50 protein-coding genes, 3 tRNA genes and 1 pseudogene (1 of these 54 cut by a window edge) are annotated in these 56,101 nt (G+C 72.0%); 35 read left to right on the top strand and 19 right to left on the bottom strand.

All coding sequences use genetic code 11. The features are described from left to right. The 10 genes from dnaA to JNW98_RS12010 all read left to right on the top strand — a co-directional run. Window positions 1–1,247 carry the 3' portion of a chromosomal replication initiator protein DnaA gene (gene dnaA / locus JNW98_RS12055; RefSeq protein WP_308015563.1) on the top strand. The gene continues 571 nt to the left of window position 1, outside the view, so the window shows 1,247 of its 1,818 coding nt (coding positions 572–1,818); the start codon falls outside the window, past its left edge; it ends in the stop codon at window positions 1,245–1,247. Between the two features lie 879 nt (window positions 1,248–2,126). Continuing rightward, window positions 2,127–3,257, top strand: coding sequence for a DNA polymerase III subunit beta (gene dnaN, locus JNW98_RS12050; RefSeq protein WP_223768153.1), 1,131 nt, complete (start codon window positions 2,127–2,129; stop codon window positions 3,255–3,257). A gap of 264 nt (window positions 3,258–3,521) precedes the next feature. After that, a complete protein-coding gene (gene gnd / locus JNW98_RS12045) occupies window positions 3,522–4,397 on the top strand; it encodes a phosphogluconate dehydrogenase (NAD(+)-dependent, decarboxylating) (RefSeq protein ID WP_223768152.1) in 876 nt (291 codons plus the stop codon). Between the two features lie 35 nt (window positions 4,398–4,432). Further along, window positions 4,433–5,566, top strand: a complete 1,134-nt coding sequence (gene recF, locus JNW98_RS12040; RefSeq protein ID WP_223768151.1) for a DNA replication/repair protein RecF — start codon at window positions 4,433–4,435, stop codon at window positions 5,564–5,566. Then, window positions 5,563–6,108: a DciA family protein gene (locus JNW98_RS12035; protein WP_223768150.1), complete on the top strand. Its 546-nt coding sequence runs from the start codon at window positions 5,563–5,565 to the stop codon at window positions 6,106–6,108. The genes recF and JNW98_RS12035 overlap by 4 nt, the downstream gene beginning before the upstream one ends. Before the next feature lie 354 nt (window positions 6,109–6,462). Further along, window positions 6,463–8,529 (top strand): DNA topoisomerase (ATP-hydrolyzing) subunit B, encoded by a 2,067-nt coding sequence (gene gyrB, locus JNW98_RS12030; protein ID WP_308015562.1) that lies wholly within the window; start codon window positions 6,463–6,465, stop codon window positions 8,527–8,529. Between the two features lie 46 nt (window positions 8,530–8,575). After that, entirely contained in the window at window positions 8,576–11,215 is a 2,640-nt protein-coding gene (gyrA, locus tag JNW98_RS12025; protein ID WP_223768149.1) for a DNA gyrase subunit A, read from the top strand. Between the two features lie 171 nt (window positions 11,216–11,386). Beyond that, window positions 11,387–11,995, top strand: a complete 609-nt coding sequence (locus JNW98_RS12020; RefSeq protein ID WP_263420671.1) for a DUF3566 domain-containing protein — start codon at window positions 11,387–11,389, stop codon at window positions 11,993–11,995. Window positions 11,996–12,078: 83 nt separating this feature from the next. After that, a tRNA-Ile gene (locus JNW98_RS12015) sits at window positions 12,079–12,152 on the top strand. A gap of 216 nt (window positions 12,153–12,368) precedes the next feature. Further along, a complete protein-coding gene (locus JNW98_RS12010) occupies window positions 12,369–12,503 on the top strand; it encodes a DLW-39 family protein (RefSeq protein WP_003958712.1) in 135 nt (44 codons plus the stop codon). A 120-nt stretch (window positions 12,504–12,623) separates the two neighbouring features. On the opposite strand, the gene JNW98_RS12005 is transcribed toward JNW98_RS12010, so the two are convergent. Beyond that, window positions 12,624–13,748, bottom strand: coding sequence for a serine/threonine-protein kinase (locus tag JNW98_RS12005; RefSeq protein ID WP_223768147.1), 1,125 nt, complete (start codon window positions 13,746–13,748; stop codon window positions 12,624–12,626). A 9-nt stretch (window positions 13,749–13,757) separates the two neighbouring features. After that, a complete protein-coding gene (locus JNW98_RS12000; protein WP_171164647.1) occupies window positions 13,758–14,303 on the bottom strand; it encodes a helix-turn-helix domain-containing protein in 546 nt (181 codons plus the stop codon). A gap of 117 nt (window positions 14,304–14,420) precedes the next feature. Between JNW98_RS12000 and JNW98_RS11995 the strand changes: the two genes are divergently transcribed. Then, window positions 14,421–14,493: transfer RNA gene (locus JNW98_RS11995), tRNA-Ala, on the top strand. A gap of 82 nt (window positions 14,494–14,575) precedes the next feature. Here JNW98_RS11995 and JNW98_RS11990 read toward each other — a convergent pair. Continuing rightward, a complete protein-coding gene (locus JNW98_RS11990; RefSeq protein WP_223768146.1) occupies window positions 14,576–15,253 on the bottom strand; it encodes a DUF5324 family protein in 678 nt (225 codons plus the stop codon). A gap of 227 nt (window positions 15,254–15,480) precedes the next feature. Between JNW98_RS11990 and JNW98_RS11985 the strand changes: the two genes are divergently transcribed. Then, entirely contained in the window at window positions 15,481–16,014 is a 534-nt protein-coding gene (locus JNW98_RS11985; RefSeq protein WP_223768145.1) for a peptidylprolyl isomerase, read from the top strand. A 122-nt stretch (window positions 16,015–16,136) separates the two neighbouring features. Then, the gene (locus JNW98_RS11980; protein ID WP_223768144.1) at window positions 16,137–16,997 is read left to right on the top strand and encodes a rhomboid family intramembrane serine protease; all 861 of its coding nucleotides are present in this window, start codon (window positions 16,137–16,139) and stop codon (window positions 16,995–16,997) included. A 332-nt stretch (window positions 16,998–17,329) separates the two neighbouring features. On the opposite strand, the gene crgA is transcribed toward JNW98_RS11980, so the two are convergent. After that, the gene (gene crgA, locus JNW98_RS11975; RefSeq protein ID WP_223768143.1) at window positions 17,330–17,584 is read right to left on the bottom strand and encodes a cell division protein CrgA; all 255 of its coding nucleotides are present in this window, start codon (window positions 17,582–17,584) and stop codon (window positions 17,330–17,332) included. A 136-nt stretch (window positions 17,585–17,720) separates the two neighbouring features. Between crgA and JNW98_RS11970 the strand changes: the two genes are divergently transcribed. From JNW98_RS11970 to JNW98_RS11950, 5 genes are all read left to right on the top strand, one after another. Then, window positions 17,721–18,503, top strand: a complete 783-nt coding sequence (locus tag JNW98_RS11970; protein ID WP_223768142.1) for a DUF881 domain-containing protein — start codon at window positions 17,721–17,723, stop codon at window positions 18,501–18,503. 121 nt (window positions 18,504–18,624) lie between these two features. Beyond that, window positions 18,625–18,813, top strand: coding sequence for a hypothetical protein (locus JNW98_RS11965; protein WP_223768141.1), 189 nt, complete (start codon window positions 18,625–18,627; stop codon window positions 18,811–18,813). A 4-nt stretch (window positions 18,814–18,817) separates the two neighbouring features. Continuing rightward, a complete protein-coding gene (locus tag JNW98_RS11960) occupies window positions 18,818–19,456 on the top strand; it encodes an aminodeoxychorismate/anthranilate synthase component II (protein ID WP_223768140.1) in 639 nt (212 codons plus the stop codon). Then, window positions 19,453–20,580: a class E sortase gene (locus JNW98_RS36580; protein WP_223768139.1), complete on the top strand. Its 1,128-nt coding sequence runs from the start codon at window positions 19,453–19,455 to the stop codon at window positions 20,578–20,580. The genes JNW98_RS11960 and JNW98_RS36580 overlap by 4 nt, the downstream gene beginning before the upstream one ends. A gap of 32 nt (window positions 20,581–20,612) precedes the next feature. Continuing rightward, a complete protein-coding gene (locus JNW98_RS11950) occupies window positions 20,613–21,335 on the top strand; it encodes a class E sortase (protein ID WP_372459220.1) in 723 nt (240 codons plus the stop codon). A 78-nt stretch (window positions 21,336–21,413) separates the two neighbouring features. On the opposite strand, the gene pknB is transcribed toward JNW98_RS11950, so the two are convergent. From pknB to JNW98_RS11920, 6 genes are all read right to left on the bottom strand, one after another. Next, a complete protein-coding gene (gene pknB, locus JNW98_RS11945) occupies window positions 21,414–23,480 on the bottom strand; it encodes a Stk1 family PASTA domain-containing Ser/Thr kinase (RefSeq protein ID WP_223768138.1) in 2,067 nt (688 codons plus the stop codon). A gap of 155 nt (window positions 23,481–23,635) precedes the next feature. Next, entirely contained in the window at window positions 23,636–25,096 is a 1,461-nt protein-coding gene (locus JNW98_RS11940; protein WP_223768137.1) for a peptidoglycan D,D-transpeptidase FtsI family protein, read from the bottom strand. Further along, a complete protein-coding gene (locus JNW98_RS11935) occupies window positions 25,093–26,505 on the bottom strand; it encodes an FtsW/RodA/SpoVE family cell cycle protein (RefSeq protein ID WP_223768136.1) in 1,413 nt (470 codons plus the stop codon). Before JNW98_RS11935 ends, JNW98_RS11940 begins: the two co-directional genes overlap by 4 nt. Before the next feature lie 38 nt (window positions 26,506–26,543). Continuing rightward, window positions 26,544–28,103 carry a Stp1/IreP family PP2C-type Ser/Thr phosphatase gene (locus tag JNW98_RS11930; protein ID WP_223768135.1) on the bottom strand — a complete coding sequence of 520 codons (1,560 nt, stop codon included), beginning with the start codon at window positions 28,101–28,103 and terminating at the stop codon, window positions 26,544–26,546. A 75-nt stretch (window positions 28,104–28,178) separates the two neighbouring features. Then, window positions 28,179–28,724 (bottom strand): FHA domain-containing protein FhaB/FipA, encoded by a 546-nt coding sequence (locus tag JNW98_RS11925; protein WP_223768134.1) that lies wholly within the window; start codon window positions 28,722–28,724, stop codon window positions 28,179–28,181. Window positions 28,725–28,734: 10 nt separating this feature from the next. Beyond that, complete coding sequence (locus JNW98_RS11920; RefSeq protein WP_223768133.1) at window positions 28,735–29,610, bottom strand: FHA domain-containing protein; 876 nt, start codon at window positions 29,608–29,610, stop codon at window positions 28,735–28,737. Window positions 29,611–30,021: 411 nt separating this feature from the next. Between JNW98_RS11920 and JNW98_RS11915 the strand changes: the two genes are divergently transcribed. Beyond that, a tRNA-Leu gene (locus JNW98_RS11915) sits at window positions 30,022–30,105 on the top strand. 189 nt (window positions 30,106–30,294) lie between these two features. Here JNW98_RS11915 and JNW98_RS11910 read toward each other — a convergent pair. Further along, the gene (locus tag JNW98_RS11910; RefSeq protein WP_223768132.1) at window positions 30,295–30,729 is read right to left on the bottom strand and encodes a MarR family winged helix-turn-helix transcriptional regulator; all 435 of its coding nucleotides are present in this window, start codon (window positions 30,727–30,729) and stop codon (window positions 30,295–30,297) included. Between the two features lie 83 nt (window positions 30,730–30,812). On the opposite strand from JNW98_RS11910, the gene JNW98_RS11905 reads away from it, so the two are divergent. The 3 genes from JNW98_RS11905 (at window position 30,813) to JNW98_RS11895 (ending at window position 33,194) form a co-directional block, all read left to right on the top strand. Continuing rightward, on the top strand, window positions 30,813–31,853 hold the full coding sequence (locus JNW98_RS11905) for an ABC-2 transporter permease (RefSeq protein WP_223768131.1): 1,041 nt from the start codon (window positions 30,813–30,815) through the stop codon (window positions 31,851–31,853). Between the two features lie 38 nt (window positions 31,854–31,891). Then, complete coding sequence (locus JNW98_RS11900) at window positions 31,892–32,692, top strand: hypothetical protein (RefSeq protein ID WP_223768130.1); 801 nt, start codon at window positions 31,892–31,894, stop codon at window positions 32,690–32,692. 154 nt (window positions 32,693–32,846) lie between these two features. Next, window positions 32,847–33,194, top strand: a complete 348-nt coding sequence (locus tag JNW98_RS11895; protein ID WP_223768129.1) for a rhodanese-like domain-containing protein — start codon at window positions 32,847–32,849, stop codon at window positions 33,192–33,194. Window positions 33,195–33,562: 368 nt separating this feature from the next. On the opposite strand, the gene JNW98_RS11890 is transcribed toward JNW98_RS11895, so the two are convergent. From JNW98_RS11890 to paaA, 5 genes are read right to left on the bottom strand one after another with little or no spacing between them, the layout of a single operon-like run. After that, entirely contained in the window at window positions 33,563–34,657 is a 1,095-nt protein-coding gene (locus tag JNW98_RS11890; RefSeq protein WP_223768128.1) for a 2Fe-2S iron-sulfur cluster-binding protein, read from the bottom strand. Beyond that, window positions 34,657–35,187: a 1,2-phenylacetyl-CoA epoxidase subunit PaaD gene (gene paaD, locus JNW98_RS11885; protein ID WP_223768127.1), complete on the bottom strand. Its 531-nt coding sequence runs from the start codon at window positions 35,185–35,187 to the stop codon at window positions 34,657–34,659. Before paaD ends, JNW98_RS11890 begins: the two co-directional genes overlap by 1 nt. Continuing rightward, a complete protein-coding gene (paaC, locus tag JNW98_RS11880) occupies window positions 35,181–35,936 on the bottom strand; it encodes a 1,2-phenylacetyl-CoA epoxidase subunit PaaC (protein WP_223768126.1) in 756 nt (251 codons plus the stop codon). Before paaC ends, paaD begins: the two co-directional genes overlap by 7 nt. Beyond that, on the bottom strand, window positions 35,933–36,220 hold the full coding sequence (gene paaB / locus JNW98_RS11875) for a 1,2-phenylacetyl-CoA epoxidase subunit PaaB (protein WP_004939950.1): 288 nt from the start codon (window positions 36,218–36,220) through the stop codon (window positions 35,933–35,935). The genes paaC and paaB overlap by 4 nt, the downstream gene beginning before the upstream one ends. Further along, a complete protein-coding gene (gene paaA, locus JNW98_RS11870) occupies window positions 36,217–37,257 on the bottom strand; it encodes a 1,2-phenylacetyl-CoA epoxidase subunit PaaA (RefSeq protein WP_223768125.1) in 1,041 nt (346 codons plus the stop codon). Before paaA ends, paaB begins: the two co-directional genes overlap by 4 nt. Before the next feature lie 345 nt (window positions 37,258–37,602). Here paaA and JNW98_RS11865 point away from each other — a divergent pair, with 345 nt between their 5' ends. Genes JNW98_RS11865 through JNW98_RS11855 form a run of 3 tightly spaced genes read left to right on the top strand, consistent with a single transcriptional unit; the run spans window position 37,603 to window position 40,460 of the window. Then, entirely contained in the window at window positions 37,603–38,292 is a 690-nt protein-coding gene (locus tag JNW98_RS11865) for a DUF5819 family protein (protein ID WP_223768124.1), read from the top strand. Next, complete coding sequence (locus JNW98_RS11860) at window positions 38,289–39,641, top strand: HTTM domain-containing protein (protein WP_223768123.1); 1,353 nt, start codon at window positions 38,289–38,291, stop codon at window positions 39,639–39,641. Before JNW98_RS11865 ends, JNW98_RS11860 begins: the two co-directional genes overlap by 4 nt. A gap of 57 nt (window positions 39,642–39,698) precedes the next feature. Further along, window positions 39,699–40,460, top strand: coding sequence for a TrmH family RNA methyltransferase (locus JNW98_RS11855; RefSeq protein ID WP_223768122.1), 762 nt, complete (start codon window positions 39,699–39,701; stop codon window positions 40,458–40,460). Window positions 40,461–40,485: 25 nt separating this feature from the next. Here JNW98_RS11855 and paaN read toward each other — a convergent pair whose 3' ends face one another. Next, window positions 40,486–42,183: a phenylacetic acid degradation protein PaaN gene (gene paaN, locus JNW98_RS11850; RefSeq protein WP_223768121.1), complete on the bottom strand. Its 1,698-nt coding sequence runs from the start codon at window positions 42,181–42,183 to the stop codon at window positions 40,486–40,488. A 210-nt stretch (window positions 42,184–42,393) separates the two neighbouring features. Between paaN and JNW98_RS11845 the strand changes: the two genes are divergently transcribed. After that, window positions 42,394–43,920 carry a 3-hydroxyacyl-CoA dehydrogenase gene (locus JNW98_RS11845; RefSeq protein ID WP_223768120.1) on the top strand — a complete coding sequence of 509 codons (1,527 nt, stop codon included), beginning with the start codon at window positions 42,394–42,396 and terminating at the stop codon, window positions 43,918–43,920. Continuing rightward, complete coding sequence (locus JNW98_RS11840) at window positions 43,917–44,507, top strand: TetR/AcrR family transcriptional regulator (protein ID WP_223768119.1); 591 nt, start codon at window positions 43,917–43,919, stop codon at window positions 44,505–44,507. Before JNW98_RS11845 ends, JNW98_RS11840 begins: the two co-directional genes overlap by 4 nt. Before the next feature lie 52 nt (window positions 44,508–44,559). Here the strand turns inward: JNW98_RS11840 and JNW98_RS11835 are convergent, their stop codons facing one another. Next, the gene (locus JNW98_RS11835) at window positions 44,560–45,063 is read right to left on the bottom strand and encodes an Lrp/AsnC family transcriptional regulator (protein WP_223768118.1); all 504 of its coding nucleotides are present in this window, start codon (window positions 45,061–45,063) and stop codon (window positions 44,560–44,562) included. 215 nt (window positions 45,064–45,278) lie between these two features. Here JNW98_RS11835 and JNW98_RS11830 point away from each other — a divergent pair, with 215 nt between their 5' ends. The 7 genes and pseudogenes from JNW98_RS11830 (at window position 45,279) to JNW98_RS11800 (ending at window position 53,540) form a co-directional block, all read left to right on the top strand. Next, complete coding sequence (locus JNW98_RS11830) at window positions 45,279–46,445, top strand: thiamine pyrophosphate-dependent dehydrogenase E1 component subunit alpha (RefSeq protein WP_223768117.1); 1,167 nt, start codon at window positions 45,279–45,281, stop codon at window positions 46,443–46,445. Beyond that, complete coding sequence (locus JNW98_RS11825; protein ID WP_223768116.1) at window positions 46,442–47,524, top strand: alpha-ketoacid dehydrogenase subunit beta; 1,083 nt, start codon at window positions 46,442–46,444, stop codon at window positions 47,522–47,524. The genes JNW98_RS11830 and JNW98_RS11825 overlap by 4 nt, the downstream gene beginning before the upstream one ends. Continuing rightward, a complete protein-coding gene (locus JNW98_RS11820) occupies window positions 47,524–48,882 on the top strand; it encodes a dihydrolipoamide acetyltransferase family protein (RefSeq protein ID WP_223768115.1) in 1,359 nt (452 codons plus the stop codon). Before JNW98_RS11825 ends, JNW98_RS11820 begins: the two co-directional genes overlap by 1 nt. Window positions 48,883–48,994: 112 nt before the next feature. Continuing rightward, entirely contained in the window at window positions 48,995–49,864 is an 870-nt protein-coding gene (locus tag JNW98_RS11815) for an NTP transferase domain-containing protein (RefSeq protein WP_223768114.1), read from the top strand. A 689-nt stretch (window positions 49,865–50,553) separates the two neighbouring features. Further along, on the top strand, window positions 50,554–52,164 hold the full coding sequence (locus JNW98_RS11810; protein WP_443732498.1) for a molybdopterin molybdotransferase MoeA: 1,611 nt from the start codon (window positions 50,554–50,556) through the stop codon (window positions 52,162–52,164). 37 nt (window positions 52,165–52,201) lie between these two features. Further along, window positions 52,202–52,776 (top strand): annotated as a pseudogene (locus tag JNW98_RS11805) (HAD domain-containing protein). Between the two features lie 185 nt (window positions 52,777–52,961). Next, window positions 52,962–53,540 carry a Uma2 family endonuclease gene (locus JNW98_RS11800; RefSeq protein WP_223768113.1) on the top strand — a complete coding sequence of 193 codons (579 nt, stop codon included), beginning with the start codon at window positions 52,962–52,964 and terminating at the stop codon, window positions 53,538–53,540. Window positions 53,541–53,549: 9 nt separating this feature from the next. On the opposite strand, the gene JNW98_RS11795 is transcribed toward JNW98_RS11800, so the two are convergent. Further along, complete coding sequence (locus tag JNW98_RS11795; protein ID WP_223768112.1) at window positions 53,550–54,719, bottom strand: potassium channel family protein; 1,170 nt, start codon at window positions 54,717–54,719, stop codon at window positions 53,550–53,552. 112 nt (window positions 54,720–54,831) lie between these two features. On the opposite strand from JNW98_RS11795, the gene JNW98_RS11790 reads away from it, so the two are divergent. Then, window positions 54,832–55,812: an NAD(P)H-quinone oxidoreductase gene (locus JNW98_RS11790; RefSeq protein ID WP_223768111.1), complete on the top strand. Its 981-nt coding sequence runs from the start codon at window positions 54,832–54,834 to the stop codon at window positions 55,810–55,812. The last annotated feature ends 289 nt before the right edge of the window (window positions 55,813–56,101 follow it).

Below are 56,101 nucleotides of genomic sequence, written 5' to 3'. Positions count from 1 at the left end.
CCTACGCCTCGCCGCAGCACCCCTCGTCCGGCTACGAGCAGCAGCGCGAGCCCGGCGGCTACCGGTCGGCCGGGTCCGAGCGCCCCTACGAGCAGCAGCGCGAGCTCCCGGACACCCATGGCCGCGGCGGCGGCCAGGGCGACCGGCCGGTGCCCGGCGGCTCGGGCGCGCCGGGCGGGGGGAAGTCCTCCGGGTCGTCAGGCCCCGGCGAGCCGACCGCCCGGCTGAACCCCAAGTACCTCTTCGACACCTTCGTCATCGGCGCGTCCAACCGGTTCGCGCACGCGGCGGCCGTGGCGGTCGCCGAGGCGCCGGCGAAGGCGTACAACCCCCTCTTCATCTACGGCGAGTCGGGGCTCGGCAAGACGCACCTGCTGCACGCGATCGGGCACTACGCGCGCAGCCTCTACCCGGGCACGCGGGTGCGGTACGTGAGCTCAGAGGAGTTCACCAACGAGTTCATCAACTCCATCCGCGACGGCAAGGCGGACGCGTTCCGCAAGCGCTACCGCGACATGGACATCCTGCTGGTCGACGACATCCAGTTCCTCGCGAGCAAGGAGTCGACACAGGAGGAGTTCTTCCACACCTTCAACACCCTGCACAACGCCAACAAGCAGATCGTGCTCTCCTCGGACCGGCCGCCCAAGCAGCTGGTGACCCTGGAGGACCGGCTGCGCAACCGCTTCGAGTGGGGTCTGATCACCGACGTCCAGCCGCCCGAGCTGGAGACCCGGATCGCGATCCTGCGGAAGAAGGCGGTCCAGGAGCAGCTGAACGCGCCGCCGGAGGTGCTGGAGTTCATCGCCTCCCGGATCTCGCGGAACATCCGCGAGCTCGAGGGCGCGCTCATCCGCGTCACGGCGTTCGCCAGCCTCAACCGGCAGCCCGTCGACCTGGGCCTCACCGAGATCGTCCTCAAGGACCTGATCCCGGGCGGCGAGGACGCCTCGCCGGAGATCACCGCGCCCGCCATCATGGCCGCCACCGCCGACTACTTCGGGCACACCGTGGAGGACCTGTGCGGCGCCTCGCGCAGCCGGGTGCTGGTGACGGCGCGCCAGATCGCCATGTACCTCTGCCGTGAGCTCACGGACCTGTCCCTGCCGAAGATCGGCGCGCAGTTCGGCGGCCGCGACCACACGACCGTGATGCACGCGGACCGCAAGATCCGCGCGTTGATGGCCGAACGGCGGTCCATCTACAACCAGGTGACCGAGCTGACCAACCGCATCAAGAACGGCTGACAGGACCGCGCCGAGCGCGCGGGGACGCCTCCGAGGGCGCTCCGGGACGGTTCCCGGGGCGCCTTTCGCCGTTCCGGACGGCGTCGCCTCGCGGCCACCTCGTTCGAATAGGGACCCAGGTCACCGCGTTCTCCACAGAAACCGCCCCCGACGCCCGTCCACATCCTGGGGACTGGGAAGTTATCCAGATGATGTCCACAGCCGGGCCTGTTGACAGCTCATCAGAGGAGGTCAGCAGGGTGTGGAAGTGTGGGGAACCGAAGTCCACAGCCTGTGGATGACGAGTCCGCCCACAGCGGCCGCGGCGGTTGTCCACCGGCCGCCCACAGGAAGAACGGCGTTGTGCACAGCCTTTCCCCAGGGTTGTCCACTGTTCGGCAACGAAACGCCCGAGCTCACCGCGCCGAGTGAAAGGCGTCACACCAAGCTGCCGGGTTGGGCTGTGGGGAACCTGGGTAAAGCTGGGGACGAGCCTGGGGAGAAGTACCCCCTGCCTGTGCACCGCCTGTGCAGAACTTTTGTTTCTCCACAGTGACGCCCGGTTTTCCACCGTGGCCACCCACAGGGTCAGTGGACAAAAAATCCGGCCTGACCAGGGCAAAGGAAGTTTTCCACGGTTTCCACAGGCCCTACTACTACGACCACTGAGATCAACCGGGGAACTCGTTTCGAAGTGGGTCCTGTGCACAACTCGGCCCGAGGCCGCGCCACGCCGCCGGGTGCGACTTGACCCCGAGCAGCACCGGCTGTCAGCGGCGTACGTCAGACTGGTCTCCGGCTTCGTAGCCGTCGCAGCCGTCGGACCCGGCGGAGCACGACGAAGCCAGCGACGAAGACAGCCCAGCAGGGCCAGCCAGCAACAAGCAGGAGGCGGTTCCGGTGAAGATCCGGGTGGAGCGCGATGTACTCGCGGAGGCAGTGGCCTGGGCGGCCCGCAGCCTCCCGGCCCGTCCGCCGGTGCCGGTCCTCGCGGGACTGCTGCTGAAGGCGGAGGACGGCTCGCTCAGCCTCTCCGGCTTCGACTACGAGGTCTCGGCCCGCGTCTCGGTCGAGGCCGATGTGGAAGAGGACGGCACCGTCCTCGTCTCCGGCCGGCTCCTCGCCGACATCTGCCGCGCACTTCCCAACAGGCCTGTGGAGATCTCCACCGACGGCGTCCGCGCCACCGTGGTCTGCGGCTCGTCGCGATTCACACTCCACACCCTGCCTGTGGAGGAGTACCCGGCGCTGCCCCAGATGCCCACCGCCACCGGCACCGTCCCCGCCGAGGTCTTCGCGTCCGCCGCCGCCCAGGTCGCCATCGCCGCCGGCCGTGACGACACCCTGCCGGTGCTCACCGGTGTGCGCATCGAGATCGAGGGCGACACCGTCACCCTGGCCTCCACCGACCGCTACCGCTTCGCCGTCCGCGAGTTCATGTGGAAGCCGGAGACCCCCGACGTCTCCGCCGTCGCCCTGGTCCCCGCCAAGACGCTGCTGGACACCGCCAAGTCGCTGAGCGGCGGCGACACCGTCTCGCTGGCGCTCTCGGGCTCCGGCGCGGGCGAGGGCCTCATCGGCTTCGAGGGCGCCGGCCGCCGCACCACGACGCGGCTGCTGGAAGGCGACCTGCCGAAGTACCGCACCCTGTTCCCGACCGAGTTCAACTCGGTCGCCGTGATCGAGACGGCCCCCTTCGTCGAGGCCGTCAAGCGCGTGGCCCTGGTCGCCGAGCGCAACACCCCGGTCCGGCTGAGCTTCGAGCAGGGCGTGCTGATCCTGGAGGCAGGCTCCAGCGACGACGCACAGGCTGTGGAAAGGGTCGACGCCCGGCTGGAGGGCGACGACATCTCCATCGCCTTCAACCCCGGCTTCCTGCTGGAGGGCCTCTCCGCGATCGACTCCCCGGTCGCCCAGCTCTCCTTCACCACGTCCACCAAGCCGGCGCTGCTCAGCGGCAAGCCCGCGGTCGACGCGGAGGCGGACGAGGCGTACAAGTACCTGATCATGCCGGTGCGGCTTTCGGGCTGACGCGCCACGGACGCGCCGGCGGCCGGGAGCGCGAGGGTCGGCCCTCGCGACAGCGCAGCAGGCCGGTGCGGCTTTCGGGCCGAGCTTCGGTGACGTCCCCCGTACGGACCAGTGCGGGGGACGCCTTGACCGGGCGCATGGACGGACCACGGGCGGGTACCCGCCCCACCGTTTGAGCGCTCGGTCCCGACAGGTGTGCACGGACCCCCGGGCGTAGGCTCGGATCCGGGTAAACCGCTACGACTACGGCATAGAGGATCACTGATGGAGCTCGGTCTCGTCGGTCTCGGCAAGATGGGCGGCAACATGCGCGAGCGCATCCGCCGCGCAGGCCACACCGTCATCGGATACGACCGCAACCCGGACCTCGGAGATGTCCACAGCCTCCAGGAGCTTGTGGATTCCCTCAAGGGTCCGCGCGTCGTGTGGATCATGGTCCCCGCGGGCGCGGCGACCCAGTCCACCGTCGACGAGCTCGGCGAGCTGCTGTCGCCCGGCGACGTCGTCGTCGACGGCGGCAACTCCCGCTGGACGGACGACGAGAAGCACGCCAAGGAGCTCGCCGCCAAGGGCATCGGCTTCGTGGACTGCGGCGTCTCCGGCGGTGTCTGGGGCCTGGAGAACGGCTACGCGCTGATGTACGGCGGCGACGCCGCCAACGTCGCCCGCGTCCAGCCGATCTTCGACGCGCTGAAGCCCGAGGGCGAGTTCGGCTCCGTGCACGCCGGCAAGGTCGGCGCGGGCCACTTCGCCAAGATGGTCCACAACGGCATCGAGTACGCCATGATGCAGGCGTTCGCCGAGGGCTGGGAGCTGCTGGAGAAGGTCGACTCCGTCACCGACGTGCGCGAGATCTTCCGCTCCTGGCAGGAGGGCACGGTCATCCGCTCCTGGCTGCTCGACCTCGCCGTCAACGCCCTGGACCAGGACGAGCACCTCGACAAGCTGCGCGGCTACGCCGCCGACTCCGGCGAGGGCCGCTGGACGGTCGAGGCCGCCATCGACAACGCGGTGCCGCTCCCGGCGATCACCGCCTCCCTCTTCGCCCGCTTCGCGTCCCGCCAGGACGACTCGCCGCAGATGAAGATGATCGCCGCGCTGCGCAACCAGTTCGGCGGCCACGCGGTCGAGAGCAAGTAACACCCCACGCGAATCAGGAGGCTCGGCGCGCACCCATGCACGTTTCGCATCTCTCGCTCGCCGACTTCCGCTCGTACGCCCGGGTCGAGGTCCCGCTCGATCCGGGCGTCACGGCTTTCGTGGGCCCCAACGGCCAGGGCAAGACCAACCTCGTCGAGGCGGTCGGCTACCTGGCGACCCTCGGCAGCCACCGTGTCTCCTCCGACGCCCCGCTGGTCCGGCTGGGCGCGGACCGGGCGTTCGTCCGCGCCGCCGTCGTCCAGGGGGAGCGGCAGCAGCTGATCGAGCTGGAGCTCAACCCGGGCAAGGCCAACCGGGCCAGGCTCAACCGCTCGTCCCAGGTCAGGCCCCGGGACGTGCTCGGCATCGTGCGGACCGTGCTGTTCGCCCCCGAGGACCTGGCCCTGGTCAAGGGCGACCCCGGGGAGCGCCGGCGGTTCCTGGACGAGCTGGTCACCGCCCGTTCCCCGCGGATGGCGGGCGTGCGCTCGGACTACGAGCGCGTCCTCAAGCAGCGCAATACCCTGCTGAAGTCCGCCGTGATGGCGCGCCGGCACGCCGGCCGCTCGATGGACGTCTCCACGCTCGACATCTGGGACCAGCACCTGGCCCGCGCCGGCGCCGAGCTGCTGGCGCACCGCCTGGATCTGATCGCCGCCCTGCTGCCGCTGGCCGACCTCGCGTACGAGCGGCTGGCGCCCGGCGGCGGGCCGGTCGCCTTCGACTACCGCGGCCCGGTCGGCGTCGGCGGCCCGGAGGGCGCGCGCACCCGCGAGGAGCTGTACGAGGTGCTGCTCACCGCGCTGGGCGAGGCACGCAAGCAGGAGATGGAGCGCGGCGTGACCCTCGTCGGTCCGCACCGCGACGACCTCGTGCTGCGGCTGGGGCAGCTGCCCGCCAAGGGGTACGCGAGCCACGGGGAGTCCTGGTCGTACGCGCTGGCGCTGCGGCTGGCCTCGTACGAGCTGCTCAAGGCGGAGGGCAACGAGCCCGTCCTCGTCCTCGACGACGTCTTCGCCGAGCTGGACGCCCGCCGCCGCGAGCGGCTGGCGGAGCTGGTGGCCGACGGTGAGCAGGTGCTGGTGACGGCCGCGGTGGACGACGACGTTCCGGACGTGCTGACGGGCGCGCGGTACGCGGTCTCCGAGGGGACGGTCGAGCGCGTATGACCGAGCACTCCCCGGCGCAGCAGTCCTCGACGCGCAGGGTGCCGGAACCGTCCGGCGTGGACCTGGCGCGGGTCGCGCTGCGCGCGGCCAAGGAGCAGGCGCGGGCGCGGGGCGCGGCCGTGCAGCAGAAGAAGCAGGCGCGCCGCGGCGGCCTGCGCTCCGGCGCGCGCGCCGACGGCCGCGACCCGCTGCCGCTGGGCGCGGCCATCAACCGCCTGATCACCGAGCGCGGCTGGGAGACGCCCGCGGCGGTCGGCGGGGTGACCGGGCGCTGGCCGCAGATCGTCGGCGAGAACGTGGCGCTGCACTGCGAGCCGGAGGGGTACGACGAGGACGCGCGGGTGCTGACCGTGCGGTGCGACTCGACGACGTGGGCGACCCAGCTCCGGCTGCTCGCCCCGACGCTGGTGGCCCGGCTCAACGACGACCTGGGCCAGGGCACCGTCCGGCTGATCAAGGTGCTGGGTCCGGGCGGGCCGACGCGCCGGTACGGAGCACTGCGCGCACCGGGGAGCACGGGGCCGGGCGACACCTACGGGTGAGCTCTGCGCGCCCCCGTGCGCGAGGGGCCCGAGGGCGGATCGGGGCGAACGGGGGAGATGGGGAGGAGGCGTCCTCCGAGCGCGGTAGCGGGCGGTTGACAACCCGAAGCGCTGAGTGCCGCTGTGAGCCTCTTGGAGCCCCGTCCCACATATAGGGAGTCGGCTGATGCCGGTTCAGGGCGGCACATGCGGACTCAGACACCGCCAAACCCCCATTCATGTCGGCGCTACCGGTAGACTGGTGGTAATCCCGCGCGTTTCGCGGAAACAAGTCGAACGACGCAGTCGCTCCCGCCTGCCCTCCCGGTCTCCCGACCGACGACGGCGCCCCGCCGCACAGGCAGGAGAAGGTCTGTGCTGTGCCAGAAAGGGCGCTTCGTGGCCGATTCCGGCAACCCCAACGAGAACACCACCCCTTCCCCCGAGGAGGGCGCCACTCCTGTGCCGGAGGACGCCTCGTCCGGCGCTCCGGGCGGAGGTGCGTCGTACGACGCCAGCGCGATCACCGTGCTGGAGGGTCTGGACGCGGTCCGCAAGCGGCCGGGCATGTACATCGGCTCCACCGGCGAGCGGGGCCTGCACCACCTGGTGCAGGAGGTCGTCGACAACTCGGTCGACGAGGCCCTGGCCGGCCACGCCGACACCATCGACGTGACGATCCTGTCCGACGGCGGCGTCCGCGTGGTCGACAACGGCCGCGGCATCCCCGTCGGCATCGTCCCCTCCGAGGGCAAGCCGGCCGTGGAGGTCGTGCTGACCGTCCTGCACGCGGGCGGCAAGTTCGGCGGCGGCGGCTACGCGGTCTCCGGTGGTCTGCACGGCGTCGGCGTCTCCGTCGTCAACGCGCTGTCGACGCGCGTCGCCGTCGAGGTCAAGACGGACGGCTTCCGCTGGACCCAGGACTACAAGCTCGGTGTCCCCACCGCCCCGCTGCAGAAGAACGAGGCGACGGAGGAGACCGGCACCTCGGTCACCTTCTGGGCCGACGGCGACATCTTCGAGACCACCGACTACTCCTTCGAGACGCTCTCGCGGCGCTTCCAGGAGATGGCGTTCCTCAACAAGGGCCTGACCATCTCCCTGACCGACGAGCGCCCGGACCACGTGGACGAGGAGGGCAAGCCGCTCGCCGTCCGCTACCACTACGAGGGCGGCATCTCGGACTTCGTCCGCTACCTCAACTCGCGCAAGGGCGAGCTGATCCACCCCACGGTGATCGCGCTCGAGGCCGAGGACAAGGAGCGGATGCTCTCGGTCGACATCGCGATGCAGTGGAACAGCCAGTACACCGAGGGCGTCTACAGCTTCGCGAACATCATCCACACCCACGAGGGCGGCACGCACGAGGAGGGCTTCCGCGCGGCGCTGACCTCGCTGATCAACAAGTACGCGCGCGACAAGAAGCTGCTCCGCGAGAAGGACGACAACCTCACGGGCGACGACATCCGCGAGGGTCTGACCGCGATCATCTCGGTCAAGCTGAGCGAGCCGCAGTTCGAGGGCCAGACCAAGACCAAGCTGGGCAACACGGAGGCGAAGACCTTCGTCCAGAAGGCGGTCTACGAGCACCTCACCGACTGGCTGGACCGCAACCCGATCGAGGCCGCGGACATCATCCGTAAGTCGATCCAGGCCGCCACGGCCCGCGTCGCCGCCCGCAAGGCGCGCGACCTGACCCGCCGCAAGGGCCTGCTTGAGACCGCCTCGCTGCCCGGCAAGCTGTCGGACTGCCAGTCGAACGACCCGGCCAAGTGCGAGATCTTCATCGTCGAGGGCGACTCCGCCGGCGGTTCGGCCAAGTCCGGCCGGAACCCCGAGTACCAGGCGATCCTCCCGATCCGCGGCAAGATCCTCAACGTCGAGAAGGCCCGGATCGACAAGATCCTCCAGAACCAGGAGATCCAGGCGCTGATCTCCGCGTTCGGCACCGGTGTGCACGAGGACTTCGACATCGAGAAGCTCCGCTATCACAAGATCATCCTGATGGCGGACGCCGACGTCGACGGCCAGCACATCAACACCCTGCTGCTGACCTTCCTCTTCCGCTTCATGCGACCGCTGGTCGAGGCCGGTCACGTCTACCTGTCGCGTCCCCCGCTCTACAAGATCAAGTGGGGCCGGGACGACTTCGAGTACGCGTACTCGGACCGCGAGCGCGACGCGCTGATCCAGCTCGGCCGCGAGAACGGCAAGCGCATCAGGGACGACTCGGTCCAGCGCTTCAAGGGTCTCGGCGAGATGAACGCCGAGGAGCTGCGCGTCACCACGATGGACATCGACCACCGGGTGCTCGGCCAGGTCACCCTGGACGACGCGGCGCAGGCGGACGACCTGTTCTCGGTGCTCATGGGCGAGGACGTCGAGGCACGGCGTTCGTTCATCCAGCGCAACGCCAAGGACGTCCGCTTCCTCGACATCTGAGTCGGCCTGCACGAACAGCCGCGGCTCGAAAGGACTTTGAACACCAATGGCCGACGAGATGACCCCTGACACGCCCACGCCCGTGACCCCGGACGGCACCACGCCCGAGGGGCAGCCCGCCACCATCGAGGGCGTCGGGATGCGCGTCGAGCCCGTCGGGCTCGAGACGGAGATGCAGCGCTCCTACCTCGACTACGCGATGAGCGTCATCGTGTCGCGTGCGCTGCCCGACGTGCGGGACGGCCTCAAGCCGGTGCACCGGCGCGTGCTCTACGCGATGTACGACGGCGGGTACCGCCCCGAGAAGGGCTTCTACAAGTGCGCCCGCGTCGTCGGCGACGTCATGGGTACGTACCACCCGCACGGTGACGCCTCCATCTACGACGCCCTCGTCCGGCTGGCCCAGCCGTGGTCGATGCGGATGCCGCTGGTGGACTCCAACGGCAACTTCGGCTCCCCGGGCAACGACCCGGCGGCCGCCATGCGGTACACCGAGTGCAAGATGGCGCCGCTGTCCATGGAGATGGTCCGGGACATCGACGAGGAGACCGTCGACTTCCAGGACAACTACGACGGCCGCAACCAGGAGCCGACGGTCCTGCCGGCGCGCTTCCCCAACCTGCTGGTGAACGGCTCGGCCGGCATCGCGGTCGGCATGGCGACCAACATCCCGCCGCACAACCTGCGCGAGGTGGCCGAGGGTGCCCAGTGGTACCTGGCCAACCCGAACGCCACCCCCGAGGAGCTGCTCGACGCGCTCGTCGACCGGATCAAGGGCCCCGACTTCCCGACCGGCGCCCTCGTGGTCGGCCGCAAGGGCATCGAGGAGGCGTACCGCACCGGCCGCGGCTCGATCACCATGCGCGCGGTGGTCGAGGTCGAGGAGATCCACAACCGCCAGTGCCTGGTGGTCACCGAGCTGCCCTACCAGGTCAACCCGGACAACCTCGCGCAGAAGATCGCCGACCTGGTGAAGGACGGCAAGATCGGCGGCATCGCGGACGTCCGCGACGAGACCTCGTCCCGGACCGGCCAGCGCCTGGTGATCGTCCTCAAGCGGGACGCGGTCGCCAAGGTCGTCCTCAACAACCTCTACAAGCACACCGACCTCCAGACCAACTTCGGCGCGAACATGCTCGCGCTGGTCGACGGCGTGCCGCGGACCCTGTCGCTGGACGCGTTCATCCGCAACTGGGTCACCCACCAGATCGAGGTCATCGTCCGGCGCACCCGCTTCCGGCTGCGCAAGGCCGAGGAGCGCGCCCACATCCTGCGCGGTCTGCTGAAGGCGCTGGACGCCATCGACGAGGTCATCGCGCTGATCCGGCGCAGCGACACCGTCGACGTCGCCCGCGAGGGCCTGATGGGCCTGCTGACGATCGACGAGATCCAGGCCAACGCGATCCTGGAGATGCAGCTCCGCCGGCTGGCGGCCCTGGAGCGGCAGAAGATCGTCGCGGAGCACGACGAACTCCAGGCGAAGATCAACGAGTACAACGCGATCCTGGCCTCCCCGGAGCGCCAGCGCGGCATCATCAGCGAGGAACTGACCGCGATCGTCGAGAAGTTCGGCGACGACCGGCGCTCCAAGCTGGTGCCCTTCGAAGGCGACATGTCCATCGAGGACCTGATCGCCGAAGAGGACATCGTCGTCACCATCACCAACGGCGGCTACGTCAAGCGCACCAAGACCGAGGACTACCGGTCGCAGAAGCGCGGCGGCAAGGGCGTGCGGGGCACCAAGCTGAAGCAGGACGACATCGTCGACCACTTCTTCGTCTCCACCACCCACCACTGGCTGCTCTTCTTCACCAACAAGGGCCGGGTCTACCGGGCCAAGGCGTACGAGCTGCCGGACGCCGGCCGGGACGCGCGCGGCCAGCACGTGGCCAACCTGCTCGCCTTCCAGCCGGACGAGAAGATCGCCCAGATCCTCGCCATCCGTGACTACGAGGCGGCCCCCTACCTGGTGCTCGCCACCAAGTCGGGCCTGGTGAAGAAGACCTCGCTGAAGGACTACGACTCCCCGCGCTCCGGCGGCGTCATCGCCATCAACCTGCGGGCGATGGACGACGGCCGCGAGGACGAGCTGATCGGCGCCGAGCTGGTGTCGGCCGACGACGACCTGCTGCTGATCAGCAAGAAGGCGCAGTCCATCCGGTTCACCGCGACGGACGACTCGCTCCGCCCGATGGGCCGGGCCACCTCCGGCGTCAAGGGCATGAGCTTCCGCGAGGGTGACGAACTGCTGTCGATGAACGTCGTCCGTCCGGGCACGTTCGTCTTCACCGCGACCGACGGCGGTTACGCCAAGCGCACCCCCGTGGACGAGTACCGCGTCCAGGGCCGCGGCGGCCTCGGGATCAAGGCCGCGAAGATCGTCGAGGACCGGGGATCGCTGGTCGGCGCCCTGGTCGTCGAGGCGTCGGACGAGATCCTCGCGATCACCCTCGGCGGCGGTGTCATCCGGACCCGGGTCGACGAAGTGCGGGAAACCGGGCGTGACACCATGGGCGTCCAACTGATCAATTTGGGCAAGCGCGACGCCGTCGTGGGCATCGCGAGGAACGCCGAGGCCGGCCGTGAGGCCGAGGAGGTCGACGAGGACACGTCGGCCGAGGCCGGGGGCGGGGGGCCCGAGGTGGCCGGAGGCACGGAGCCTGCGGTCGAGGACACCGAGGAGTAGGTCGTGAGTCGAGCCACGGGCACCGCGGCAAGCGGTGCGGACGCCGGGCGACGCGGTGCCGGTGCTTCTTCGAGCACCGCGGTCGGCAAGGGCGGTGCCCGTGGCGCCGACGCGGACGGGGCAGACTCCCCGGGTGGGAGCGACACCACCGCCGCCAACAGGGGGGACTCCATGACGGAGACCAAGGGCCCGAAGCCGTACCACCCGCCGAAGGCCTACGAGCCGCCGGCCGAGCGCACCGCGTCCAGCACCGCGTCCAAGGCAGGCAAGGGCGCCGCCGGCGCCGCCAAGGGGGGCACCAAGAGCATGAGCAAGCCCGCGGGGGCCGCCAAGGCCCCGGCCGCGGCCCGGCAGGTCCCGGCCCAGGGGGCCGCCCCGGCGGCGTCCGCCGCGCCCGCCGCCGCGGCGCCCCGCACCCGCTCCGCGCGGCTGCGGGTGGCCAAGGCCGACCCGTGGTCGGTGATGAAGGTCAGCTTCCTGCTGTCGCTCGCCCTGGCCGTCTGCACGATCGTGGCGGTCACGGTGCTGTGGCTGGTCCTGGACGCCATGGGCGTCTTCTCCGCCGTCGGCGGGACCATCAGCGACGCCACCTCGGGGGAGGGCGGCGGCTTCGACCTCCAGTCGTTCCTGTCGCTGCCGCGCGTCCTGATGTTCACCGTCGTGATCGCGGTCATCGAGGTGGTCCTGGCGACCGCCCTGGCGACCCTGATCGCCTTCGTCTACAACCTCTCGGCGTCCTTCGTGGGCGGCGTGGAGCTCACCCTCGCCGAGGACGAATAGCCCTCGCGGGCGGCCCGCCGGCGAGGGGTGGCCGGGCGATTTTGGGACTGGGCCCCAAGTGCGCTAATCTTTCGGTGCAGCGCGGGGCTATAGCTCAGACGGTTAGAGCGCTTCCCTGATAAGGAAGAGGCCACAGGTTCAAGTCCTGTTAGCCCCACCGGCCCGATCGGCCCGGACGGAGAGAAATCTCCGGCCGGGCCGATCGGCTTTTCCGGACAAGTCGTGTGAGAGCTCCCGAGGCGGTACGGCGGAGGCAGGGAAGCGGTACGGCAGAGTCCGATACAGGTCCGATACAGGTCACCGATCGGTATCGGCCGGTGTGTATCATCGGCCACCAGAGTCCCCTTACGTCAAGGAAAGACGAGGTCGCGCGGTGAAGAAGCTGCTCCTGGTCGCACTGGCCGCCATCGGCGGGCTCCTCGTGTACCGCCAGATCCAGGCGGATCGCGCCGAGCAGGATCTGTGGACGGAGGCGACCGACTCCGTGCCCGCAGGTTCGGGTGTGTGAGACGACGAGTTCTACGCGGAGCCCCGGCCGGTACGACGGCCGGGGCTCCGTTGTTTTCGCCGGCACCCCGGGGCTGTTCGCTACTGCGAATAAAATGATTGCATTAGTGAAGGGGTGAGGTCAGGCCGCCGAGAGCGCCCAGAACCCCACCGCCAGGCACAGCAGCGCCACCACCAGTACCGCGGCCGCCGTCGAGCGCTTCGGGGGAGGCGGGCGCCGGGAGCGTGGCGCGTGGCGCGCCTGACCGGCCGGGGGCGCCGCCAGGGGCGGTCCGACGGGCCGCGGGGGCGTGGGCGGCATCGGAGGCGGTACGGGACGCGGCGGGGCGCCCAGGGGGCCGTGAGGGGCCCTGACGTCCCGGCCCTGGGGGCCTTCGGGCCCGAAGCCCGGCGGCAGCGGGCCGATCTGGTCGAACACCTCGATCCGCTCGTCCCCCGCGGCGGGCGGCGGCAGCAGCGGCACGGCGGCGGCCAGGGCCGCGCGGGCCTCGGCGGCGCCCCGGAAGCGCAGCACCGGATCGGGGGCCAGCAGGCGCGCCAGGACGTCCCACAGCGCCGCGGGGACCTCGTCCGGGGGCGGCGGCACCCCGTCCGCGAGGAACCGCGCGACGAGGGCCTCGGCGTCCGGTTTCCGGCCGGCCAGCAGATAGAGCGCGACCAGTCCGACGGCGAAGAGGTCCGCGGGGAAGTCCGGTTCCTCGCCCGCCATTTGCTCGGGCGCGAAGTAACCCGGCGTTCCCATCACATAGTTGGTCTCGGTGAGCCGCGGTTCCCCCTTCCGCATCGCGCAGCCGAAATCGGAGAGGCGTAAATGCGGGGGCCCGGTGCCGGTCGCCTCCAAAAGCAGATTCGCCGGCTTGATGTCCCGGTGCACCACGCCTTCCGCGTGCACCGCGGTGAGCGCGTCCAGCAACTGGTCCAGCAGGACGCAGACGAATCGCGGGGGCAACGGGCCGTAGTCCCCGATGAGATGGGCGACCGAGCCGCCGTACACCACGTCCATGGTGAACAGCACCCGGTCGTCGTCGGCGGCCCAGCTGACCGGGGCCAGGACGTGCGGATGATCGATGCGCAGCGCCTGCTCGCGGACGAAGCGCAGCAGCAGGGTGTGGGCGTGGCTCTGCTTGAGCACCTTCGCCGCCGCGTACCGCCGCCGTGCCCGGTCCCAGACCCGCCAGACCTCCCCCACCCCACCGCGTCCGATGGGGTCCACCAGCTCGTAGCGCCCGGCGAAGACCTCCCCCATCGCGGCGGGTCAGCTCTGGTGGGCCTCGTAGTGGGCGACCGCCTCGGCGGTCCGGCCGGCGCCGTAGACGCGCAGGAACTCGGCCAGTTCGGGATGGGTGGGGGCGAGTGTGCCGGCCGCGTCGATGATGTCGCCGGCGGCGGCGACCGACCGCAGCAGGGACTGGATCTCGCGGACGACCCGCTTGACCGTCGGGGCGCCGCTGCTGGCCGTGGTCTGCGTGGAGTTGAGGACCGAGCCGCCGGAGCTCCGCTTGACCTCCTCCATCCGCTCCGCCGCCTCCGCCGCGCTCACGCTGCCGTCGGCCACCTGGTGGGAGAGCTCCTGGAGGGCCTGGACGCGCTGCACCACCGCCGGGTTGCCGATCTTCGCCCGCTGACCGCTCATCAACTGCGAGAGCATGGGCGCCGAAAGGCCCAGGACGGAGGCGAGACGGGCCTGGTTGAGACCGAGATCGTCGATCAGCCGGCGGAAGAGCGCCCCCAGCGGCTCCCCGTACCAGCTCCGCTGCAGCTCTCGTGCGCGGGCGGTGGCTTCCTGCTGTGCTGCGTCCATCTCGCTCTCCCCTTCGCTTCGCTGCCGCGAATCTTGCGGTGCATCCTACGGAGAGTGGCGGGACGCGGCGATACCTGGTCGGCCCTGCTCCCGGCACCGGGTACCCTGGTGCTCCGAGGGGCCTTAGCTCAGTTGGTAGAGCGCTGTCTTTGCATGGCAGATGTCAGGGGTTCGACTCCCCTAGGCTCCACGCAAATCCCCTCCGACCTGCGTCGACGCGGTCGGAGGGGATTTTTTGACGTCTCAGGATCCGACGTCCAGGGTTCGACGTCTCAGGAGTGGTCGTCGCCCTTCTTCTCGTCGGCGGACGAGGCGTCGGCCTCCGCCTCGGCCTGCTTGGCCTGGACCTCGGGGTCGAGGGGGGAGCGCTCGGCACTGCCGTCCACGGAGGAGCTGCCGTCCACGGAGGAGAGGTGCGGGCGGTCGGCGACCTCGGTGGCGGCCGGGGGCTCCACCAGCCAGTCCGGGTTGGCCTGCTTGTCCCACCACTTCCAGACCGCGACGGCGCCGCCCACCAGCAGGCCCGCGAAGGCCAGCCGCTTCGCGACCCGGCCGGCCCGGCCGCGGCGGCAGCGCTTGCGGCCCAGGCGCTCCACGTCCTGTGCCGGCACCTGGCCGCGCAGCACGGCGAGCGCGGCGTTGCCGCGGGAGAGGGCCTCGTCGCGGACCGGTTCCGCGGCGGCGCGGGCCCGGGCGGCGGCCTGGTTGACCTTGGGCGGCAGGACCTCCAACGCATGGTCGATCCGGGGTTGCAGATGCGCGTCGTACTGCGAACGTGCCTGGTGGGCGGCCTCGGCCACCTTGGGAGCAAGCCGGACGCGGGCTTCGTGCGCATAGTGCACGGCGGCGTCCTTGGCCGTGCCGGCGTAGGGCGCCACCACTTCGGCCGCGTGGCGCACGCTGTCCTTGGCGGTGCTGGTCGCGGCGCGCACGCTGTCCTTGCGGGTCACGAGAACCTCCTCCTCGGTGGCGTACTGGACTGTCGCCTTTCCACCCAGTGGGAAATCATGCCTGCCCAGGGGCGGTCCGGCAGGTTCGGAAAGGCATCCGGGTCAACGGACCCCGGGTTCGACAATGCCATGGTTCGCCGCCGCGCGCGGGGCTTTGGGCGTTACTCGCCGGGCACCGGTCCGTGCGAGGATCGGTGGCTGTCAGTGCAGACTATGGAAGGTAGATCGTGGCCGAGCAGCTCTACGCGACCCTGAAGACCAACCAGGGGGACATCGAGATCCGGCTCCTGCCGAATCACGCCCCGACGACGGTCAAGAACTTCGTCGAGCTCGCGAAGGGCGAGCGCGAGTGGGTCCACCCGGCGACGGGCAAGAAGTCCACGGACAAGCTGTACGACGGCACGGTGTTCCACCGCGTCATCAGCGGCTTCATGATCCAGGGCGGTGACCCGCTGGGCAACGGCACCGGCGGCCCCGGGTACGAGTTCAAGGACGAGTTCCACCCCGACCTGGCCTTCAACAAGCCCTACCTGCTGGCCATGGCCAACGCCGGCCCGGGCACCAACGGCTCGCAGTTCTTCATCACGGTCTCCCCGACCACGTGGCTGACCGGCAAGCACACCATCTTCGGCGAGGTCAGCAACGACGCGGGCAAGAAGGTCGTGGACGCGATCGCGAGCACCCAGACCAACCCGCGCACCGACCGTCCCGTGAACGACGTCGTCATCGAGAGCGTCGTGATCGAGACCCGCGAGGGCTGATCGAGACCCGCGAGGGCTGACAGCGCGTTCCGGGAACCCGGCGCCCCGCCCGTCCGTAAGACGGGCGGGGCCCTGCTCGACAGCGGCGGCGCCCGGGTCCGCCACAGGGGCGAGGGGAGAGCATGAACGACCAGGCCGTCTGCTGCTACCGGCATCCGGACCGTGAGACGGGCATCCGCTGTACGCGCTGCGAACGGCCGATCTGCCCGGACTGCATGGTCAACGCCTCGGTCGGCTTCCACTGCCCCGAGTGCTCGGGCGGAAGTCCCGGCTCCGGCGGGAGAAGCGCCCGGCAGGACGCCGCCCCGCGTACGGTCGGGGGCTCCGTCGACCGTCCCGGTGACCCCTTTCTGGTGACGAAGGTGCTGCTGGGGATCAACATCGCGATCTGGATCGCGGTGATGGTCAAGGGGCAGGACGTCGTCGGCACCCTGGAGCTGATGGGCCGCGACCCCTTCCAGGACGGCGAGGGTGTCGCCGAAGGCCAGTGGTACCGGCTGCTGACCTCGCTCTTCCTGCACGAGTCGGTGATGCACATCGGCTTCAACATGTTGTCGCTCTGGTGGCTGGGGCCCCCGCTTGAGGCCGCCTTCGGCCGGGCCCGGTACCTGGCGCTCTACCTGCTGTCGGGGCTCGGCGGCAGCGCGCTCACCTATCTGATGGTCGACGCGGGCGGCCGGTCCTACGGCGCCTCGGGCGCGATCTTCGGCCTGCTGGGGGCCACCGCGGTGCTGATGCGCCGGCTGAAGTACGACATGCGCCCGGTGATGGCGCTCCTCGTGCTCAACCTGATCTTCACCTTCACCTGGAACAACATCGCCAAGGAAGCGCACATCGGCGGCCTGGTGGTGGGTGCCCTGGTGGCGTACGGCATGGTGCACGCCCCTCGCGCGCGCCGTGCGCTGGTGCAGTGGCTGACCTGCGGGGCGGTGCTGCTGGCCATCCTGGCGACGGTGATCGTCCGGACCGCCGAGCTGACGTAGCCGACGGCGCGACGTCCGCCGGGGCTCCGGCCCCGGCCCGTCACCCACATCGGTGGGCCGGGGGTTGTCCACAGAGTGCCCCGGCCGGTGTGCAGAACGGTGGGAAAGCCCGCCCCGGCTCGTTCCCGGCCCCTACGGCACCCGCTGCGACCTGCGGATATGACGAAGAACGCCGGTGTGGACGACGATCCGCGGGGATCGTCGGCAGTCACACCGGCGTCAACGCCGAGGAAGTTATCCACAGATCTTCTGAGTTTTTCCCCACTGTGGATGAAGGTGTGGATAACCCGGGCCGGCCCGCCGGGCCCCCCGGATCGGCCGGATCGTCCCCGCTACTTCCACTGCGTGGAGACCACGAACCCCGCCGCGATGAAGCCGAAGCCGACCACGATGTTCCAGTTGTGCAGGGACTCGATCGGCATGTCGCTGCCCGTCACGTAGAACATGACGATCCACGCGAGCCCGATCAGGAACAGTGCCAGCATGAGCGGAGCCACCCAGCGCCGTCCGCTGTTCAGCTTGATCGTCTGCTGCTTCGCCGGCGGTGGAGTGAAGTCTTCCTTCTTGCGGATCCGTGACTTCGGCACGAGGAACTCTCCTGTCGATGCGCTGCGTAACCGCGCTGGGTGTACAAGGGCTGGTCGGCCGCGCCGGGGAGCGCTTCCTCCCCCCGGGCGTCCGTTAGCGTAGTGCTTCAGCGGCGTCGGAGAGGACAAGGGTACGTTGAGCAATTCTGCCGTCTCCACCAGCGACGCAACGCCCGGCCGGCGCCCTCCCCGGCGATTCCGCCCCGTACGGCTCCTGACGGCCGCGGTCTTCGCCCTCGCCGGCCTCATCTTCTGGATGAGCTTCAACACCGCCAAGGGCACCGACATCCGCACCGACGCCTCCATGCTGCGGCTCTCCGACCTCATCCAGGAGCGCAGCAAGGGCAACGGCGAACGGGAGCGGAGCACCGCGGCCCTGCGCGCCGAGGTCGACTCCCTCGCCGGCCGGGACGCCGGCGCCGACACCGCCGAGGCCCGCCGGCTGGCCGCCCTGGGCGACGCCGCGGGCACCCGGGAGCTCGGCGGCACCGGCCTGACGGTCACCCTGACCGACGCCCCGCCCAACGCCACCGCCAAGATCCCCGGAGTCCCGCAGCCCCAGCCCAACGACCTGGTGATCCATCAGCAGGACCTCCAGGCCGTCGTGAACGCCCTCTGGAGGGGCGGCGCCCAGGGCATCAAGGTGATGGACCAGCGGCTGATCTCCACCAGCGCCGTCCGCTGCGTCGGCAACACCCTCATCCTCCAGGGCCGCGTCTACTCCCCGCCCTACAAGATCACCGCCGTCGGTGACCGCGGCCGGCTCCGCAAGGCCCTGGACACCTCTCCCACCATCCAGAACTACCTCCAGTACGTCACGGCCTACGGCCTCGGCTGGAAGGTCGACCAGCAGGACGCGGTGACCCTCCCCGGCTACACCGGCGCGGTGGACCTGCACTACGCCAAGCCGGCCGGCTGACGGACCCGGCGCGCCCGGCGGGAACTCCGCGCCGGGGGTTTGCCCGGCTGCGCCCCGCGCACGGGTGCGGCCCCTTACCCTGGTGCGGCAAAGACCATCCCCGTCGGCAAGTAGGGACAGCATGTACGTCTGGATCTGGCGTCATCTGCCGGGCAACGCGTGGGTGAAGGCCCTGGTCTCCGTGGTCCTCGTGCTGGCCGTCGTCTACGTGCTCTTCCAGTACGTCTTCCCCTGGGCCGAGCCGCTGCTGCCGTTCAACGACGTGACGGTCGACGACAGCCTGCCGACACCGGCAACGGAATGGCGGTGACGCGATGAGCGCGCGCATCCTCGTCGTGGACAACTACGACAGCTTCGTCTTCAACCTCGTCCAGTACCTCTACCAGCTCGGCGCCGAGTGCGAGGTGCGCCGCAACGACGAGGTCGAACCCGCGCACGCGCAGGACGGCTTCGACGGGGTGCTGCTCTCCCCCGGCCCCGGCGCGCCCGAACAGGCCGGTGTCTGCATCGACATGGTGCGGCACTGCGCGGCCACCGGGTTGCCGGTCTTCGGCGTCTGCCTGGGCATGCAGTCGATGGCCGTCGCGTACGGCGGGGTGGTCGGCCGGGCGCCCGAGCTGCTGCACGGCAAGACCTCGTCCGTGAGCCACCAGGGCGCCGGCGTCTTCCAGGGGCTGCCCTCGCCGTTCACGGCCACCCGCTACCACTCCCTCGCCGTCGCCCGGGAGAACTGGCCGGACGAGCTGGAGATCACCGCCTGGACGGAGAGCGGCGTCGCCATGGGCCTGCGCCACCGTGACCTCCCGGTCGAGGGCGTGCAGTTCCACCCCGAGTCCGTGCTCACCGAGTGGGGGCACCGGATGCTGGCCAACTGGCTCGTCTCCTGCGGTGACACGGGGGCGGTGGAACGGTCGGCCGGGCTCGCCCCGGTGGTGGGCAAGGCCGGAGAGTGAACGGGCTCCGCCCCGAGCGGGACCCCTGGGGGGCGCCGGCGCCGGAGCGGTACGCGCCCCCGCCGGCGGACCCGTACGGGCAGGGCGAGCCGGCCGACGACCCGTACGAGTACGTGCGGGGCGAGCGGGCCCCCGGCCCGTGGCCGCCGGCGCCCGAGCCCGCCGCCTGGTCACCGGGCGTCTCCCGGCCGCTGCCCCCGGAGAACCGGTTCACCGCGCGGCCCCTCCCGCCCGAGATGCCCCCGGAGACCGTCTCCCGGCCGCTCCCGCCCGAGGTCCCGGCGGCCGTTCCGCCGCAGTCCCGGCCGTCCGCCGCCCTGCCGCCCGAGGACGACGCGACGATGTCGCTGCGCCCGGTGCCGGCCGCCCCGGCCCCGCCGCTCCCGACCGGCGGGCGGGCGGAGCGGCGCCGGGCGGCACGGCGGGCGGAACGGGCGCGCAAGGACAGCCTCGGCGTGGTCGTCAGCCGGGCGCTGGGCGAACTCTTCATCACCCTGGGCGTGGTGCTGCTGCTGTTCGTCGCCTACCAGCTGTGGTGGACGAACGTCATCGCCCAGCAGCAGGCCGGCGGCGCCGCGAAGGACCTCCGCAGGAGCTGGGCCCGGGACGGCGGCGAGGACCGGGACGCGGGCGCGTTCTCGCCCGGCGAGGGCTTCGCGATCGTCTACATCCCCAAGCTGGACGTGAAGGCCCCGATCGCCGAGGGGACCGGGAAGCACAAGGTCCTGGACCGCGGGATGGTCGGTCACTACGGCAAGGGGCCGCTGAAGACCGCGATGCCCTGGGACCGGCAGGGCAACTTCGCGCTCGCGGGCCACCGCAACACCCATGGCGAACCGTTCCGCTACGTCAACCGGCTGCGGCCCGGTGACAAGATCGTGGTGGAGACGAAGAGCACGTACTACACCTATGAGATGACGAGCCGACTGGACCAGACGTCACCGGCGAACGTCGGGGTCATCCGCCCGGTGCCCGCGGGATCGGGCTTCACGGGACCCGGCCGGTACATCACCCTGACCACCTGCACCCCCGAATTCACCAGTACGTACCGGATGATCGTGTGGGGCAAGATGGTGGACGAGCGCCCGCGCGGTAAGGGCAAGCCGGACGCGCTCGTCGACTGACGGACGGCAGGGGAGCGGGGTACGGGCGGGCTGTGGCAGGGACCGAGGAGCTGACCGACGGCGCGCCACGGCGGCGCGGCCGTACCCGGAGCCGGATAGCCGCCACCGTCGGCGTGGTGGGCGAAGTGCTCATCACCGCGGGCGTGCTGCTGGCGCTGTTCGTCGTCTACTCGCTGTGGTGGACGAACGTGATAGCCGACCGGGAGGCGAAGCGGCAGGGCGCGCACGTGCGCGAGAACTGGGCGCGGAAGGGGCCGGGCGCCCTGGACACCAAGGACGGGGTCGGCTTCCTGCACGTGCCCGCCATGGGCAAGGGCGAGGTGCTGGTGAAGCCCGGCACGGGCAGCTCCGTGCTCAACGAGGGCGTGGCGGGCTACTACCGAAAGCCGGTGAAGGCCACGCTGCCCTGGGAGGGGCCGGGCAACCTCACGCTGGCGGCGCACCGGGACGGGCACGGCGCCAAGTTCCACAACATCCACAAGATCAAGGACGGTGACCCGGTCGTCTTCGAGACGCGGGACACCTGGTACGTCTACACGGTCTACAAGGAGCTCAAGGAGACCTCGCGGTACAACGTGAAGGTCCTCGACCCCGTGCCCCGGGAGTCCGGGAAGACCGTGCCGGGCCGCTACCTGACGCTGACGACCTGCACGCCGATCTACACCTCCGACTACCGCTACGTCGTCTGGGCGGAGCTGACGCGGACGGAGAAGGTCGACGAGAAGCGGACCCCGCCGAAGGAGCTCCGGGGCTGACCCCGGGCCGTACGGCGACAGCGCGGAGCCCCGGCACCATCCTCCTGAGGAGGACGGTGCCGGGGCTCCGTCCGTACGTCAGTGCCGGCGTCCGCCGAGGAAGCCGCCGAAGGGGCCGCCCTGGTCGTCGCCGCCGGGGTTCCCCCGGTCGTCGCCGCCCTGGTTGGCGCCGCCGATGTCGGTGCCGGGGAGCGGCGCGTGGGTCATCAGGTTGACCGCGGACCCCTTCTTCACCTTCTGGGTGGGGAAGGGAACGGTCGACGACACGACGGCCTTGTCGTCGTTCGGGCCCGCGATGGTCCCGACCTTGAGGCCGACGTCCTCCAGGGCCTTCCTGGCGTCCTTGACGGTCATGTTGGTCAGCGTCGGGACCGGGACGTCCTGCGGTCCCTTGGAGACCGACAGCTCGACCGACGTGCCGGGCGTGGCCGCCGTGCTGCCCTCCGGGGACTGGGCGGTCACCTGGCCGGCCGGGTCGTCGGAGTCGACGTCCTTCCGGGTCACCTTGAAGCCGTTGTCCTCAAGCTGCTTCTTCGCCGCGTCGAACTGTTGCCCCACCACCGGCGGGACGGTCTTCGTCGGGACGGCCGTGGCGACCGTGAGGGTGACCTCCGCGCCCTTCTCGGCCTGGGCGTTCGCCTTCGGGTTCTGCTTGATGACGATGCCGGCCTCGGCCTCGTCGGTCTGCTCCTCCTTGCGGTGGACCGTGAAGCCCTTGTCCTCCAGCGTCTTCTTCGCCTCGTCGAACTGGGTGTGGAGGACGTTGGGGACCTCGACCTTGGCCGGGCCCTTGGACAGCGACACCTTGACCTCGCTGTTCCGCGCGACCTTGGTGCCGGCCTTGGGGTCCTGCTCGCAGACCTTGCCCTTGTCGGCGTCGCAGTTGACGGCCTTGCCGCTGTCGACGACCTTGAGCTCGACGTTCTCGCCCTGCTTCCGGGCGGAGTCGAGCTTCTCGCCGATCAGGTTGGGCACGGTGACGTCGCCGCTCTTGCCGTCGCCGGAGAACAGCGACTTGCCGATGAAGATCGCGCCGACGAGCACCAGGATGCCCGCGACCACCAGCAGCACCGTCGACAGGCTGCTCTTCTTCCGGCCGTTGCCGCCGTGGCCGGGCCCGCCCGCGCCGTCGTCGTAGCCGCCGTAGCCGTCACCGCCGTAGCCCCCGCCGTCCCGCACGGGCGGCAGCATGGACGTCTGGCCGGCGGCGTTCGGGTCGTGACGGCCGAGCATGGCGGTCGGCTGGTCCTCGCCGCCGTAGCCGACCGCGCCCATGGCGCCGTAGCCGGCCGCGGCGGCCACCGGGCGGCCCTCCAAGGCGGCCTCGATGTCGGCGCGCATCTCGTCGGCCGACTGGTACCGGTAGTCCGGGTCCTTGACCAGCGCCTTCAGGACGATGGCGTCCATCTCGGGCGTGATCTCGGGGTCGAAGGTGCTCGGCGGGTTGGGCTCCTCGCGGACGTGCTGGTACGCCACCGCGACCGGGGAGTCGCCGATGAACGGCGGCCGGACCGTGAGCAGTTCGTAGAGCAGGCAGCCCGTCGAGTACAGGTCGGACCGGGCGTCGACCTGCTCGCCCTTGGCCTGCTCGGGGGAGAGGTACTGGGCGGTGCCGATCACGGCCGCCGTCTGAGTCATCGTCATGCCTGCGTCACCCATGGCGCGGGCGATGCCGAAGTCCATGACCTTGACCTGGCCGGTGCGGGTCAGCATGACGTTGGCGGGCTTGATGTCCCGGTGGACGATGCCCGCGCGGTGGGAGTACTCCAGCGCCTGGAGCACCCCGATCGTCATTTCGAGGGAACGTTCGGGCAGCAGCTTGCGGCCGGAGTGGAGCAGCTCGCGGAGGGTGGACCCGTCCACGTACTCCATGACGATGTACGGGATCGAGACCCCGTCCACGTAGTCCTCGCCGGTGTCGTAGACCGCGACGATGGACGGGTGGTTCAGCGAGGCGGCCGACTGGGCCTCACGGCGGAACCGGGCCTGGAAGGACGGATCCCGGGCGAGGTCCACCCGGAGCGTCTTCACGGCGACGGTGCGGCCGAGCCGGGTGTCGTGGGCGAGGTAGACCTCGGCCATGCCACCACGGCCGAGCACCGAGCCCAGCTCGTACCGGCCGCCGAGGCGACGCGGCTCTTCCATAGCTCCAGCCCTTCCGTTCTTCCCGACCGCACCGACGTGGGTCCGGCGGTGTGCTGTCCGCGCTTACCGTACCCGGCGTCCCGTACGGCACCCGGGTGTGACCGGCACCCGATACGTACCTGGTACCGGCGCGCGGTGCCGGTGCGTGCCGGGACTCACTTCGAGGTCTTGAGCACCGCCTCCATGACGCTCTTGGCGATGGGCGCGGCCAGCTTGCCGCCCGCGATGTCGTCACGCATGGTGTTCGAGCCCTCGATGACGACCGCGACGGCGACCGGCGAGCCGTCCCCCTTCTTGGCGTAGGAGATGAACCACGCGTAGGGGTTGCCGCTGTTGTCCACGCCGTGCTGGGCGGTACCCGTCTTGCCGCCGACCTTGACGTCGTCGATCTTCGCCGACGTACCGGTGCCCTCCTCGACGACCGTCTCCATCGCGCTCTGCAGCGTCTGGGCGTGCTCCGGGCTGAGCGGCCGGCTCATCTCCTTGGGCTGGTGCGTCTCGATGACGTTCAGGTTGGGCGCGCGCAGCTTGTCCACCATGTACGGCTCCATGAGCTTGCCGTTGTTGGCGATCGCGGCGGCCACCATGGCCATCTGGAGCGGGGTGGCGCGGTTGGACGCCTGGCCGATGCCCGCCATGGCGTTCTGCGGGCGGTTGTCCTTGGGGTAGACGCTCTTGGAGACGCCGACCGGGATCGTCAGGTCGTCGCTGTTGAAGCCGAACTTGTCGGCCTGCTCGATCATCTTCTGGTTGCCCAGGTCGGCGCTGATCTTGCCGAAGACGCTGTTGCAGGACCACTGGAGGGCGGCGCGCATCGAGACGTTGTCGCAGGGCATCGTCGTCTCGTTGGGCAGCTTCAGGTTCTGCGTGTCGGGCAGCGTCCAGCCCTTCGGCGAGTTGGTCTTCTCGTCGACGTCCTTGTAGAGCTTGTTCTCCAACGCCGCCGCGGCGGTGACGACCTTGAACGTCGAACCGGGCGGGTAGGTCTCCCGCAGCGCCCGGTTGAGCATCGGCTTGTTCTTGTCGTCCTTGCTGAGCTTCTCCCAGGCAGCGCCGTTGTTGGCCCCGGCGACCGTCGAGGGATCGTACGACGGCGTGGAGGCCAGGGCCAGGACCTTGCCGGTGCGAGGGTCCAGAGCGGCCACGGCGCCCTTCTTGTTGCCCAGCCCCTTGAAGGCGGCCTCTTGTGCCTTGGAGTTGAGGGTGGTGATCACGTCACCGCCCTTCTTGCCCTTGCCGGTGATCATGTCGATCGTCCGGTTGAAGAACAGCCGGTCGTCGTCACCGGTGAGGATCTTGTCCTCGACGCCCTCCAGCATGGTGGGCTTGTAGACCTGCGAGCTCAGACCGGTGACCGGCGCCCACATCTCGCCGTTCTTGTAGGTGCGCCGGTACTTGTAGTTGATCCCGTTGACTTCCTCGGAGCCGGTGATCTCCTGGCCGTCGACGATGATGTTGCCGCGCGGCTGGCTGTAGCGGGCGATGTTCACCCGCATGTTGTTCTTGTCGTTCTTGAGCTCGTCGGCCTTGACGAACTGGAGCCAGTTGCCGCGGATCATCAGTGCGAGGACGAGGAGTCCGCAGAAGATCGCGATCCGGCGCACGGGCTTGTTCACGGTCGGACCACCTGGGTCATTTCGGCGTCTGGATTGGTCACGGGGGCGGGCGCGGGCCTGCGCGCCGCGTCACTGATCTTCATCAGGATCGCGATGAGTGCCCAGTTGGCGATCACCGAGGATCCGCCCTGTGCGATGAACGGCATGGTCATACCGGTCAGCGGGATGAGGCCGGTGACACCGCCGGCCACCACGAAGACCTGGATGGCGAAGGCGCCGGAGAGCCCGATCGCCAGCAGTTTGCCGAACGGGTCGCGGGCGGCCAGTGAGGTGCGCACACCGCGCTCCACGATCAGACCGTAGATGAGCAGGACGGCCATGAGGCCCGCCAGGCCCAGCTCCTCGCCGATGGTGGCGAGGATGAAGTCGGAGTTGGCGGCGAAGCCGATCAGGTCGGAGTGGCCCTGGCCCCAGCCGGTGCCGGACACCCCGCCCGAGCCGAAGGCCCACAGGGCCTGCATCGACTGCTCGGAGTGGCCCCAGATGCCCTTCTTGCTCAGCAAGAACTCACCCATGGGGTCGAGCCAGGCCTGGACACGCTGCTGCACATGGGTTTCGAACGAAGCGACGCCGACCGCGCCGGCCGCGGACATCAGCAGACCGAAGACGATCCAGCTGGTGCGCTCGGTGGCGACGTAGAGCATCACGACGAACATGCCGAAGAACAGCAGCGAGGTACCGAGGTCGGTCTCGAAGACCAGGATCAGGATGCTGAAGGCCCAGACGGCCAGGATCGGTCCCAGGTCGCGGCCGCGTGGCAGGTAGATGCCCATGAACCGGCGGCTGGCCAGGGCGAGCGCATCCCGTTTGACCATCAGGTAGCCGGCGAAGAACACCGCCAGCACGATCTTGGCGAACTCACCCGGCTGGATGGTGCCCAGACCCGGGATCTTGATCCAGATCCGGGCGCCGTTGACCGACGGGAAGAACATCGGGGCGATCAGCAGCACCAGCGAGAGCGCCATGGAGATGTAGGTGTAGCGCTGGAGGACCCGGTGGTCCTTGAGGAAGATGATCAGCGCGACGAACAGCGCGATGCCCAGCGCCGAAAACAGCAGCTGGTTGGTGGCCGCCGGGGCGAACGTGGCCACCTTCTGGAAGCGCTTCGACTGGTCAAGCCGCCAGATGATGACCAGCCCCAGCCCGTTGAGGACCGTGGCCAGCGGCAGCAGCAGCGGGTCGGCGTACGGGGCGAACTTCCGCACCACGAGGTGGCCGACGCCGGCCAGCAGGCCGAGGCCCATGCCGTAGCCGAGCATGCCGGAGGGCATCTCGCCGTCCAGCGCCAGGCCCACGTTGGCGTACGCGAAACAGGGGAGGATCACGGCGAAGGCGAGCAGCAGCAACTCGGTGTTGCGCCGGCTCGGCTGACCTGCCGTGCTGACGGTGGTGGTGTTGGTGTTCGGCATGGGTGAGATGGCTGACACGTCGCTGACCCCCTACAGGCTTACTGCTGGGGGCCGTTGCACTGCGCTGCCACTTTCTGCTCTTCCTCGCTGAGGGTGGGACCGGGCGCCGGAGTGGGTGCGGCCTGGAGGGTGAGGCCCGACGCCGCGCCGGTCGGCGGGGTGCTGGGCTTGCCCGGGGTCGGCTTCCCGGCGTCGGGCTTCCCCGCGTCCGGCTTGGCCGTCTCGGGCTTCTGGCTCTCGCGCTGCCGGCGCTCGGCCTTCTGCTGCTCGTCCTTCTTCTTGCAGGCGCTCGCCAGCGTGCCGAGGTCCTTGACCTTCTGCTCCGCCTGCGCGCGGCTGCTCACCGCGATCGTGTCCTCCACCCGGCCGCGCTGGTCGACGGGGAGGTACTTGAGTTCGATCTCGGGGTGGTCCTGGTACAGCTTGCTGAGGCTGATCCAGGCGAGGTCCTGGTCGATGCCCTGGTAGAGCGCGACGTGGTTGTCGTCCTTGGCCGCCAGGTAGTACTGCGTCTGCGTCCACTGGTAGCCGCCGTACAGGCCGCCGCCGACCACGCCGAGCACCACCGCGATGATCAGCGAGCGCTTGAGCCAGCCCCCGCGCCGGGGGGCCTTGCCGAGCTCCGCGCCGCTCTCGTCGTAGTCGTCGTGGAAGGCGCCGAACTCGCCGGCCGGCGCCGCGTCGCCGCCCGGACCGCTGCCGGGCGGGCCGAAGCCGCCCGCCGGGTCCTGCGGCGGGGTGCGGCCCAGCTCGGACGCCCGGCCGGCCGGGGTCTGCATGGCGCCGTGGTCCCCCGCGGGGAACTGGTTCTCGGCGACCGCGCCGACGACCACCGGGGTGTCGCTGTGCTGCTGGGCGACGAGGGTGTCCCCGCCGTCGACGTCCAGGACGTCCGCGACGATCACCGTCACGTTGTCCGGGCCGCCGCCGCGCAGGGCCAGCTCGATCAGCTCCTGGACCGTCTCCTGCGGGCCCTGGTAGCTCGCCAGCCGCTCCTCGATCGTCTCGTGGCTGACGACGCCGGAGAGGCCGTCGGAGCAGATCAGGTAGCGGTCGCCGGCCCGCACCTCGCGGATGGACAGGTCGGGCTCGACGTGGTCGCCACTGCCCAGCGCGCGCATCAGCAGGGAGCGCTGCGGGTGGGTGGTGGCCTCCTCCTCGGTGATCCGGCCCTCGTCCACCAGCCGCTGCACCCAGGTGTGGTCCTGGGTGATCTGCGTGAGGACGCCGTCCCGCAGCAGGTACGCGCGGGAGTCGCCGACGTGGACGAGGCCGAGCCGCTGACCCGTCCACAGCAGGGCGGTGAGCGTGGTGCCCATGCCCTCCAGCTGCGGGTCCTCCTCGACCATCACGCGCAACTGCTCGTTGGCGCGGTGGACGGCGGTGCCGAGCGAGGTGAGGAGGTCCGACCCCGGGACGTCGTCGTCCAGCGTCACCAGGGTGGAGATCACCTCGGAGCTGGCCACCTCGCCCGCGGCCTGGCCGCCCATGCCGTCGGCGATGGCGAGCAGCCGGGGGCCGGCGTAACCGGAGTCCTCGTTGCCTTCCCGGATCATGCCCTTGTGCGATCCGGCGGCGAAACGCAGTGTCAGACTCATGCGCACCTCGCCCGTCGGCTCCGGGTACAGCCCCTTGCCCACCTCGCTGCCCACCCTCCGGTCGTCATGGTCCTACTACTTCCGCAGCTCGATGACGGTCTTGCCGATGCGGATCGGCGCGCCGAGCGGGATCGGGGTCGGGGTGGTCAGCCGGGTCCGGTCCAGATACGTGCCGTTGGTCGAACCGAGGTCCTCGACGATCCAGCGGCCGTCGCGGTCCGGATAGATCCTGGCATGCCGGCTGGAGGCGTAGTCGTCATCCAGCACGATCGTCGAGTCGTGGGCGCGGCCGAGGGTGATGGTCTGGCCCTGAAGGGCCACCGTGGTGCCGGTGAGCGTGCCCTCCGAGATCACCAGCTTGGTGGGTGCGCCGCGGCGGCCGCGGCTCTCGGCGCGCCCCGCGCCCCGACGCCCGCCGGACTGCTGCTGGCGCTGCGGCGGCGGGGTGGCCTGCTGGGCCGCCCGCTGCGCCGGACGTCCGTCGCCGCCGCGGCGCGAGCCGCGCGCGGTCACCCGGGTACCGAACAGATCACTGCGAATGACCTGCACGGCCACGATGACGAACAGCCACAGTACGGCGAGGAAACCCAACCGCATGACCGTGAGGGTCAGCTCTGACATTGCCCCCGCTTCACCCTTCGGCTTGCCGATAAACGATGGTGGTGCTGCCCACGACGATCCGCGAGCCGTCGCGGAGCGTAGCGCGCGTGGTGTGCTGGCCGTCCACCACGATGCCGTTGGTCGACCCCAGGTCCTGGATGGTCGCGGGGGTGCCGACCCGGATCTCGCAGTGCCGCCGGGAGACGCCGGGGTCGTCGATTCGGACGTCCGCCTCGGTGCTGCGGCCCAGCACCAGCGTCGGACGGGAGATCTGGTGCCGGGCACCGTTGATCTCGATCCAGCGCCGTGTCCGCTCCGCCGCGCCGGCTCCCGGCCCGCCCGCGCGGGGCTGGGGACGGGCCGCGCCGGGCGGCGGGGACGACGGCATGGGCGGGGCACCCGTGGGCTGCGGCGGGTAGCCGCCGCCCTGGGTGGCCGGGGAGGGGGCGCTCCGGGGGGCGCCGCCGCCGTACGGAGTGTGGGGGGCCTGCGGGCCTTGCGGGCCCTGCTGTGCCTGGGGCTCCTGGGACTCGCTGGCCGCGAGGGTGCGGCTGCGGACGCGGTAGAGCCCGGTGTCGAGGTCGTCCGCCTTCTCCAGGTGGACCTGGATGGTCCCCATGAAGGTGTACCGCTGCTGCTTCGCGTAGTCGCGGACCATGCCGGCCAGCTCGTCGCCCAACTGGCCGGAGTAGGGGCTGAGCCGCTCGTAGTCCGGGCCGCTCAGCTCCACGATGAAGTCGTTGGGAACGACCGTGCGGTCACGGTTCCAGATGGTGGCGTTGTTGTCGCACTCGCGCTGGAGTGCCCCCGCGATCTCCACGGGCTGGACCTCGGACTTGAACACCTTGGCAAAGGTGCCGTTCACGAGACCTTCGAGTCGCTGCTCGAAGCGCTTCAGTACTCCCACGGGGCACCTCCTTCCCTCGGTGACGCCTGTGATGCCCGGTGCCGTTCCTGATACTGCTTACTGATCGTATCCACGCGCCGGGAAAACGGCTGGTTCCCCTTCGGCGCCAGGAGTGACGAGTGTCGCCATGGCCGCTCCGGTTTCCTCCGCGTTCCCTCCGCGTTCCCTCACGGGGGATCGTAGAGGCGCCCGGAGGCCAGTGTCCCGCAACCGGCGGGGTCCTCGCCGGTACCCCCGGGGACCTGTCGAGGGCGGGCGAGAGCGCTCGGGGGCGGCCGGGGGCGGTCGGGTGGATCACGGGTGTGAAGGCACCCTCCGAAGCGTGCTAATGTTCTGCATGTCGGAAGGCGGACGCACCGCGAACCGGACGGAAGTCCGGAGGGGGAGCGGAAGCCGGAGGACACACCCAATGCGCGGGTGGCGGAATAGGCAGACGCGCTGGATTCAGGTTCCAGTGCCCGAAAGGGCGTGGGGGTTCAACTCCCCCCTCGCGCACCGTGAGAACGGGCCTCGTCGTGAAAACGACGGGGCCCGTTCTTCTTTGTATCCGCTTCCGGTCTTGTCTGTACTTCTGACGGTGGGCGGGACGCCGGGGCGTTCCTGTGTCGTATCTCTCGGTGGGCCTGCTCGGTTGGTGAGCCTGGCCGGTCGGTGGGCCCGCTCGGTGCGTTGGCGGGCCGCCGGTCAATCCTGTTCCGCTCCGGAGGCGTTGTAGCGCAGCAGGTAGCCGGCGAAGCGGGCGAGGTCGGTCTCGTCCCATTCGGCGAGGCGGTTCTCGAAGGCGGTGCGGCGGCTGGCCGCGACCTGGTCCAGGACCTCGGTGCCGCGGTCGGTGAGGTGCAGCACCTGCACCCGCTGGTCGTCGGGGTCGGCGCGGCGTTCGACGAGTCCCAGCCGCTCCAGGCCCGCCACCTGCCGGCTGACCGTCGACTTGTCGAGCAGGTAGTGCGCGGCGAGGTCGGTGGCCCGGCAGCCCCGCTGGTCCTGGAGGTGGGCGAGCAGGGTGTACGAGACCAGGGACAGCTCGGGGTGGAGCCGGGCCGCCGCGGCGCGGGCGCGGCGCGCGAAGGCGGTCAGCTCGCGCTGGATGGTGTCGAGGTGTTCGGCTCGGTGTGACACGGGGGACCCTTCCTTCCCATTTGGTTGTATAGTACAACTGAAGTGGAAGTTGTATAAGCCAACCATCCTGGAGAGGGGTGCCGATGAAGCCCGCGACGCGCGCCGCGCTCCGGCATGTACTGACCCACCTGCTCACGCCGCTGCTGATGTGCGTCGGCATGGGGCTCGCCTACCTCGGCGCCTTCGCCGACCCGTCGCCGCACGAACTGCCGGTGGCGGTCGTCGGCTCCGGTCCGAGCGCCGAGCGGCTGGCCGGGGCGATCGGGCAGCGGGCCGGCGACAAGCTGTCCGTCCACACGGTGGCCGACCGCGCGGAGGCCGTGCGGGAGCTGAAGGACCAGGACGTCTTCGGCGCCTACGTCCCCGACCGGCGGGCGCCGGAGCTGCTGATCGCCTCGGCCGGCTCGGACACCACGGCCTCGGCGGTGCAGAAGGTGTTCACGCCCGTCGCGGCCCGGGAGGGCGCGCCGCTGAAGGTGACGGACGTGGTGCCGCCCTCCGAGGGCGACCCGACCGGGCAGGGCATCTTCTTCCTGCTGGTCGCGCTCAGCATCGGCTCCTACGCCTCGGTCGCCGTGATCGGCGGGGCCGGCGGGGCGCTGGCGCTGCGGATACGGGCGGTGCTGGCCGCCGCCACCTCGCTGGTGGTCAGCGTGATCGGTGTGGTGCTGGCGGGGCCTGTGTTCGGCCTGGTGGACCACGGGCTGTGGGGGCTGTGGGGCCTGTCGTGGCTGTACTCGGCCGGCGTGCTGTTCGTCGGCACCGGACTGCACACCTTCCTCAAGCGGTGGACCACGCTCGGCGTCATGGTGCTGTTCGTGATGCTCAACTTCACCAGCGCCGGCGGCGTCTTCCGGCCCGAGCTGCAGAACGGGTTCTTCGCCGGGCTGCACGGCTTCTGGAACGGCGCCGGCTTTGTGGAGGGCACCCGCAGCCTCGTCTACTTCGGCCACTCCGGGCTGGGCGGCCATGTGGCCACGCTGGCGGTCTGGCTGGTCGTGGGGCTCGCCGTGCTGGGGGCCGCGTGGGCGGTGGAGCACCGGCGCGGGGTACGGGCGGCGGAGCGGGCTTCCGGTGCCGGCCCCGAGGCCGAGGAGGAGATGGAGGAAGCCGTCGGCGTCTGAGGCGGGAGGGGGCCCGGAGCTCGTAGGCTGGGCGGGTGATGAATCCGGAGACCGACGTGCCGGCCGAACCGGGCACCGAGCGGCTGGAGCGGGCCGTGCGGGCCGCCGAGCAGGCGCTGATCGAGTTCGAGATCGCGGTGGAGACGTTCCGGGTGGAGGTGGAGAACTTCTCCCGGCTGCACCACCAGCGGCTCGGCCCGCTGTACGGGCGGCTGGACGAACTGGAGGCGAGGATCGCCGAGGCCGTCGCCGCCCGTTCCGGCGACCCGGACGACCTGAAGCGGGCGCGCGAGGCGCGGGCGCTGGTGCAGCCGATGCCGGACGTCGAGGAACTGCTCGGCGGGTGGATGGACTCCGACGGGCTGTCGCCCGAGGCGAGCGCCATGCTCACCGGGCAGCGGGTCCGGCCGCCCGAGCGCGTCCGGCCCAGCGACGCGGCCCGCAAGGCGTACCGCGACCTGGTCCGCCGGGCCCACCCGGACCTGGCCACGGACGAGGCGGAGCGGCGGCGGCGCGAGGAGTTCGTCGTCCGGGTCAACGAGGCCTACGCGGCGGGGGACGAGGAGCGGCTGCGCGCCCTGGCCGAGGAGTGGGCCGCCGGGCCCGTCCCCGGGCAGCGCCGGCCGGACCGGGCCGAGGAGCTCTACGCGCGGCTGGAGTGGCTGGCCCGGCGCAAGGAGCTGCTCGCCGAGCTGGCCGCCGAGCTGGAGTCCTCGGCGATCGGCGCCATGATCAAGATGGCGCCGGAGGACCCCGACGGGCTCCTCGACGAGATCGCGGGCGGGCTGCTGGCGCAGATCGCCGAGCGCGAGACCCGGCTGGCCTCGCTGGCCGGGTAGGGCGGCGTGGTCCGGGGCCGCCGCGTGGTCCGGGGCCGCCGCGTAGTGCGGGGGCCGCGTGGTGCGGGGGTCGCGTGGTGCGGAAGGTCGAGCGGTGCGGGGGCGGGCAGTGCGGAGGGCCGGGTAGTGCGGAAGGTCGGGTAGCGTCGGACGCATGATGTTTGGTTCCGGGGTTCCCACGGTCGAGGTCGGCGCGCTCGCGGCCGACGACTTCCTGCTGGACGTGCGCGAGGCCGACGAGTGGGAGGCCGGGCACGCCGAGGCCGCCCTGCACATCCCGATGAGCGAGTTCGCCGCGCGATTCGGCGAGCTCACGGAGCGGGCGCCCGACGGCGGGCGGATCAACGTGATCTGCCGCTCCGGCGGCCGCTCGGCCCAGGTGACCGCCTACCTGGTGCAGCAGGGCATGGACGCGGTGAACGTCGGCGGCGGCATGCAGGCATGGGAGGCCGCGGGCCGTCCCGTGGTGGCGAACGGCGGCGGGCCGGGTGCGGTGATCTGAGCCTGTCGGGGCGTGGTCCACGTGGCGCGTGGTCCGCGTGGCGCGTGGCCCGAGCGACGCTTGGTTCGCGCGGCACTCGGTTCGCGCCGCGCGTGGCTCGGGCGGCCGGGCCCTGGGGCGCGGCCGGAGGCCGTCCGGCCGGCGGACCGCCCAGGGCAGCCTCGCCGTTCCGGTGAACGAGCCTGCCGTCGCCGACGGCCGCGGTCCCGGGCGTTCGGGGGCCGCGTCGCGGGGTGAACCCGGCGGGCCGAAGCCGGCGTGGTCGGTCGCCCCCGTGCGTCGCCGGTGCACGGTCCCGGCGGCCGGTGGCCGGGCGGGTGCGTGATCCGTCTCCGGGCCCCTCGCGGACGCGACGCCGGGCCCGCTGCTCAGCGGTCGAAGTCCAGTTCCACCTCCTCCGTCACCGGCCGCGACTGGCAGGCCAGGACGTAGCCCGCCGACAGTTCGTCGTCCTCCAGGGCGAAGTTGCGGTCCATGCGCACCTCGCCGGAGACCAGGAACGCCCGGCACGTTCCGCAGACGCCGCCCTTGCAGGCGTAGGGCGCGTCGGGGCGGTTGCGCAGGACGGCCTCCAGCAGGGAATCGCCCTCGCGGACGGGCCATCGGCCGCCGCGGCCGTCCAGCGTGGCCGTGACCGTGCCGCGGGCGGGCGCGGTGGCGGACCGGGGCGGGGCCGGGGCGGCCGGGCCGTCCTCCACGTGGAAGATCTCCTGGTGGACGCGGTCCCGGGGCACTCCCAGGCCGCTCAGCGCCCGCTCGGCGGCCAGGACCAGCCCGTGTGGGCCGCAGAGGAACCAGCCGTCCACCGAGCCGACCGGGAGCAGCGCGGGCAGCAGGCCGGTCAGCCGCCGCTCGTCGAGCCGCCCCGAGGCCGGGCCGGCCTGCTGCTCCTCCCGGGAGAGGGTCTGGACGACCTGGAGCCGGCCGGGATAGCGGTCCTTGAGGTCGGCGACCTCCTCCAGGAACATCGTGGACGCCGTCGTGCGGTCGCTGCGTATGAGGGTGAAGCGGGCCGCCGGCTCGCGGGCGAGCAGGGTCGTCGCGATGGACAGGACGGGAGTGATCCCGCTGCCGCCGACGATCGCGGCGAAGTGCCCGGGGCGCGGCTCCAGGACGAACCGGCCCGCCGGCGTCATCACCTCCAGCTCGTCCCCCGCCCGCAGTTCCTTGAAGGCGTAGGTGGAGAACGCGCCGCCGTCGACCAGCCGGACGCCCACCCGCAGGGTGCTCGGCCCGTCGGGGCCGGGGGCCTCCCCGCAGACGGAGTAGGTGCGGCGTATCTCGGCGCCTTGAAGAACACCCTGGACGGTGTGGCGCACGGTCAGGTGCTGGCCGGGGGCGTGGCGGAAGGCGGCGCGGACCCCGGCGGGGACGGTGAAGGTCACGGCGACCGCGTCGTCGGTGAGCGGTTCGACGGACGCCACCCGCAGGCGGTGGAAGGTGCCGTGGCGGGCCGCTGCCATCAGTGCAACTCCTTGAAGTGGTCGAAGGGCTCGCGGCACGCGTCGCAGCGGCGCAGGGCCTTGCAGGCGGTGGAGGAGAAGCGGCTGAGCAGCGTGGTGTCCGTGGAGCCGCAGTGCGGGCAGCGGATGGCGAGCTGTACCGGGACGGGGCCGCCGGGCCCGGAGGGCCGGGGCGGGGCGACGCCGTGCTCGGCGAGCTTGCGCCGGCCCTCGGCGCTGATCGCGTCGGTGGTCCAGGGTGGCGAGAGCACGGTGCGGACCTCGACGTCGGCGACTCCCTCGGCGTGCAGGGCGCGCTCTATGTCGGCGGACATGGCCTCGACGGCGGGGCAGCCGGTGTAGGTGGGGGTGAGGTCTACCTCCACCCGGCCGGGGGCGGTGACGCGCAGGTCGCGCAGGACGCCGAGCTCCTCCAGCGAGATGACGGGCAGCTCGGGGTCGGGGACGGCGCCGGCCAGCGCGCGCAGCCGCTCCTCCAGGGGCGTCGGCCGGCCGGCGGCCCGGGGCGGGGGCACGGAGCCGGTCACCATGACGCCCCCGGGTGGCTGCGGTGGAGGTGCTGCATCTCGGCGAGCATGCGGCCGAAGGGCTCGGTGTGGACGCCCTGGCGTCCGCCGCCCGCGGTCCAGGCGTCCGACGCCGGCCCGGTGGGGAGCTCCAGCGTCGCCTGCCGGAGGGTCCCTCCGACGCGGTCCGTCCACGCCTCGCGCAGGGCGGCCGGGTCGACGCCGTCCAGGCCCTCCACCGGCCGGAACAGCTCGTCCGTGTACCGCCACAGGGCGTCCAGGGCCCGGCGCATCCGCTCGTGGCTCTCGGGCGTTCCGTCGCCGAGCCGCAGTGTCCAGTGCTCGGCGTGGTCGAGGTGGTAGGCGACCTCCTTGACGGCCTTCGCCGCCAGCGGGGCGAACGGCCCGTCGCCCTCGGCGAGCCGGGCGTACAGCAGGTACTGGTAGGCGGAGAAGTAGAGCTGCCGGGCGATGGTGTGCGCGAAGTCCCCGTTGGGGCGCTCGACGAGCTGGACGTTGCGGAAGGCGCGTTCCTCGCGGAGGTAGGCCAGTTCGTCCTCGTCGCCGACGAGCGAGAGCAGGGTGCGGGCCTGGCCGAGCAGGTCGAGGGCGATGTTGGCGAGCGCGACCTCCTCCTCCAGGACGGGGGCGCTCCCCGCCCACTCCCCCAGCCGGTGGGCGAGGACCAGGGCGTCGTCGCCGAGCGCGAGGGCGGCCGGGACGGGCACGGGCCCGGCGGAGGCACGGGTGGTCGGGGTGGTCGCGGGGGTCACAGGTGCCGCACCCCTTCGGGGATCTCGTAGAACGTCGGGTGGCGGTACGCCTTGTCGCCGGCCGGCTCGAAGAAGGGGTCCTTCTCGTCCGGCGAGGAGGCGGTGATGGCGTCGGAGGGCACGACCCAGATCGAGACGCCCTCGGACCGCCGGGTGTACAGGTCCCGGGCGTTGCGCAGGGCCATCCGCGCGTCCGGGGCGTGCAGGCTGCCGGCGTGGGTGTGCGAGAGGCCGCGCCTGCTGCGGACGAACACCTCCCACAGCGGCCAGTCGGTGCCGGTCATGCCATCGCCTCCGGGTGCTCGGTGGGGCCGGACGCGGCGGTCCCGCGCTCGGGGGTGGGGTGCGGGGTGCCGCCGCCCGGGCCGGGGGCGGGAGCGTGCTTGGCGGCGTACGCGGCGGCGGCCTCCCGTACCCAGGCGCCCTCCTCGTGGGCCTCGCGGCGGCGGGCGAGCCGCTGCTCGTTGCACGGGCCGTTGCCGCGCAGGACCTCGTTGAACTCGTCCCAGTCGATCGGGCCGAAGTCGTAGTGCCCGGTCTCCTCGTTCCACCGCAGGTCGGGGTCGGGGAGGGTGAGGCCGAGGGACTCGGCCTGCGGGACGCAGATGTCGACGAAGCGGCGGCGCAGTTCGTCGTTGGAGTGCCGTTTGATCTTCCAGGCCATGGACTGGGCGGAGTGCGGGGATTCGCCGTCGGGCGGGCCGAACATCATCAGCGACGGCCACCACCAGCGGTCCACCGCGTCCTGGGCCATGGCGTGCTGTGCCTCGGTGCCGCGGCTGAGGGCGAGCAGCAGCTCGTACCCCTGGCGCTGGTGGAACGACTCCTCCTTGCAGACGCGGATCATGGCGCGCGCGTACGGGCCGTAGGAGCAACGGCAGAGGGGGACCTGGTTGGTGATGGCCGCGCCGTCCACGAGCCAGCCGATGGCGCCGACGTCGGCCCAGGTCAGGGTGGGGTAGTTGAAGATCGAGGAGTAGCGCTGGCGGCCTGCGTGCAGCTTGTCCAGCAGCTCGTCCCGGCCGACGCCCAGGGTCTCGGCGGCGCTGTAGAGGTAGAGGCCGTGGCCGGCCTCGTCCTGGACCTTGGCCATGAGGATGGCCTTGCGCCGCAACGACGGGGCCCGGGTGATCCAGTTGGCCTCGGGCTGCATGCCGATGATCTCGGAGTGGGCATGCTGGGCTATCTGCCGGATGAGGGTGGTGCGGTAGGCGTCGGGCATCCAATCCCGCGGCTCGATGCGCTCGTCGGCGGCCACCGCGGCGTCGAACACCGCCTCCAGAGCCGCCCTGTCCACCGTTTCCGGTGCCGTCGTGGTCATGCCGATGCCCCCTCGTCCGATGTGAACGCGTGAACGCCGGGTCGGCGGCTCGGGGAAGGGAGAGGCTTCCGGGCCAACCGACCGATCGTTCGGTTCAATGTTGAGGTGGCCCCGGAGCGGTGTCAAGCCTGTGGATAACCGGCTGTCACCGGCTGTGGACAACAGCGGGGGGCCGCCTCGCGACCCCTACGGGACGGGTGCCGGGACCCCTGACGGTGGGCCCTGCGAGGGCCGGTCGGTGGGACGAAGGTCTTATGGCCGCTGCGTCGTCCGCGTCCGGGTCGGTACCGTTCGGGTGCGCGGAAGGCGTCCGCGCGCGATCGACGAGCGGAAAACGGGGCGTACATGGACACGGACGACGGACGCGAGCGGAAGGACGGCGCCGGTGAACGGGCTCCGGCCGCACCCGCCGGGCTGTCCCGGCCCGCCCGCTGCGCCATCGCGCTCGGCGCCCTCACCGTCGCCGTGGTGACAGTGGTGCACCTGGGCATGATGTTTCTGCATGTGGCGCCGCCGAACACGGTCAGCAAGCAGCACTCGTCGACCATCGCCGACTACGTCCTGCCCGAGTTCGAACAGAACTGGAAGTTCTTCGCGCCCAACCCGCTCCAGCAGAACATCCACGTCCAGGCCCGCGCCCAGGTACGTGCCCCCGACGGCGAGGTCAGGGTCACCCCGTGGACCGACCTCTCCGCCCAGGACGGCGCCGCCATCCTCCACAACCCCCTCCCGAGCCACGCACGGCAGAACCAGCTCCGTCGCGCCTGGGACTTCTACCTCGCCTGGCACGACGACCAGGGCCGGCCGCTGGGCAAGCGGAGCCCGCTCGCCGAGGAGTACCTGCGCCGGATCGCCGTCTCCCGGATCGACCTCGACCGCGAGCCGGGCGACCTCGAACGCGTCCAGCTCCGCTCGCTGACCTCGAACGTCGCACCGCCGCCCTGGAGCAAGGGCCAGACCGGCGACCCGGTGCGGCGTGAGCTCGCCTGGTGGCGGGTCGAGTCCGACGACCTGAAGGTGGTGCGCGTCCGGTGAGCGTCTCCTCCGTACGTACCGCCTGGTCGGACGCCTACGCGCGGGTCACCGGCAGCTCCCTCGGCCCGTACCAGACCGCCCTGATCCGGATCGGGTTCTCCTTCACCTGGCTGTTCTTCCTGGCCCGCGAGTGGGTCAACAGCCAGGAGCTGTACGGCCCCGACGCCCCCTGGAGCTGGGACCTCGCCCGGCGGCTGACGGACGACAACGGCGCCTTCACGGTGCTCATGTGGTCCGACAGCGGCTGGTGGTTCCGGCTGGTCTACCTGCTGGCGATGGTCTCGGCCCTGCTGCTGATGCTCGGCTGGCGGACCAGGACCATGTCCGTCCTCTACATGATCGGCCTGCTGTCGCTGCAGAACCGCAGCGTCTTCGTCGGCGACGGCGGGGACAACGTCCTGCACCTGATGGCGATCTACATGGTGTTCACCCGCTGCGGGCAGGTGTGGTCGCTGGACGCCCGGCGTGCCAGACGTCGCGCGGCCGCCGGCCCGGGCGGCACGGCACCGGACGAGTCGGCTCCGGGCACCGCGCTGACGGAGGAGGGCAAGGACCGGGACGTCCCCGGGATCGTGCTGTGGACGGTCTGCGGCCTCGCGCTGGCCTTCGCGACGACGGCCGCCGACGCCCGGCTCTCCTGGACCGCGCACGGGCCGGTCCCCGGCATCGGCTGGGCCGCGCTGCTGTGGGCGCTGTGGAGCGGGCACGGGCTCTGGTGGGCCGTGCGACGGTACGGCGGCACCGAACCGCGCGCGGTCATGGCCGCGTTCGGGCACCTGATCCACAACGCCGCCCTGCTGGCGATACTCGCCGAGGTCTGCCTGATCTACGGCGCGGCCGGCTGGTACAAGGTGCAGGGCTCGCTCTGGCAGGACGGCAGCGCGCTCTACTACCCCCTGCACCTCGACTACTTCTCCCCCTGGCCGAGCCTGTCGCACGCGCTCGCCGCCAGCGGCGTCGTGGTGCTGCTGCTCAGCTACGGCACGGTGGCGGTCCAGGCGGCCTTCCCCTTCACGCTGATCAACCGCAGGGTGAAGAACGTCCTGGTGGTGGCGATGATCGCGGAGCACCTGGGGATCGCGGTGCTGCTGGGGCTGCCCTTCTTCTCCCTGGTGATGGTCTTCGCGGACGCCGTGTTCCTGCCGACGGCCTTCCTGGTGTGTGCGGGCGGCGCGGTGGGGCGGACGGCGGCACGCGGCTGGAGTGCGCTCGTCCGGTTCAACCGGCGCGAGATCCCGGCCCAGTGGAACCGGCGGGCGGGGGTCCGGGCATCCGAGACCGGTGAGACGGAAGCGGCGCACGGGAAGGCGGAGGCCGAAGCGGATCCGGCTCGTTCGACGACCGGGTGACGGCCACCGGAACCCTCTGCCCCACGCCCCCCCAGGTCAGCGCCGTAGGCTGAGCCCATGACCGAGGACGCGACCGATATCGCCGTGCGGCAGTGGGGCGAGCTGGCCCCCGGTGCCGTGCTGCTCGACGGATTCCACGCCATCAAGCACGCCCTGCGCTTCGGAGCCCGGGTCGGCCCCGTGCTCACCACCGACCGGGCCGCCGTCCTGGCGCTGGCCGACCGGCTCGCCGACGACGTGACCGACGCGCTGAACGGTCTGCTGACCGAGGTGGACCGGGCCGTCCTGCGCGAGCTGGTGCCCCGGGGCCACACCACCGAGGTCGCCGCGCTGGCCGCCCGGACCGTCCGCGAGGACAACCTCGCCGCGCTGGCCCGCCGCCCCCGGCCCGCGCCCGTCGTGCTCCTCGACAACCCGCGCAACCTCGGGAACGTCGGGGCGGTCGTCCGGCTGGCCGCCGGTTTCGGCGCGACCGGTGTCGTCACCACCGGGGACCTCGACCCGTGGCACCAGAACGCCGTCCGTGCGGGCGCGGGGCTGCACTACGCCACGGCCGTGGAGCGGGTGGACCCCGACGGCCTGCCACCGGGGCCGCTGTTCGCGCTGGACCCGGAGGGCGAGGGCATCCGGTCCGTCACCCTGCCGGACGACGCCGTCCTCGCCTTCGGATCCGAACGCCACGGCATCTCGGACGAGGTGCGGGCGCGGGCGGACCGGCTGATTTCGCTGCCGATGCGCCCGCAGGTGTCCAGCTACAACCTCGCGACGAGCGTGGCGATGGCGCTCTTCCACTGGGGCGGGCCGGCGGAGGCGGTCTGACGGCCCGCGTCGGCCCACCCGCCCGTCACGCCTGGCGCCGCACCTCCACCGTGCGGAACCGGCTCGCCACGAACGCCGCGTCGCACAGCGCCGCGTTGGCCGCCGGGTTGCCGCCCGAGCCGTGGTAGTCGGAGAAGGCGGCGGTCTGGTTGACGTAGACGCCGCCGGTGAGGTTCAGCGAGAGCTGTGCGCACTCCTCCAGGCACGCCTCCTCGATCAGCCGCTCCGCCTCCGTGGAGGTGGTGTACGCCCCGACGGTCATCGCGCCCTTCTCCCGCACCGTGCGGCGCAGCAGTTCCACCGCCTCCGCCGTGGAGTCCACGGCCACCGCGAACGACACCGGGCCGAAGCACTCGGAGAAGTACGCGGCCTCGGCGTCCGGCTTGGCGCCGTCGAGCTTGACGATCACCGGGGTGCGGACCGTCGCGTCGGGGAAGTCCGGGTTGGCCACCGTGCGCGAGGCGAGCGCCACCTCGCCGAGCCGGCCGGCCGCCTCGACACGCTCCTTGACCTGGTCGTTGACGATGGCGCCGAGCAGGGCGTTGGCCCGGGCGTCGTCGCCCAGCAACTTCCCGACCGCCGCCGCCAGATCGGCCACCACCTCGTCGTACGTCTTGTGGCCGGCGTCCGTGCCGATGCCGCCGCGCGGGATCAGCAGGTTCTGCGGGGTGGTGCACATCTGGCCGCTGTAGAGGGAGAGCGAGAAGGCCAGGTTGGACAGCATCCCCTGGTAGTCGCCGGTGGAGTCGACGATCACGGTGTTGACGCCGGCCTTCTCCGTGAAGACCTGCGCCTGCTTGGCGTGGGCCTCCAGCCAGTCGCCGAACGCCGTGGAGCCGGTGTAGTCGATGATCCGGACGTCCGGGTGGACGGCCAGCGACTTGGCGATGCCCTCGCCGTCCCGCTCGGCCGCCAGGGCGACGAGGTCGGGGGAGAAGCCGGCCTCGCGCAGCACCTCGCGCGCGGCGCGCACGGTCAGCGCGAGCGGCAGGACCGCGCGCGGGTGCGGCTTGACCAGGACGGGGTTGCCGGTGGCGAGCGAGGCGAAGAGGCCGGGGTAGCCGTTCCAGGTGGGGAAGGTGTTGCAGCCGATGACAAGGGCGATGCCGCGCGGCACCGCGGTGAACTCCTTGGCCAGTTTCAGCGGGTCGCGTTTGCCCTGCGGCTTGACCCACTCGGCCGTCCGCTCGGCCTCGGCCTGCGCGGCGTAGGCGTAGGCGACGGCCTCCAGCCCGCGGTCCTGGGCGTGCGGGCCGCCGGCCTGGAACGCCATCATGAACGCCTGGCCGCTGGTGTGCATGACCGCGTGCGCCATCTCGTGCGTCCGGGCGCTGATCCGCCTGAGGATCTCCAGACACACCAGCGCCCGGTGGCGGGGGCCCGCCTCGCGCCACGGGCGCATTGCGGACTTCATGGCCGGAAGCAGCACGGCGAGGTCGGCGTGCGGGTACTCGACGCCGAGCCGCGGCCCGTAGGGGGACACTTCGGAGCCCGTCCAGCCGTCCGTGCCCGGCTGGTCGAGCTCGAAGCGCCGGTCCCGGAGGGCCTCGAAGGCCGCCTGACCCGCGGCGGCGTCCAGGCCGCCGTCCTGGTCGGGGCCGTACGCCTTGGGATGCTCGGGATGCGGTGACCAGTAGGCGCGGGTGCGGATGACGTCGAGGGCCGTGTCGAGCGTGGCGGAGTGCTTCTCGGCCAACTGGTCGATGGTGAGTCCGGCGGTCACGGTTGACCAACTCCTCGTCGGACGGGCGTGGATGCGGTGGCGGTGAACCTGGGAAAGCAGAGGAAAGCGGTGGTGCCGGGTGAAGCGGTGGTGCCGGATCCGCACGGCCGGGTGCCGTTGTCGTACCCGCCAGATACATTAACCGAACGATCGGTCGGGACAAGGGGGCCCGGCGAATCCGGGACCACCTCATCGGGGAGGATCACTGTCATGACCGCAATCGAGCCGGAGCACCCCGTCGCCGTCGTGGGCGCGGGCACCATGGGCCAGGGCATCGCCCAGGTCGCCCTGGTCGCGGGCCATCCCGTGCGGCTGTACGACGCCCTCCCGGGCCGCGCCGAGGAGGCCGCGCGGGCCGTCGCGGGCCGGCTGGACCGCCTGGTGGCCAAGGGCCGGATGCCGGCGGAGGCCCGGGACGCGGCCGTCGCCCGGCTGCGTCCCGTCGCGGAACTCGCCGGACTCGCGGACTCCGCGCTCGTCGTCGAGGCCGTCGTCGAGCTGCTGGACGTCAAGCAGCGGCTGTTCCGCGAGCTGGAGGAGGTCGTCGCCGACGACTGTCTGCTCGCCACCAACACCTCGTCCCTGCCCGTGACGGCCGTCGCCGGCCCGCTGCGCCGCCCCGGACGCCTCGTCGGCCTGCACTTCTTCAACCCCGCGCCGCTGCTGCCGCTGGTCGAGGTCGTCCGGGGGCACGCCACCGACGAGGCCGCCGCCGACCGCGCGTACGCCACCGCCGCGGCCTGGGGCAAGACGCCCGTACGCTGCGCCGACACCCCCGGCTTCATCGTCAACCGGCTTGCCCGGCCGTTCTACGCCGAGGCCTTCCGGCTCCTGGAGGAGCGGGCCGCCGACCCCGCCACCCTCGACGCCGTGCTGCGCGAGAGCGGCGGCTTCGCCATGGGTCCGTTCGAACTGACCGACCTCATCGGGCAGGACGTGAACGAGGCCGTCACCCGTTCGGTGTACGAGGCGTTCTTCCACCACCCGAAGTTCACCCCGTCCCTCGCCCAGCGGCGCCTGGTGGAGGCGGGGCTGCTGGGACGCAAGAGCGGGCGGGGCTGGTACGACCACGCGGAGGGCGCCGCGCGGCCGGAACCGGACACCGCGGCTCCCGAGAAGGCGCCCGGGGCACTCGTCCTGCACGGCGTGCTGCCTCCCGCCGCAGCCGTCCTGCCGGAGCTGATCGAGGCGGCGGGCATAGCCGTGACGCGGGGAGAAGCGGGTGGCGCGGACGGCGGGTACTTCGCGCTGCCCGGCGGCGCCCGGCTCGCCCTCACCGACGGCCGTTCCGCCACGGGCGACGCCGGGGAGCCGGCCGTCCGCTTCGACCTGGCCCTGGACTACCGCTCCTGTGCCCGGGTCGCGCTCGCGGCCTCCCCCGGCACCTCCCCGGCCGATCTGCGGGCCACCGTGGGCCTGTTCCAGGCGCTCGGCAAGAAGGTCAGCGTCGTGGCGGACGCCCCCGGCCTGATCGTCGCGCGGACCGTCGCCCTGCTCGTCGACCTCGCCGAGGACGCCGCCGGGCGCGGCGTCGCCGGGCCGGAGGACATCGACACCGCCATGCGGCTCGGCGTGAACTACCCGCGCGGGCCGCTGGAGTGGGGCCGGGAGCTCGGTGCCGCGTGGGTCCGCCGCTTCCTGGCGAACATGGAGTCCGAGTACCCGGGCGGCCGTTACGCCCCGTCCCAGCCGCTGCGCCGCCGAGCGGCCGTCAAGGAGAACCTGCTTCCATCATGACCATGGCCAAGCGTGACACCTACACGCCCGAATCGCTGCTCGCGGTCGCCGTCGCGGTGTTCAACGAGCGGGGCTACGACGGCACCTCCATGGAGCACCTGTCGAAGGCCGCGGGGATCTCCAAGTCCTCGATCTACCACCACGTCAGGAGCAAGGAGGAGCTGCTGCGGCGGGCCATAAGCCGCGCGCTGGACGGGCTGTTCGCCGTCCTGGACGAGCCGGGTGCCACCACCGGCCCCGCCGTGGAACGGCTGGAACACGTCACCCGCCGCACCGTCGAGGTGCTGATCGCCGAACTGCCCTACGTGACGCTGCTGCTGCGGGTGCGCGGCAACACCGACACCGAGCGCTGGGCGATGGAGCGGCGTCGCGAGTTCGACCACCGGGTCGCGGCCCTCCTCAAGGAGGCAGCGGCCGACGGCGACCTGCGGGCCGACGTGGACGTCCGGCTGGCGACCCGGCTCCTCTTCGGAATGATCAACTCCGTGGTGGAGTGGTACCGGCCGCAGCGCGGCAACGCCGCCACCAGCGAAGAGGTCGCCGACGCGGTGATCAACACGGCGTTCGCGGGGCTGCGGGCGCACTGAGGCGGGCGCGCCGGCGGCCGTGGCGTCGCGCGCCCGGGCCGCCTCCCGCGGCTCATCTGTCGCACCCGTCCACGCCCTCCTTGAGGTCCTGCTCCTCGAAGACCAGCAGGGTGCGGGTGCTCAACACCTCCTCTATGGCCTGGATCCGGGTGAGCACGAGCTCGCGGAGGGCGCGGTTGTCCTTGGTGTGGACCAGCAGCAGGACGTCGAAGTCCCCGCTGACCAGGGCGATGTGCGACGCCCCCGGCAGCACCCGGAGCTTCTCGCGCACGGTGCGCCAGGAGTTCTGCACGATCTTCAGCGTGATGTACGCGGACGCGCCCTGCCCCGCCCGCTCCTGGTCGATGCGTGCCCCGAAGCCGCGGATCACCCCGTCGTCGATGAGGCGGTTGATCCGCGCGTAGGCGTTGGCGCGGGACACGTGCACCCGCTCGGCCACGGACCGTATCGAGGCCCGTCCGTCGGTCTGGAGCATGTGCAGGATCGAGCGGTCGATCTCGTCGAGCGGTCGGGCGGGCGTTCTTGGGCTCGTTTTGGCCATCTGTTCGTCCGGCATACCGCCATGCCTCCCCTGGGTGGACGCGCTGTTCATATCTCAGGCTGTGGAGAACCGTTTGTCCACAGGCCCGGGCCGCCTGTAGCCAAAATGCACCGGCAACCGAACAATCGGTAGGGAGAGTGCGGGGCGCTTTCCGGTCACACCTGCCCCACGCCTGCCCTCTCGCCTGCCGCACGCCTGCCTCACGCCTGCCCACAGAGGAGGTGCTCGTCATGACGGTCCTGGAGCAGCCCGGTGCCTACCGGCCGACCCCGCCCCCCGCCTGGCAGCCCCGCACCGACCCCATGCCGCTGCTGCCCGACGCGGAGCCGTACCGGTTGCTGGGCACCCCCGCCGCGGACACGCTGGACCCCGAGCTGCTCCGGCTGCTCCACGGCCACCTGGTGCGCGGGCGCCGCTACAACACCCAGGCCACCGCCCTCACCCGGCAGGGCCGGCTGGCCGTCTACCCGTCCTCCACGGGCCAGGAGGCGTGCGAGGTCGCCGCCGCCCTCGCCCTGGAGGACCGCGACTGGCTCTTCCCCAGCTACCGCGACACCCTGGCCGCCGTCACCCGCGGCCTCGACCCCGTCCAGGCCCTCACCCTGCTGCGCGGCGACTGGCACACCGGCTACGACCCGCACGAGCACCGCGTCGCCCCGCTGGCCACGCCGCTCGCCACCCAACTCCCGCACGCCGTCGGGCTGGCGCACGCCGCGCGGCTCAAGGGGGACGACGTCGTCGCCCTCGCCATGGTCGGCGACGGCGGCACCAGCGAGGGCGACTTCCACGAGGCGCTGAACTTCGCCGCGGTCTGGCGGGCGCCCGTCGTCTTCCTGGTGCAGAACAACGGCTTCGCGATCTCCGTACCGCTGTCCAAACAGACCGCCGCGCCCTCGCTCGCCCACAAGGCCGTCGGCTACGGCATGCCCGGCCGGCTGGTCGACGGCAACGACGCGCCCGCCGTGCTGGATGTGCTCACCGAGGCCGTCCGGCGGGCCCGCTCGGGCGGCGGCCCCACACTCGTCGAGGCCGTCACCTACCGCCTCGACGCCCACACCAACGCCGACGACGCCACCCGGTACCGCAGCGACGCCGAGGTCGCCGCCTGGCGCGCGCACGACCCCGTCGAGCTGGTGGAACGGGAGCTGGTCCGCCGCGACCTGGCGGACGGGGACGGCCTCGCCGCCGTCCGGGAGACGGCCGAGCGCATGGCCGCCGACCTGCGCGAACGCATGAACGAGGATCCCGAGCTGGATCCGATGGAGCTCTTCGACCACGTCTACGCCCGGCGGACGGCGCGGCTGCGCGAGCAGGCCGAGCTGCTGCGCGCCGAGCTCGCGGCGGCCGGCGCCGCCGACGGAAGCGGCCGGGGCACAGGGGAAGGAACGGACCGATGACCACCGCGGTCGCCGCGACGGGCCGCAAGCCCGCGACGATGAGCCAGGCCCTCAACCGGGCCCTGCGCGACGCCATGGCCGACGACCCGGCGGTGCACGTCCTCGGCGAGGACGTCGGCACCCTGGGCGGCGTCTTCCGGATCACCGACGGGCTGGCGAAGGAGTTCGGCGAGGACCGCTGCACGGACACGCCGCTGGCCGAGGCGGGCATCCTGGGCACGGCCGTCGGCATGGCGATGTACGGGCTGCGGCCGGTGGTCGAGATGCAGTTCGACGCGTTCGCCTACCCGGCGCTGGAGCAGCTCATCAGCCACGTCTCCCGGATGCGCAACCGCACCCGGGGCGCCCTGCCCATGCCGATCACCGTCCGCATCCCCTACGGGGGCGGCATCGGGGGCGTCGAGCACCACAGCGACTCGTCCGAGGCGCTGTACATGGCCACCCCAGGGCTGCACGTCGTCACCCCGGCCACGGTGGCCGACGCGTACGGGCTGCTGCGCGCCTCCATCGCCTCCGACGACCCGGTGATCTTCCTGGAGCCCAAGCGGCTGTACTGGGCGAAGGCCGACTGGGAGCCGGACCGGCCGGAGGAGGTGCCGGGCGTCGGCACCGCCGTCGTCCGCCGGCGCGGTACCTCGGCCACCCTGATCACCTACGGGCCGTCCCTTCCGGTCTGCCTGGAGGCGGCCGAGGCCGCCACGGCGGAGGGCTGGGACCTGGAGGTCGTCGACCTCCGCTCGCTGGTCCCGCTCGACGAGGAGACCGTCTGCGCCTCCGTCCGCCGCACCGGACGGGCGGTCGTGGTGCACGAGGCGACCGGCTTCGGCGGCCCCGGCGGGGAACTGGCCGCCCGGATCACCGAGCGCTGCTTCCACCACCTGGAGGCCCCGGTGCTGCGGGTCACCGGGTTCGACATCCCGTACCCGCCGCCGATGCTGGAGAAGCACCATCTGCCCGGGGTGGACCGGGTGCTGGACGCGGTGGCGCGGTTGCAGTGGGAGGCGGACTGGACCTCTTCGGGGACTGCTCCGGGGAGTGCTGCGGGGACCGTTCCGGGGACGCCGGGGGGTGTGCGCTGATGGCCGCCGTACGGGAGTTCGCGCTGCCGGACCTCGGCGAAGGGCTCACCGAGGCGCAGGTGGTCCGCTGGCTGGTGGACGTCGGTGACGTCGTCGCGGTGGACCAGCCGGTCGTGGAGGTCGAGACGGCCAAGGCGATGGTCGAGGTGCCGTGCCCCTACGGGGGCGTCGTCACGGCGCGCTTCGGCGAGGAGGGTGCGGAACTGCCCGTAGGGGCTCCGCTGTTGACGGTGGCGGTGGGGGAGCCGGCCGATGGCGGTATCCCTGAGGCGGATCAGGGGCGTCAGGGGGGCGACGAGGGCTCGGGCAACGTCCTCGTCGGTTACGGGACCCAGGCGCCGGCCGCCCGCCGGGCGCGGGTCCGGCCTCAGGCCCGCCTGGCGCCGGGGCCGACGTCCGGGCCTGCGTCGGCAGCGGCTGGTGTGGCGGCTGTGGACGGTGTGGCCGTGGACGGCGCTGCTCCGGCGGGGGCCACGGCAGGGGCGGCGGCGACCGTGGCCGTGATCTCGCCGCTGGTACGACGGCTGGCCCGGGAGCGCGGGGTGGACCTCGCGCGCCTGCGCGGCACCGGGCCCGACGGGCTCATCCTGCGCGCGGACGTCGAACGCGCCTGCGCCCCGGAGCTTGCCTTCGCGCCGGAGCCGGTTCCGGTGGTCGGGGAACGCGTCCCGCTGCGCGGCCTGCGCGGGACTGTCGCCGAGAAGCTGAGCCGCAGCCGGCGCGAGATCCCGGACGCCACCTGCTGGGTGGACGCCGACGCGACCGAACTGCTCGCCGCCCGGCGGGCGATGAACGACGCGCCCGGCGGCGACCCCGGCCGTACCAAGATCTCCCTGCTGGCGCTCCTGGCCCGCGTCTGCACGGCCGCGCTCGCCGAGTTCCCGGAGCTCAACGCGACGGTGGACACCGAGGCGCGGGAGATCGTCCGGCTGCCGGCCGTCCACCTCGGGTTCGCCGCCCAGACCGAACGCGGCCTCGTCGTCCCGGTCGTCAAGGACGCGCACACGCGCAGCACGGCCTCCCTCCAGGCGGAGATCGCCCGGCTCACCGAGGCCGCCCGCGAGGGCCGGCTGACCCCGGCGGAGCTGACCGGCGGCACGTTCACCCTCAACAACTACGGGGTCTTCGGCGTCGACGGGTCCACGCCCATCATCAACCACCCGGAAGCCGCCATGCTGGGCGTCGGCCGGATCGTCCCCAAGCCCTGGGTGCACGAGGGCGAACTCGCCGTACGCCATGTGGTGCAGCTGTCCTTCACCTTCGACCACCGCGTGTGCGACGGGGGGACGGCCGGCGGGTTCCTCCGGTACGTCGCCGACTGCGTCGAGCGGCCGGCGTTGCTCCTCAGGTCGCTCTGAGGGGCGCTCTGAGGGTCGTTCTGAAGGTCGCTCCGAAGCCGGGAGCCGCTCCTTCCGTTCCCGGAAGGAGGCGGGCGGAACGGTCGCCTCCCGGCGGGCGCATACTGCGGGGGTGACGGACACGGTTTTCGACGCGGTCGTACTCGCCGGGGGAGCCGCCCGGCGGCTGGGCGGGGCGGACAAGCCCGGCCTGCGGATCGGCGGGCGCTCCCTGCTCGACCGCGTGCTCGGGGCGTGCGCCGGCGCCCGCACCACCGTGGTCGTCGGGCCGCGCCGGGCCACGGTCCGGCCGGTCACCTGGGCCCGCGAACAGCCGCCCGGCGGCGGCCCGCTGGCCGCCCTGTCCGCCGGGCTGCGCCACACGTCGGCCGAGGTCGTCCTCGCCCTCTCGGCCGACCTGCCCTTCCTCGACGCCGGGGCGGTCGAGGCCCTGGTGGGGGCGGCACTGGACGGCACCGAAGGTGCGGTCGTCACCGATGCCGGCGGGCGCGACCAGCCGCTCGTCGCCGCGTACCGCGCGGAGCCGGTCCGCCGGGAACTGGCCCTGCTGGCGACCGAGCACGGGACCCTTACGGGTCTTCCCGTACGGCTGCTCACCCAGGGGCTGTCCCTGACCCGGCTGACCCACCACGAAGCGTCGTTCGACTGCGACACCTGGGAGGACATCGGGACGGCCCGCGCCCGCATCAGGGACGATGGGACGGTGCTCGATGAATGGATCGCCGCGGTCAAGGCCGAACTCGGCATGGAACTCGAGGTCGACAGAGCCCTGCTGCTCGACCTGGCGCGCGACGCCGCGCACGGCGTGGCCCGTCCGGCCGCCCCGCTGACCACCTTCCTCGTCGGCTACGCCGCCGCCCAGCGTGGCGGTGGCCCGGAAGCGGTCGCCCAGGCCGCCCGCGAGGCCGCCGCCCTGGCCGAGCGGTGGGCGGCCGAGCAGGGCGACTCCCCGTCCGGCACCCCCGCGGGACCCCCGTCATGAGGGACCGCGAGGCGGACGCGGCGGCGCTGGACCGCGCCACGGACGAGGCCCTGGCCCTGCTCTCCGGCGGGCGCGGCGGGTCCGGACATCCGGAACGACAGGAACGGACGGTGGCTCCGGTCGAGGGCGGTACGACGGGTGATGCCACTGTCGGCGCCAGGGGGAAGGCCGTGCCGGGTGCACGTGATGCAAACGTGCTCCCCGGGGCTGCCGGGGGCCCTGGGGTTTCAGGGGAACGGCCGGGATCCGGCGAGCCGTTGACGGATGTCTGGCGGTCGATCCGCGAGGTGGCCGGAGCGGACGAGCCGTCCCGCGCCCGGGACGCCGTGGGAGTGGGTACGTGTGCGACCGGTGGCACCCCGGCCGGGCCGCCCGGCCGCGAGCCCGGCCGCGAGCCCGGCCGCGAGCCCGGCCGCGAGCCCGGCCGCGAGCCCGGCCGCGAGCCCGGCCGCGAGCCCGGCCGCGAGCCCGGCCGCAAGCCCGGCGACGGGCACCGCGGCGCCGAGGTCCTGACGGACGTGTGGCGCTCGATCCGTGACATGACCGGTGGTACCGGCGACCAGGGCCCGCGTTCCGAGCCCCCGCCCCCGCCCCCACCCCCGCCCGTGTCCGTGTCCGCGCATGCCGACGCACGCGAGGGACTGACGGACGTCTGGCAGTCCGTGCGGGACGCCGCCATCTCCGGTGGCATGCCTCCCGAGGACGAGGCGCGCCGCGGCGTGCGACGGCAGCGCCCCGACGACGGCGAGGAGTTGACCGACATCTGGCGGTCGGTCTGTGACGTGAGCGCCGGTACGGACGAGGACGAGCGCCGGCCCGATCACCGTGACGGCACCGGAGCGGATCCGGCCCCCGCCGGGACGACCCGTAAGGGGGCGGTGGCCGAGCCGGTCGCCTCTCGAGCCGGCAAGCGTAAGCCCCCCAAGGGAGCGCCCACTTCACCGCGCCGGAAGCCCGGGAACGAGAACGGAGCGGACACCGCGAACGAGAAGGCGAACGACGCCGAAGACCGCCCCTCCAGGGACAGCGCGGACGCAGGCGCGAGCGGTGAGCACGCCACCCCTCCGCCCCCCGACCACGGCCGCACCCCGACAGGGGCTCCCCGCCGTTCCCTGCCCTGGCCCACGGCCGGCGGCGTCGCGGCCGGGGCCGCCGAGCCCCTCCCGGCCCTCGCCACCCCCCTGGCGGAGGCGGTCGGACGGACGCTCGCCGCGCCCCTCACGGCGCTGACGGACCTGCCGTCGTTCGACACCTCGGCGATGGACGGCTGGGCGGTCGCGGGTCCCGGCCCCTGGCGCCTTCCGGAGGACGCGGATCATGGCATCCTCGCAGGCCACACCGGTGACGAGGCCCTGCGCGACGGCCACGCCGTACCGATCGCGACGGGCGCCCGCATACCGGCCGGCGCCACGGCCGTACTGCGCTCCGAGCACGGCCGGACGAGCGGGGGCGAACTGCACGCGACCCGCCGTACCGCCCAGGGCCAGGACATCCGCCCGCGCGGCCAGGAATGCCGCCTCGACGACGAACTGCTGCCCGCCGGCACGCTGATCACCCCCGCCGTGCTCGGCCTCGCCGCCGCCGCCGGCCACGACGAGCTGCGCGTGACCGCCCGCCCGCGGGTGCTGATCGTCGTCCTCGGCGACGAACTCGTCCACGAGGGCCTGCCGCAGGACGGCCGTATCAGGGACGCGCTCGGGCCGATGCTCGGCCCCTGGTTGCGATCCCTAGGGGCCGAGGTGATCGACACGCGGCGCCTGGGCGACGAGGAGGACGCGCTGCACGACGTGCTCGCCGCGACCGACGCCGACCTGGTGATCACCACCGGCGGCACGGCATCAGGCCCGCGCGACCAACTGCACCCCGCCCTGCGCCGCCTCGGCGCGGAACTGCTGGTCGACGGCGTCGCCGTCCGCCCCGGACACCCCATGCTGCTCGCCCGGCTCGCCCCCGGACGGCACCTCGTCGGCCTCCCCGGCAACCCGCTGGCGGCGGTCGCGGGCCTGATCACCCTCGCCGAACCGCTGCTGCGCGGCCTCTCCGGCCGCGCCGCGCCGTCCCTCCGCCGCGCCGTGCTCACCGGGCCCGTGCCGAGCCACCCGTCCGACACCCGCCTGGTGCCGGTCGTGCTGCGCGGCGGGGACGGGGCGCGTCCGCTGCGCTTCCACGGCCCGGCGATGCTGCGCGGACTGGCCGCGGCCGACGCCATCGCGGTGATCCCGCCGGGCGGGAGCACGGCCCGCGGCCGGGTCGCCCTCCTCGACCTGCCGTGGACGGCCACGGGAGGCGGCGTCGGCTGAGCGGCGGGACGAAACCCCCGCCCCTTACGGTGCGTGCATGACAGGCACGTCACCTTCAACGCCGCCCCTCCTCTTCCTCGACGTCGACGGTCCCCTCATCCCCTTCGGCGCGACGAGCCGGCAGCTCCCGGACGGTTACCCGATCTTCCGCAGCCCCTGGTACGCCCCGCGGCCGCGGGCAGCCGACGGCGGCAACCCCCTGCTCACCAGGATCGACCCCGCCCTCGGCCCCGCCTCGCGGCCCTGCCCTGCGAACTCGTCTGGGCGACGACCTGGATGTCCGACGCCAACGACTACGTCTCGCCCTGGCTCGGCCTGCCCCCACTTCCCGTAGTGGACTGGCCCGACCCGGCGGACGACCCCGACGCGCCGAACGGAACCGGGCGACGGGACGCCGTCCACTGGAAGACCCGAACCCTCGTCGCCCGCGCGGCCGGACGCCCGTTCGCCTGGGTCGACGACGAGATCGGCGACCCCGACCGCCACTGGGTCCGGACCCACCACCCCGTAGGGGCTCTCCTCCACCGGGTCGACCCCGTAAGGGGCCTGAGGGACGAGGACTTCGCCGTACTGGACACGTGGCTGCGGAGCGCGGGCGGCCAGGAGCGGTGACGGCGGGGAGCGCCCCTATCACAACCGGCTCACTATGTGTGCTTTTTCTGTGACAATGCGTTGCCGAGCTCTAGTGTCGTACGGCAGGGTCGACCGCCGGAGCGAGAGGAGGCTTGCCCATGACCGCCGCGATACACCCCACGCCGTCGCTCGCCGGGGCACCATGGGGGCGAGGAGGCGATTCCATGACCCCCAGCTCCGTTGACCGGCCTCAGATGTATGTCGAAGAGTTCGAGCAGCTGGCGCACCACGCTCCAGAGACTGTGCGTCTGGAGTTCATCAGGGGGAAGGTCGGGGTCAAGCCCGTGCCGAACGGTAATCACGGCGAAATCATCAGGTGGCTCCAGAAGCAGTGCATGCAGCACGTCCCAGAAGCCTGGCTCTACCCTGAGCAGGGCCTGAAGGTCGAGCAGTACCGCAAGGGCCGGGCCCGCCCCGACGGGGCCCTGGCACCCGAGGAGTACTTCCTGGGGCAGGGAGAATGGGCCGATGCCAAGGGCGTGTTGATGGCGGTGGAGGTGACCTCCGCCGATTCGGACGCGAACGCGCGAGACCGGCTCGAAAAGCCCGACGGTTACGCTGCCGTCGGCGTCCCCGTCTACTTGCTGATCGACCGTGACGACCACCTGGTGTACGTGTTCTCGGAGCCGGAGGGCGGCAAGTACCGGAACGTCGTCAATCAGCCCTTTGGAGGGCGGGTCGACCTTCCGGTACCCGTCGGCTTCTCCTTGGAGACGGAGAAGCTGAAGGACTTCGCCGACTGAGCTTCGGCGTCACTCCGACGCGCCCGCCGCCTGCCGGATGGTGATCACGCGGTCGGTGAGGCGGAGGGGGGTCGCCTCGGGGTCGGTGAAGTTGAGGAGGCGGTGGCCTCGGACGACGGCGACGACGAGGTCGGCGCAGTCGCGGGGGGAGTGGCCCGCCTCCGCCTTGGTGACCGGGCGGTCGACGACGTCCAGGCCGGTGCCGTAGGTCAGCAAGTCCTCCATCACGGTGCCGACGTACGGACTGACCATCGACATGCCGAGCATGCGGCCGGCCGAACTGGAGCTCGTCACCACCGTGTTCGCGCCGCTCTGCCGGAGGAGCGGCACGTTCTCGTCCTCGCGGACGGCGACGACGATCGTGGCCCGCTTGTTCAGCTGACGGGCCGTCAGGGTGACGAGGGCGGCCGTGTCGTCCCGTTCCGTGGTGATCACCACGTGGGAGGCGTTCTGGAGTTCGGCGCGGAGGAGGGTGTCGGAGCGGGTGCCGTCGCCGACGACGCCCACGATGCCGTCGCAGGCGGCGGCGTCGACGGCCTTCTTCTGCGGGTCGACGACGACGATCCGGTCCTTGGGGCGGCCCTGGCCGACCAGCGTCTCGATCGTGTGCCGGCCCTTGGTGCCGTAGCCGATGACGACGGTGTGGTCGCGCATCCGGGACCTCCAACGGTGTATGCGGACCTGGTGGCGCGTCCGCTCGGTCAGCACTTCCAGCGTGGTGCCGACCAGGATGATCAGGAACAGCACGCGCAGCGGGGTGACGACGAAGATGTTCGTCAGCCGGGCCGCGTCGCTCACCGGCGTGATGTCGCCGTAGCCGGTGGTCGACAGCGTGACGGTCGCGTAGTACGCGGCGTCGACGAAGCCGACCGGGCCGCCGGCGTTGTCGTGGTAGCCGTCGCCGTCCAGCCACACCACGCACGTCGTCAGCATCAGCACCATCAGGGCCATCACCAGCCGCCGCAGCACCTGTTGCAGGGGCGCGGTCACCCGCTGGACGGGGAGGACGATGGAGCGGCCCGCCTCCGCGTCCTCGGCCTCGGCCCGGGTGCGGCGCCAGAGGGACTTGAGGAGCAGCCGGCCGCCCCTGTGGTGGTCCGGGATCTCCGGCGGCGGCGGGGAACGGTGGCCGCTGGTCATCCGGTTCCGGGGCGCGGAGGACGACGATGGGTTCGGCACCCGTCCATGATCCCTGATGCGGCTCGGGGTACGGCACACGCGCGGCCGACGTCCGGCCCGGACCTCGGGCGGGACCCTAGGGGACGCGGCGGGCGGGGAGTAGCCTCGCGCCATGTATGCGATCACCATTCCCGAGCCCGGCGGGCCCGAGGCGCTGGCCTGGTCCGAGGTACCCGACCCCGTACCCGGTGAGGGGGAGGTGCTGGTCGAGGTCGCCGCGACGGCCGTCAACCGCGCCGACCTGGTGCAGCGGCAGGGGTTCTACGACCCGCCGCCCGGCGCCTCCCCGTACCCCGGCCTGGAGTGCTCGGGCCGGGTCGCGGCGCTCGGCCCCGGGGTGAGCGGCTGGGCGGTCGGCGACGAGGTGTGCGCGCTGCTCGCCGGCGGCGGTTACGCGGAGAGGGTCGCCGTCCCCGCCGGCCAGCTGCTGCCCGTACCCGACGGCCTGGACGTCGTGACCGCCGCCGCCCTGCCCGAGGTCACCGCGACGGTCTGGTCCAACGTGTTCATGCTCGCCCACCTGCGGCCCGGCGAGACGCTGCTCGTGCACGGCGGCGGCAGCGGCATCGGGACGATGGCCGTGCAGCTCGCCAAGGCGGTCGGCGCGCGGGTCGCGGTCACGGCGGGGAGCCGGGAGAAGCTGGAGCGCTGCCGCGAACTCGGCGCCGACATCCTCGTCGACTACCGGGAGCAGGACTTCGTCGAGGAGATCCACAAGGTGACCGGCGGCGCCGGTGCCGACGTCGTCCTCGACATCGTGGGCGCCAAGTACCTGAACCGGAACGTGGACGTCCTGGCCGTCAACGGCCGCCTCACCATCATCGGCCTGCAGGGCGGCCGCAAGGCCGAGCTCGACCTCGGCAAGCTGCTGACGAAGCGGGCCGCCGTCATGGGCACCACCCTCCGCGCCCGGCCGCTCGCCGAGAAGGCGGCCATCGTGGCGGCCGTCCGCGAGCACGTCTGGCCCCTCGTCTCGGGCGGCCGGGTCCGGCCCGTCGTCGACCGGACGATGCCGCTCCGGGACGCGGCCGAGGCGCACCGGATCGTCGAGGGCAGCTCGCACGTGGGGAAGGTGCTGCTCACCACGGGCTGAGGCTCGCGAGGCGGGAGCCGGTCGGGCGGGTGGGCGGCGGGCCGGTGATCGGGTTGGCGGGCCGGTGTAGGGCCGGCGTGTCACCCGTCCGGCCGCCTGGCGTGCCCGGGGCGGGCGGGCGTGTGACGGTGGACGGGTGATCGCTCTGATCGCTCTGTTCGCCGAAGCCGCCGGTGTGCATCGGGCCGTGCGGGCGTGTCGGTCGCGGGCGCCCGGGCGCCCGGCCGCTCCGGCCGCCGCCTTGGCCGTGGTGGCGCTGGCGGCCGTCCTCGCCGGGCCGGCCGACGCG

Source organism: Streptomyces huiliensis, from assembly GCF_020037025.1.
GTDB classification, from domain to species: domain Bacteria; phylum Actinomycetota; class Actinomycetes; order Streptomycetales; family Streptomycetaceae; genus Streptomyces; species Streptomyces huiliensis.
Note: the sequence above shows the minus strand (reverse complement) of the source record. Positions and strands in the feature narration are given on the sequence as shown.

Excerpts from the sequence above, each read along its gene's own strand:
- gnd (WP_223768152.1), top strand. The coding sequence starts at position 3,522 with ATGGAGCTCGGTCTCGTCGGTCTCGGCAAGATGGGCGGCAACATGCGC.
- recF (WP_223768151.1), top strand. The coding sequence starts at position 4,433 with ATGCACGTTTCGCATCTCTCGCTCGCCGACTTCCGCTCGTACGCCCGG.
- JNW98_RS12035 (WP_223768150.1), top strand. The coding sequence starts at position 5,563 with ATGACCGAGCACTCCCCGGCGCAGCAGTCCTCGACGCGCAGGGTGCCG.
- gyrA (WP_223768149.1), top strand. The coding sequence starts at position 8,576 with ATGGCCGACGAGATGACCCCTGACACGCCCACGCCCGTGACCCCGGAC.
- JNW98_RS12020 (WP_263420671.1), top strand. The coding sequence starts at position 11,387 with ATGACGGAGACCAAGGGCCCGAAGCCGTACCACCCGCCGAAGGCCTAC.
- JNW98_RS12005 (WP_223768147.1), bottom strand. The coding sequence starts at position 13,748 with ATGGGGGAGGTCTTCGCCGGGCGCTACGAGCTGGTGGACCCCATCGGA.
- JNW98_RS12000 (WP_171164647.1), bottom strand. The coding sequence starts at position 14,303 with ATGGACGCAGCACAGCAGGAAGCCACCGCCCGCGCACGAGAGCTGCAG.
- JNW98_RS11980 (WP_223768144.1), top strand. The coding sequence starts at position 16,137 with ATGAACGACCAGGCCGTCTGCTGCTACCGGCATCCGGACCGTGAGACG.
- JNW98_RS11965 (WP_223768141.1), top strand. The coding sequence starts at position 18,625 with ATGTACGTCTGGATCTGGCGTCATCTGCCGGGCAACGCGTGGGTGAAG.
- JNW98_RS11960 (WP_223768140.1), top strand. The coding sequence starts at position 18,818 with ATGAGCGCGCGCATCCTCGTCGTGGACAACTACGACAGCTTCGTCTTC.
- pknB (WP_223768138.1), bottom strand. The coding sequence starts at position 23,480 with ATGGAAGAGCCGCGTCGCCTCGGCGGCCGGTACGAGCTGGGCTCGGTG.
- JNW98_RS11935 (WP_223768136.1), bottom strand. The coding sequence starts at position 26,505 with ATGCCGAACACCAACACCACCACCGTCAGCACGGCAGGTCAGCCGAGC.
- JNW98_RS11930 (WP_223768135.1), bottom strand. The coding sequence starts at position 28,103 with ATGAGTCTGACACTGCGTTTCGCCGCCGGATCGCACAAGGGCATGATC.
- JNW98_RS11925 (WP_223768134.1), bottom strand. The coding sequence starts at position 28,724 with ATGTCAGAGCTGACCCTCACGGTCATGCGGTTGGGTTTCCTCGCCGTA.
- JNW98_RS11905 (WP_223768131.1), top strand. The coding sequence starts at position 30,813 with ATGAAGCCCGCGACGCGCGCCGCGCTCCGGCATGTACTGACCCACCTG.
- JNW98_RS11900 (WP_223768130.1), top strand. The coding sequence starts at position 31,892 with ATGAATCCGGAGACCGACGTGCCGGCCGAACCGGGCACCGAGCGGCTG.
- JNW98_RS11895 (WP_223768129.1), top strand. The coding sequence starts at position 32,847 with ATGATGTTTGGTTCCGGGGTTCCCACGGTCGAGGTCGGCGCGCTCGCG.
- JNW98_RS11890 (WP_223768128.1), bottom strand. The coding sequence starts at position 34,657 with ATGGCAGCGGCCCGCCACGGCACCTTCCACCGCCTGCGGGTGGCGTCC.
- paaD (WP_223768127.1), bottom strand. The coding sequence starts at position 35,187 with ATGGTGACCGGCTCCGTGCCCCCGCCCCGGGCCGCCGGCCGGCCGACG.
- paaB (WP_004939950.1), bottom strand. The coding sequence starts at position 36,220 with ATGACCGGCACCGACTGGCCGCTGTGGGAGGTGTTCGTCCGCAGCAGG.
- paaA (WP_223768125.1), bottom strand. The coding sequence starts at position 37,257 with ATGACCACGACGGCACCGGAAACGGTGGACAGGGCGGCTCTGGAGGCG.
- JNW98_RS11865 (WP_223768124.1), top strand. The coding sequence starts at position 37,603 with ATGGACACGGACGACGGACGCGAGCGGAAGGACGGCGCCGGTGAACGG.
- JNW98_RS11855 (WP_223768122.1), top strand. The coding sequence starts at position 39,699 with ATGACCGAGGACGCGACCGATATCGCCGTGCGGCAGTGGGGCGAGCTG.
- JNW98_RS11845 (WP_223768120.1), top strand. The coding sequence starts at position 42,394 with ATGACCGCAATCGAGCCGGAGCACCCCGTCGCCGTCGTGGGCGCGGGC.
- JNW98_RS11840 (WP_223768119.1), top strand. The coding sequence starts at position 43,917 with ATGACCATGGCCAAGCGTGACACCTACACGCCCGAATCGCTGCTCGCG.
- JNW98_RS11835 (WP_223768118.1), bottom strand. The coding sequence starts at position 45,063 with ATGCCGGACGAACAGATGGCCAAAACGAGCCCAAGAACGCCCGCCCGA.
- JNW98_RS11830 (WP_223768117.1), top strand. The coding sequence starts at position 45,279 with ATGACGGTCCTGGAGCAGCCCGGTGCCTACCGGCCGACCCCGCCCCCC.
- JNW98_RS11825 (WP_223768116.1), top strand. The coding sequence starts at position 46,442 with ATGACCACCGCGGTCGCCGCGACGGGCCGCAAGCCCGCGACGATGAGC.
- JNW98_RS11820 (WP_223768115.1), top strand. The coding sequence starts at position 47,524 with ATGGCCGCCGTACGGGAGTTCGCGCTGCCGGACCTCGGCGAAGGGCTC.
- JNW98_RS11810 (WP_443732498.1), top strand. The coding sequence starts at position 50,554 with ATGCCTCCCGAGGACGAGGCGCGCCGCGGCGTGCGACGGCAGCGCCCC.
- JNW98_RS11800 (WP_223768113.1), top strand. The coding sequence starts at position 52,962 with ATGACCCCCAGCTCCGTTGACCGGCCTCAGATGTATGTCGAAGAGTTC.
- JNW98_RS11790 (WP_223768111.1), top strand. The coding sequence starts at position 54,832 with ATGTATGCGATCACCATTCCCGAGCCCGGCGGGCCCGAGGCGCTGGCC.